Origin of the sequence: Halalkalibacter flavus (genome assembly GCF_036663575.1) — a bacterium.
Taxonomy (GTDB): Bacteria; Bacillota; Bacilli; order Bacillales; family Bacillaceae_D; genus Halalkalibacter; species Halalkalibacter flavus.
The window spans coordinates 1-57,671 of record NZ_JAWRVK010000022.1 but is presented as its reverse complement, the minus strand read 5'-3'; the positions used below and the strand labels follow the sequence as shown (position 1 = coordinate 57,671).

Here is a 57,671-nt window from a genome sequence, read left to right as displayed (position 1 = left end):
GAAAAAAGCGAAGTTAGCCCAGAAAATGCAAAAGCAATCCGAAAGGCTCAGGAATTAGGGATCGAAGTCGTGATCGCAACAGGTCGTTCTTATAAAGCTGCGGCAAAACCCTTAATAGAAGCAGGCTTATCTTGCCCAATCATTTGTTTAAATGGAGCACAGGTTTATTTAAAGAACGGAGAATTAATTCGTAATATCGCATTAGACAAGGAAGCATGTAGAAAAATTGAACTCGCGTGTACGAGTGAATCAAGCTATTTTGAAATCTTCACAAGTGCAGGAGGCTACTCTATCAATCGGGATGCATTTATTCATATATTAGTTGATGTCATGAAAGCCCATTATCCTAACGTTGAAACAAACGTCATTAAAGAAAAAGTAAAGCAACGTTTCCAAGATGAAAAGATTCAAACCGTCGATGACTTTGATCATATTTTCAATAATGACGAAATTGATGTCTTTAAGTTCCTTACCTTTTCTTTAGAAGATGATGCCCTGCAAAGAATCCGTGAACAGTTAAAAGATGAACATGATCTTACCATAACCTCATCCGGTCACCAAAATCTTGAATTTAACCATCGTGATGCCAATAAAGGAGCTGCTCTTGCTTTCTACTCTAGCAGACAAGGAATTGAGCAACAGGATGTCATGGCCATTGGCGATAATTATAATGATTTTTCGATGCTTGAAATAGCTGGGCTCAGTGTCGCAATGGAAAATGCGGCTTTAGGCATTAAAGAAACCTGTGACTTCACAACAAAAAACAACTCTGGACACAGGGTCGCCTTTGCGATTGAAAAAATACTTAAAGGCGGTATCAGAAGACTGTTCGGTAAGGCCTTTACCGCTTCAAATGTGGAATTGCCAAAAATAACGTTTACAAAAATCCTTGCTAGCTAAAAAAAACCATGTTATAGTTATCGCAAATAAACAAACAACCCATTTAGGATTGTAACTGTTCACACAGGCAAAACCTAAATCACGTATCTATGAGACTAGTATGTCTTCCCTACGTGATTTAGGTTTTTTTATTTTATCCTAGTGAATGAGTATTCATTTTAAATTTAACATGGAGGTTTTCTTTATGACGAACTATCAATTTCCCGAAGGATTTTTATGGGGCGGTGCTACGGCTGCCAATCAAGTAGAAGGTGCGTATCTTGAAGACGGCAAAGGGATGAACCTGGCAGATGTGATGCCAGGTGGAAAAGTCCGTTTAAATGTCATCTCAAAACCCGGATTCGATTTTAAAATTGATACAGAGAAATACACGACATATCCAAACCACGAAGCGATCGATTTTTATCATCGTTACGCAGACGATATCGCATTATTTGCTGAATTACGATTTAAAACATACCGTATGTCAATCGCTTGGTCTCGTATTTTTCCTAAAGGAGACGAGCTTGAGCCAAACGAGGAAGGCCTAGCATTTTACGACCGTGTATTCGATGAGTGCTTAAAGCATGGAATCGAGCCAGTCGTGACGATCTCCCACTATGAAATGCCTTTATATTTAATTACAGAGTATGGCGGTTGGAGAAACCGTAAAGTGATTTCATTCTTCGAACGTTATGCCATCACTTTATTTAACCGTTATAAAGACAAAGTAAAATATTGGTTAACTTTTAACGAAATCAATGGTGCTACACATCTTCCTATTATGAGCCTTGGGTTCTCCCCTGCTACAGAAGATGTTCGTCTACAAGAAAGCTTCCAAGGGTTACACCATCAGTTTGTTGCGAGCAGCTTAGCTGTTAAGGCTTGTCACGAAATCATTCCTGGCTCACAAATTGGTTGCATGTTAATTTATATGCCTGTATACGCGTATGATTGCAATCCACAAAACGTCCTACATGCCATGAAAGAAGAACAAATCTTTAACTATATTTGTGGTGATGTTCATGTTCGTGGGGAGTATCCTGCCTTCTCCAAGCGTTTCTTTAAAGAAAATGACATTAACATCAAAATGGAAGATGGCGATTTAGAAACACTTAAGCAGTACCCAGTTGACTTCATTTCTCTCAGCTATTATATGTCTCGTACAGAAAAGAAAGAGCTAACAGAAGAGGAAAAAGCGTCAGGAAACCTCATAGCTGGTGTGAAAAATCCACACCTTAAAGCAAGTGACTGGGGCTGGGAAATTGATCCAACCGGACTACGAATTGGCTTAAATCAACTATACGATCGTTACCGCGTCCCTCTTTTTGTAGTAGAAAACGGCCTTGGTGCATACGACACCGTCGAAGAAGATGGTAGTATCAATGATGATTATCGGATCAACTACTTACGTGAGCATATTAAAGCGATGGGTGAAGCCATTGAGGACGGCGTTGAATTAATAGGCTATACAGCTTGGGGTTGCATCGATCTTGTTAGTATGTCAACAGGTGAAATGTCTAAGCGCTACGGTCTTATTTATGTTGACAAGCAGGACGACGGCAGCGGTACCCTTGAGCGTAAGAAGAAAAAATCTTTCTATTGGTATCAAAATGTGATTGCGACGAATGGAAAGGAATTAGAATAAAGAAAAAAGCAGAGATCAAGAGTCCATGTGGCTCTTGGTCTTTTTCATGCGCAAGCAGGTACTTGTTAAGCCCTAAAAATAGATTTCAATAATTTCCATAAATACTGGCTCCTGTCACCATTCACTAAAAAAATAAGTAGACTCCCCCCTCTGAGACAGTCTACTTATTTATTTGTTTAGTAGAATCTCGGATAATTAATTCGGAATCAATGACTATAGATTCAGCTGTGTCCCTCGCTTTTTTGTTCGAGCTCGTTACTGCTTTGACTATATCTAGTATCATCTTTGCAGCACTTTCACCCATCTTACTTTTAGGATGTTGAATTGTCGTCAATTTAACTTCCGTAACATTGGCCATAAAGGAATCATCAAATCCTACAATCGAAATATCTTCAGGAACTTGAAGATTTTTTTCTCGAATAACATCAAGCAGTCTAATTGCTAGTTCATCATTATAACAAACAATAGCAGTTGGTACGTCCTCACCTACCGATAACTTCTCCTGCAAAAATTCGACTGGTTTCGTTTCTTTCTCTTCGGAACTATAGATTACGATATTACTCGGATCAACGAAGACCCCGTGCTCACGGTGTGCTTTAAGAAATCCCTTCATCCGTTTATTACCTTGTATATCATCCGTTTTAAAGAATCCAATAATATTGGTATGTCCCAATTCAATGAGATGCTCTGTTTGAATATAGCCACCCTTCTCATCATTCATCGTAATGCTAAGTGGATCTAATTCATCATAAAAAGCATTGATCATAATATATGGGATATTTTTCCTTTCTAAGTTTAGATAATAATTAATATTTGGATTAAATAATGCACTTTTAGTTGGTTCAATAATAACACCATCAAAACGCTGTGTTAAAATTTTTTTTAGTGCCTTTCGCTCGTTTTCATGATTATTATTTGTGCTAAATAAACTAACATGATACCCGTGCTGACATAGATAAGATTCCGCTCCTCTAATGATAGACGGAAAAATATAATCGGAAATGTACGTCGTGATAATCGCAATACTCTTTTGATTACTTGCATTCGTACTTGCTTCAACTTCTGAGCGGTCTACACAAAACGTCCCCGCACCCTGCTCTCGATATAACCAGCCTTGAGTGACGAGTTCACCAATAGCAACGCGGACAGTATGTCGACTGACATCAAATTGTTTCATCAATTCACTTTCTGAATAAATCTTTTGATGAGGTTGGAATGTGCCGTCAAGTATTTTAGACATAATCGCTTGTTTTACGATATTATATTTTGTTTCGATATTCATTCACCTCCATAACGCGCAGCTCTCTTCATTATAAATGAAACTTTAATACTTAGGGTAAAGAATACAAAGGAAGTAGAGATTTAATTCTCTTAAACCTCTACTCCATTGATGCTATCTTCTCCAAATTGCTTCGTTCCACTTTAATTCATTGCGAAATTGTCTTACTTTCGTATCCTTATCGATGACAACCACTTCTATTTTTGCCATATCAGCAAAATCGTATAATTGTTCTGTCGTTACATCAAAAGAAAATACCGTGTGGTGTGCACCACCAGCATAAATCCAAGCTTCTGTAGCTTCACTTAATGATGGTTCCGGTTTCCACAATACTTTAGCTACTGGTAAATTAGGTGTCTCAATCGTTGGCTGTTCAGCTTTAACTTCATTAATTACTAGACGGTATCTACCACCTAGTTCTATAAGTGAAGCATTCACTGCATCGCCACCTCTACCATCAAATACTATACGTGCCGGATCCTCTTTTCCACAGATACCTAGAGGGTTAACAACAATTTTAGGTTTAGAAGCAGATACAGTCGGACAAATTTCAAGCATATGTGAACCAAGAATCAATTCATTACCAGGCTCTAAGTGGTACGTATAATCTTCCATGAAAGAAGTTCCTTTATTACCTGAAATAATTTTCATTAGGCGTAGTAATGCAGCTGTTCTCCAGTCACCTTCACCGGCAAATCCATATCCTTCTGCCATTAGACGTTGCGCAGCTAGCCCTGGAAGTTGCTTCATCCCATGTAAATCTTCAAAGTTTGTGGTAAAAGCATTGTAATTTCCTTTAGACAAGAATGCTTTTAAACCTAACTCAATACGTCCCTGCTCAAGGATGGAGTCTCTAACCGCTCCTGGCTCACTCGCTTCTGCTGGGAGCTCATATAATTCACTATACTCTTTATAAAGTAAATCTAGCTCTTCATCAGTTACTTTGTTCATCTCTACAACAAGATCACCAATACCATAATAATCTACTGTCCATCCAAATTTAATTTGTGCTTCAATTTTATCTCCATCAGTTACAGCAACGTTTCTCATGTTATCACCAAAACGAGCAACGCGAATATTCGGACCTTCTGTAACACCTACAGCTGTTTTCATCCAGCTAGCTAATTTTGTTGTTACATCTTTGCTTTGCCAATGTCCAACAATCACTTTCCTTGAAACATCCATACGAGTTCCAATAAATCCGTACTCTCTGTCACCATGAGCTGCTTGGTTCAAGTTCATGAAGTCCATGTCGATATCATCCCATGGGATATCACGGTTAAATTGGGTATTCAGGTGAAGCAATGGTTTTTGTAGAGCAGTTAGTCCTGCTATCCACATTTTTGCAGGAGAGAAAGTGTGCATCCAAGTAATTAAACCCGCGCAATTTTCATCTGCATTTGCCTCAATTACTAGTTTTTTAATTTCATCTGCAGTTTTAACAACAGATTTGAATACTATATTAAAAGGAAGGTCTCCTTCTTTATTTAACCCTTCTACAACTTCCTGTGAGTTGTTTGCTACTTCGCGTAATGGTTCTTCTCCGTATAAGTTTTGACTTCCAGTAACAAACCAAAATTCATAAGGTCTTGTTTGTAACATTTGAATTCCCCCTAAAATTTAATAATAGAATCATTACTCACGTACAATCGTTTCATGACATGATAGGCTTCGTGCGAAATCGACGTATGCATATTTAATTACTTAATTCTCTCCGATTGCTTCTGCCCATAATATGCATTTCCACCATGCTTTCTTAAATAGTGTTTATCTAACAACGCTTGATCCATCGTTTGGATTTCCGGGTTAATTTGATATGTGTGAAAATTCATTTTCGCTACTTCTTCTAAAACAACCGCGTTATGCACTGCTTCATATGGATCTTTCCCCCAATTGAATGGAGCATGACTATGTACTAGTACACTAGGAATCTGCATAGGGTCAATTCCCTCAAATGTTTCGACTATGACATTCCCAGTTTCCAGTTCATACTCACCTTGTATCTCTTCTTCTGTCATTCTTCTCGTACAAGGTACGGTACCGTAAAAATAATCCGCTTGCGTTGTTCCTAATGAGTGAATGGGTTTACCCGCTTGGGCCCAGCCTGTTGCCCAAGGAGAATGTGTATGAACAATCCCCCCAATGTCAGGAAAATTGCGATAAAGAACTAGATGTGTGGGTGTATCAGATGATGGTTTTAAATCACCTTCCACAATATTCCCCTCTAAATCTAGTACAACCAAATCCTCTATAGTCAACTCCTCATAAGGAACTCCACTTGGCTTGATAACCACTAATCCTTTCTCTTTATCGATACCGCTTACATTTCCCCAAGTAAAAGTTACCAAACCATACTTAGGTAAAGCTAAATTCGCCTCTAACACCTGCTTTTTCAAACTTTCTAACATTAGTTATTCACCTCTCCTTACAACCAACTACTAACTTGTACGTATATCTTAACTTCTATAATTAAATGCTAACGTAATTTGTACGTACAATCAATAAATATTTTTAAAGTAGGGAAGAAAATTGCGTAATCTTTCTATAGTTTGTCATGGTAGCCTGAGGAAAACATACGTGTTTGTACAGTCCAGTAGCAACAAGTATTCAAATTCAAAAATAGCAAAAAAACGACAGGGAAAAATCTATCCCCTGTCGAGCTGTAATTCTCTTCCTATTTATTGATGATTCTCTACTGCCGCTCTTTCGATGGAAAGTCCGTTCTTATAACGTTCCATAAATTGTTCATAACCTTCTATATCTTTCGGGTCAGGAGACACTGTCTTCACTGCTTGATCTACAAATACGTTCTCGTTTAAATACTCTTCCAAAGTTTCTTTTTCCTTTTTGTTAATCATATACGATCCAAGCAGGGCAATCCCCCATGCTCCGCCTTCTCCTGCAGTTTCCATAACTGAAACAGGAACATTAAAAGCAGCGGCCAAAATGCCTTGTCCGACACCTTCTGTTTTAAATAATCCGCCATGACCTAAAACTTCATCCAGTTTTACATTTTCTTCTTTAAGCAAAATATCCATACCTATTTTCATCGCACCAAATGCTGTAAATAAATGCACTCGCATAAAATTAGCAAGATTGAAATTACTGCCTGAAGAACGTACAAACAATGGACGCCCTTCTTCAAAGTGGGTCATATGTTCACCGGATAGATAGCCATAAGATAATAGGCCGCCCCCATCTGGATCTCCTAAAAGGGCTTGCTTAAATAAAGTTTCAAATAACTTATTCGAGTCAACTTGAATACCTATTGCAGCTAAAAATTCTTCAAATAACCCTACCCATGCATTCAAGTCTGAAGAACAGTTATTAGAGTGCGCCATCGCTACCAAATTTCCTGTTGGTGTGGTCACAAGATCAATTTCAGGATAGACTTTGGACAAATCTTTCTCCAATACAACCATTGCAAATGCAGAAGTCCCGGCAGAAACATTACCAGTACGTTTTGCTACACTGTTTGTAGCAACCATACCCGTTCCTGCATCACCTTCTGGCGGACAAAGCGGAATACCAGCCTGCAGATTGCCGGTAACATCCAGAAGTTTTGCACCTTCTTCTGTAAGCACACCAGCGTTTTCCCCCGCTACCAAAACATTTGGAAGAATCTCCTCCAAGTTCCATGATAGGTTCTTAGGGACAACCAATTCATTAAACTGATGGATCATTGTTTGATTATAGTTCTTCGAGTTCAAATCAATCGGAAATACTCCAGATGCTTCTCCAACTCCCAAAACCTTCTGTCCTGTTAGTTTCCAATGAACATAACCAGCTAGCGTAGTAAGGAAATGAATGTTACCAATATGTTCTTCCTGATTCAAGATAGCTTGATACAAGTGAGCAATACTCCATCGTTGAGGAATTTGATAGTTAAACAGTTCTGTCAACTCTTTCGAAGCCTGTTCGGTAATATTGTTACGCCACGTACGAAAAGGTACTAAAAGCTCTTCATCTTCGTCGAACGCCATATAGCCATGCATCATTCCACTAAAACCAATTGCGCTAACTGTTTGCAAGGTGATACCATACTGCTGTCTCACATTATCAGCCATCTGTTGATAGCTGTCTTGTACCCCCTCCCAAACTTCCTCCACACTATATGTCCAAATATGATTCACATAGCTATTTTCCCAGACATGGCTACCAGTTGCGATCGGTGCATGATCTTCACCAATAAGAACGGCTTTTATTCGAGTTGATCCAAGTTCTATTCCAAGTACTGTTTTCCCACTTTGAATTGCATTTTTCACATCAAGACTCATATAATTTTCCTCCAATAGATTAATAATTTAATAACCTAAATCCGTAACCGCTTACATAATCCGTGTAATGAAACCACTTAGGTGATGTTATATCAAACTCTATTTCCCATTAATCAAATTGACTAGCCTTAGATTACCAGCAAACCTTTTCTAAAAATGAATCAGAAAAATCTTGTACGTATATATATACGATTTCAACCTTCATAGTACTACAACTGGTACGTACAATCAAGTGCAATCTTGTTGTGAATGGGACAGCCTCCTCTGGGTCTTGTAAATCAATTAAGAGATCACCTGACTCATTCATTGCTACTAAAAAATAAGCGTATCATGATATAAACTATACTATCTTTACTGCTTCATTCCCTTTCACATTCAAGGACAAAGTGATGAATTAAATAAAGGGTTTTGTATATACATATAGAAAAGCTTAAAAGGAGATGTATAAGTGAAAGAACTTGTGAATCTTTATTTCTATTAAATCCCCGTAATCGGGAAGCGTTCCCTTACAAAATTCTCATCCACGGTTCGCTCATTGAATAAAAGAAAACCCTTTCATAAACTTCCACTATAATCATAGTAAGCTATCATTCCATCTATGGTTTCTACTATGATGGTGTTAACAAAGGCGTTCTAAATGATATTTTTTTGAACATAAGTCATTCTTCTTTACTTTAGCTGATATTTTATTATAATGATTACATAAGAATAATTATTGTAATTTAGTATGTATTTCTTACGACTAGTTGCATAATTATCTACTACTATATGTAGTTAAAAAAGGAGGAGTAACATATGGACACTAAAAACAATACTACCACTGGAAAATGCCCGTTTTCACACGGCAGCGCTACTAGTAACAGCTCTACTGTTACAACAAATAAAGACTGGTGGCCAAATCAATTAAACTTGAATATTTTACATCAGCATGACAGAAAAACGAACCCTATGGGTGAGGACTTTGATTATACAGAAGAATTCCAAAAGTTAGATTACGATGCTCTTAAAAAAGATCTTCTTGACTTAATGACAGACAGCCAAGATTGGTGGCCTGCTGACTATGGTCATTATGGTCCATTCTTTATTCGTATGTCTTGGCACGCAGCAGGTACATACCGTACAGGTGACGGCCGTGGTGGCGGTGGAACTGGGAACCAACGTTTCGCACCTCTTAACAGCTGGGAGGACAACGGTAATCTTGATAAAGCTCGTCGTCTTTTATGGCCGATTAAGCAAAAATACGGTAACAAAATTTCTTGGGCTGACTTGCTTCTTCTAACAGGTAATGTCGCGATTGAATCCATGGGTGGTAAGACATTTGGTTTTGGAGGTGGACGTGCTGACATTTGGCATCCTGAAGAAGATATCTACTGGGGTTCCGAAACTGAAATGTTAGGTGATAACCGTTACACAGGCGACCGCGAGCTTGAGAATCCTCTTGCTGCCGTTCAAATGGGCCTTATCTATGTGAACCCAGAAGGTCCAAACGGAAAACCAGATCCAATTAAAAGTGCTCACGACATTCGCGAAACCTTTGGACGTATGGGAATGAACGATGAAGAAACTGTTGCACTTATTGCCGGCGGACACACGTTTGGTAAGGCACACGGCGCAGGAGATGCTTCGCATGTTGGACCAGAGCCAGAAGCTGCTCCTATTGAAGCACAAGGCTTAGGCTGGCTAAGCACTCACGGTAGTGGTAAGGGTGCTGACACCATCACAAGTGGGCTTGAAGGTGCTTGGACGGCTAACCCAACAAAGTGGGATAATGGTTACTTTGATTTATTATTTGGATATGAATGGTGGCTGACTAAGAGTCCTGCAGGCGCATATCAGTGGATGGCTGTAGACCCAGATGAAAAAGATCTTGCACCAGATGCTGCAGATCCATCAAAGAAAGTTCCAACGGTTATGTTCACCACTGATTTAGCATTGCGTCATGACCCAGCATACGAAAAAATTGCGCGTCGTTTCCATGAAAATCCGGAAGAGTTTGCAGATGCCTTTGCTCGCGCATGGTTCAAACTACTTCACCGTGATATGGGTCCTAAAGCAAGATATCTAGGTCCAGAAGTTCCAGAAGAAGATCTTATCTGGCAAGATCCTGTCCCAACTGTTGAGTATGAATTAACTGATGTAGATGTAGCTGAACTGAAAGAAAAAATCCTAAATTCAGGACTTACAGTGAGCGAGCTAGTCACAACGGCTTGGGCTTCAGCAAGTACGTTCCGCGGCTCAGATAATCGCGGTGGTGCAAATGGTGCCCGCATCCGTCTTGCTCCACAGAAAAATTGGGACGTGAATCAGCCACAACAACTTGAAAAAGTCCTAGCTGTATTTGAAGACATTCAAAGTCAATTAGATAAAAAAGTAAGCATGGCTGATTTGATTGTACTAGGCGGTAATGCGGCAGTTGAAAGAGCTGCACAAGATGCAGGTTTTGATGTAACGGTTCCTTTTGCTCCTGGTCGTGGTGATGCTACAGAGGAGCAAACAGACGTAGAAGGCTTTGAAGTGTTAGAACCGGTCGCTGATGGCTTCCGAAACTATCAGAAGAAGAAATATAGTGTGAGTTCAGAAGAGTTGCTAGTAGACAAAGCTCAACTACTTGGCCTTACTGCACCAGAAATGACTGCACTGATTGGTGGTATGCGTGTTTTAGGTACAAACCACGCTGGTACTGAGCACGGCGTATTCACGGATCGTGTAGGCACACTCTCTAACGATTTCTTTGTTAACTTGCTTGACATGGGTGTAGAATGGAAGCCTGTGGACGGCGACGTATTTGAAGGTCGCGACCGTAAGTCAGGCGAAGTCGTACGTACAGCAACGAGAGTGGACCTTGTATTCGGATCGAACTCCGTGCTACGTGCCATTGCAGAAGTTTATGCTCAAGACGATAACAAAGGAAAGTTTGTAAATGACTTTATCGCTGCTTGGGTCAAGGTTATGAACGCAGACCGTTTCGACCTTAAGCTTAAGAAAACGGAACTAACAAGTAATTAAGTGTATAAGGAAACCGCCGTCGGTTTGGTTTGATTGACGGCGGTTTTTTTGTGATAGAAAACAAAAATTAATGAAAACAGAGCGTATTCATGTGAAACAAACATCGAATGTTTTTATTAGGAATTATATTATTATTGTTCCTTCAGTATATTCTCCTCTCATCCCACTCTAACATTGCTAAATACATAAACTAAAAAGGACTGGACCTTTCTAGGCTGACTCAGAGGAGATATTGGTTCTTCGGCGCCTTATAGAAAAAAGATTTTAAAAAAAAAAATACCAGATACCGTCAGTATGAACTTGATTCATAAGCGATACCTGGCCATCACTTGGCATTTAATTTTAGTTATATTATTCTTTGGTGAACTAAATGTAAATTAACTAAACGTAAGAAAAGTATTTGGGGCTTCCTTTCTTTATTCCACATCTTCAATTTTTACACTTAAGACATTATCTAAATTAACTATCTCTGTACTTGATACTTCATACCACCTGAATTTTTTAATTTGTTCCTTTATTCCCGCAAGTCCTCGTCCTGAAGCTAGTTCATAACACGCTGTTTTTCCATTTACATATTCAAATGTTATGTGAAATTTTTTAACCATTACTAATCATCTCCCTTTTATGTACTATATGTTCTAAATAGGGAAATAAGTTCTGTAGCAGAAACTGTTAGGTGAATTTTTTTATTGGGTTAAGGAGGAATTTTAAATGTATCGCAAGTTTCTGGTAACCATTGTTTGCATCATCCTGAAGAAACTCTCGTAAAGAAGCAATCATATAAAGCTGCTTCCCTTCAAACCGTAAAAAGCCTATGAATAAAAAAAATATCTTTATCCACAGGCCCAATTTCCTTCTATTACCTTTACTTACCCAAACGGATACATTCTTGGAGTCTCTTGGTTTGATATCCATTTTACAGTCGTAAACTCTTCAACCGCCCATTCTCCACCGTGTCTTCCTATACCAGAATTCTTCTCTCCACCGAAAGGGACCATTGGTTCATTGTTTACTGATTGATCATTAATATGAATCATTCCCGTTTTGATTTGTTTTGCAACATTAAACGCTCGATCTGGTGATGATGAGAAAACAGCACCACTTAACCCATATTGAGAGTCATTGGCCACTTTAATTGCCTCTTTTTCATCTTTTACAGGAATAATAAGGGCGATAGGACCAAAAATCTCGCTTTGGGCGATTTCCATTGTATTCGATACATCTGATAAGACAAAGGGTTCCACAACTTTTCCAACGATCTTCCCTTCAAGAGCGACTGTCACTCCTTCTTCAATGCCTTTATTTAATAAAGCTTTAATCGTATCAACTTGCTTGTTATTAATTAACGGGCCTATCACCGTATCTGCATCAGACGGATCACTCGCCTTTAATTTAGATGCTTTTTCTACGAATCTGTCTACAAAGTCTTGATACACACTTTCCACAACGATTATTCGGTTAATTGCCATACAAATCTGGCCTTGATGTAGGAATTTTCCGAAAATAGAAGCTGTAGTTGCTTGTTCAAGATCTGCATCATCAAGCACGATGCATGCATTATTGCCTCCTAATTCAAGAGAAACTTTTTTTAGATTATATCCGGCAATTTCGCCTACTTTTCTTCCTATTTCAGTTGAGCCCGTAAATGAAATGATTTCTGGAATCGGATGGTCAATAAACGAATTTCCTATATCTTTACTAGAAGCTACGATGACACTTACTAATCCTTTAGGAACCCCAGCATCCTCAAACACCTTTGCAAGAAACAGTCCTCCTGTAATAGGAGTATCTAAAGATGGCTTGATCACTACACCATTTCCCGTTGCGATAGCTGGTGCTAACGAGCGCATCGTAAGGGACAACGGAAAGTTCCACGGAGTAATAATACTAACAACCCCTAAAGGCTCCTTTAATACTGTATTTGTCTTCCCGGGAACTATCGAAGGAAAGGTGCGAGTTTCCATTTGAAAAGGAAAGCTAGCTGCTTCATTTACTAACGTAATCGAGGCAGATACCTCATTATTTGCTTTGATTCTTGTTGCTCCTCCTTCTTTTATTAATAAATCTACGATCTGTTCTCTTCTTTCTTCCATTAATTGTGCCGCTTTTCTAAGAATCTTTTCTTTCTCATAAGGATTTGTTTTCGACCATTCTTTTTGTACACGAGCCGCTTCTATGTATGCAGCATGAACATCTTGTTTTGTCGCCATTTTTATTTTCACGAGTTCCTCATCCGAATATGGATTTAAAACAGAAAGGATGTTAGTACTTGAACCTTCACTCCATTCACCTGCAATAGGACAAAGAGACCATTCTGTATAATTCACTTTACACACTCACCCCTTTTAAATATTTGCTGCACCCTTTTCCCTAAATAAGCGTAAGTGCAGCATTGATTCTAGACTGTCATTTTACTGAAACATAATTACAGGTTTTATCGCAGTGCCGTTTTTGGCATCTTCAGTAGCCTGATTTATTTCTTCTAATTTATAGAAGGAAATTAACTTATCAAATGGCAGTTTACCTTGTTTATATAACTCAATCATTTGTGGAATGAAAACTTGTGGTTGCGAGCTTCCTTCCACAACACCTGTTATCGTACGTTCTTGTCTGATCGTTTTAATATCTAGACTGACTTCGGTTCCAATAGGAGGAACTCCGATTACTGCACATGTTCCTAAAGATGCTAAGCAATCAACAGCCTGGCGTAGAACCTCGGGTCTTCCACTCGTCTCTAAAGAATAATTCACCCCAAGATTAGTAATTTTTTGAATCTCTACTAAACTATCACTCTCAGAAGAATTGATAGTATGAGTAGCCCCCAGCTCTTCTGCTAGTTTAAGGCGACTATCGTGAATATCAACAGCAATAATGGTCGTACAGCCAACGACTTTGCCAGCCATGATTGCACTTAATCCAACTGATCCACAACCGAATACAACCATGCTCGAACCCGGCTCAGCCTTCAATTTATTGATCACGGCTCCACAACCCGTTTGGATGCCACAACCAAGGGGACCTAGTATCTCAATCGGAACATCTTTTGAAACCTTTACGATATTTCTTTCTGAGGCTATCGCATAATGAGAGAAACTGGACTGACCAAAGAAACTTGAGATGTCCGTATCTCCGACTGACAAACGTTTCGTACCATCGCTCATGTTGCCACCAAAATTCAGGTGGAAAAAGTTTACACATGCATAGGACTGTCCGTTCTGACAATTCTTACACGTTCCACATGAGCTAAAAGTAAGTACAACATGATCCCCAGGTTGAACGCTAGTGACACCTTGACCAACTTTCTCAACAATACCAGATCCTTCATGCCCTAAAACGATAGGGAATGTAACCGGAAATTGTGCATCCCTTACAACCAAATCGGTATGGCATATCCCTGTACCTGCTATTTTCACAAGCACTTCACCAGATTTCGGAGCACCTATTTGAATGTCTGTAAGGTGAAACGGTTCTCCCTTTGCTAATGTAACAGCCGCTTTTGTTAACATCCTACCACTTCCTTTTTCTAAAGAGATTGAAATTGGACTAAGGCTTTAATATCCTCTCCCGCATTTCATCTACCAATTTATTTAAATCAGATTGATCACTTTCACCGTTAATGACTCCCTTTGTTTGTTCTAAAACGTCCTTTAAGAATTGTACAAACATATCATTGTCCTGCTGGAACAGCTCGTTCCACAATTCATGCAACTGCTCTTTATAAATTGTGACATCTTCATGGTTCGCTTCGCGTTTCTCAATTTCATCAATTACCTCGAATACTTGTGTACTCCACATCTCAAAATCAAACATATGGGCCTCCTTTAGTCGCTTTCAATTGTTTTTAATCAAAAGAGTTTATAAGCTCTTGATGATGTTGCTCGGCTTCATCCGTCCAAATCCCTTCTTCTTTAAAATATTTGATAGCCCCATCATGATAAGGAGCAGAAGGAACCGGATTGAACATATCCTCTGGCGTTAGACCTTCAAACCAACCAAATATTTTCGGTAATTCTTCATGTTGTTCCCATAACGTTTTGGTGATGTCATAAACGGCTTCTTCAGATACATGTGTAGAGCTAACTAATGTCACACCAAACCGATAAATAACCGTATCTTCCTTAATAATTCCTCCGTTAACGACTACCGGTTCAAGAGATGGTACAAATTCTTGCATTTGTTTTATTAGTTCATCTTTCTTTTGATCTAATTCACCAGGAGTGACATCTGCATAATTTAAAGCTTTTATTCCAATTGCATTATCCATTTCTAGAAATGCCCCTTGTGATGGGTTTCCTGTAAAGACAGCGTCAACTCTTCCCTCTCGCAATGCATCCATTCCGGCATTGTTATCTGCAATCGTAACTAACGTAACGTCATCACTTGTTAACCCAACAGAGGCTAGTTGAGCTTCCAATAAGTATTGAATGATCCATTCCCCGTTATACCCTGCTGCGATTCGTTTCCCTTTTAAATCACTCAATTTCTCTATACCTGAATCTTCCCTTACCGTGTAACCACTCATATTAAGCATCCCTACTGAAGCAATTGACCGTATATTTTGGTACGCTTCATTAAACATCCCTTCTCCATTAACAGCCCAATAAACATTTGGTTCTTCCGATACGCCAAAATTCACTTGGTTGTCATTTAGTAAAGGTAGCCACTGAGTTGCCCCCACATAAGGACGGACTGTCATATTTACAGAGGAACCTTCGCTTACTACACTTGCAATCGCTGACCCGACACTATTAAAAAACAAACCAGAAGGATTCGTGGCTACACTTAGATTAGAGTTATCTGTTTCACCTGTAGTTGAATGACTTCCCCCACATGCTGTTAAAGCGAATGCACCTACACCGAGCAATAGAGCCATTGTTATCTTTCTTAAAAGAGATCTGGCTATTTTATTCATGATCAACCTACCTACCTTCTTAATTTATTTGTGCTTTATTATTAACAACCAGAGCCTTTTGGTTCGCTTTTCTTTTTACGTACTCTAGTATGAATACGACAGATGCGATAATACACCCAGCTAGATTTAACCCTAATCCTAATTCAGGTAGTAGAACGAAGGACGCTGACAAAATTAATAACACTCGCTTTGGCCAAGTTAAATGATCAAATAAATATCCAGCGACAGCTACTGACAAAATACAGACAGCAAGAGTGGTTAATACTATCGCAGAAAGAACACTCGCTATATTCACTTCTTGAGACGTACTCAATAAAATACTAGAGTTATAGACAAATACAAACGGAATGATATACCCCATAATCCCTAACTTCGTTGCTTCAAACCCAATCTTATGTGGACTCTCTTTTGCAATAGGAGCTGCAGCAAAACATGCTAACGCAATAGGTGGGGTAATGTTAGACATCGTTGCAAAGAAGAACACAAAGAAATGAGCCGCAATCGGTGCTACACCCAATTCTACTAATGCTGGTACAACCAACACGGCTACGATTGCATAAGCCGCAACAGCTGGCATCCCCATCCCCAAGACGATACAAACAATCGCACTAGCAACTAACAACGCAAATAAACCGTATTGCCCGAAATTGGTTATGACCTGAACGAGATTGAATCCAAGTCCAGTGATGGCAATAACCCCTACAATCAATCCCGCAGCTGCTAAAATGACACCAATTTCTAACATTGTTTTTCCTGTATCTTTAAAAATACCTATGGCCTTACGGAAGATATCCCGCCGTATTTGTTTTTGTAAACTTAGAACAATAACCGCTATTCCCGATGCATAGACTCCTGCTGTTGCTGGTGAGCGTCCTTGCACAAATAGGACGTATACTAAAAACACAAAGATAGGTATGATCAACCACGCCTTTTTTAACACTGTCGCTCGATCTGGCAAGTCTTCCCGTGGAATTTTTTTAATATTGTTCTGACCAGCTTTTAAATCTACTTGAATGAATAAAGAAACATAATACATTAGGGCAGGTACAATGGCTGCTAGTATGATGACTTGATACGATACTCCTAAGTTCTCAGCCATCATAAAAGCGACAATCCCCATAATAGGGGGAGTAAGCGTGCCACCCGTTGAGGCCACCGATTCAATCGCCGCTGATTGAGAGCTGCTATAACCACTTCGCTTCATGAGAGGGATGGTCATACTCCCAGTTAACAACACATTAGCAACTGGATTTCCTGTAATACTTCCTACCGAAGCAGACCCAACCACAGAGGCTTTGGCAGGACCTCCCCTAAAACGCCCGAATAGAGAAACAGCGATGTCATTAAAGATGTCTCCACCTTTTAAATTAAGTAACGTTTGACCAAAAAGGATAAACGCAAAAGCCATCGTGGCCGCTAAATATAAAAGGTCTAACAAACTATTAGCATCTAGATATAAATAATTTAGTAATTGATCATACGATGTCCCTTGTCCCTTAAATGCCCCTGGCATATATGGGGCCACAAATCCATAACTTAAAAATGCTGCAACAATGACGACTAAGGACAAGCCAAACATTCTTCTTAATGCTTCTAGAATTAATAAAATGACGATTCCACTTAAAAGGATACGAGACGGAGTAATGACCGAAAATTGATAGAGAATGGTAGGATAAAAAATAGCGATATACATCCCACCGTAAAGTCCCATACCAGACATACACCAGTCATACCATGGAATGACCGTTCTAGAAGATCGCTTCGTTGCAGGTATACCAAGAAAAACTGCTGCAAGAACTAACCCCATAAACCAACCTGCATATTGTTGTTTCATGATCGATATGCCAAAGAAGTCAAAAAAGGACAAAATGAATAAAACACCGGATAGGGGGATCAGGATTAATAACATACTCCAGAGGGATGCCTGCCCCCCTTTTAATTCCCTAAACTTTGACACCAACTCGTTGCTTTTTTCCACATATGACACTCCTTTATTAACAAATATATGGACTTAAATAAGAGAAGAATTTAGGGTGATAGACTAAGAAGGGGATCTAAGTAAGAATTTTACTAGCATTTAGCGGCCTAGCCCTTCTCCCCCTGTTACTCTTAGAACCTATAACGTTCACCTTATTTTTTACGCCTGACAAAACTTCCTCATTATTACTAAATCATTAAGTCAAGTTCAAAACTTCATAACATTCGTGCTTTCCCTTAATCGACCTTCCTAATATTCTTCTAGTTACCAACTATTATGATGAAAATGTACTGGGGATCGGAAGCTAATCCCCAATACCCTTCGATTTGATTAGATAATTGGTAATTGCCCCACTCTCTTAGCACCTAGAAGTTCTAAATCTTTCATCATAATTCTGATCGTATTTTCAAGGCGTGTGCATTGAAGTTCTAAAATGTTACGACGTTTCTTGGCATCGCCACAATATTTTTTCATAATCTCTTTCCCTACGGCAATATGCCTTGGTTCATCAGCAACCACACTTTTTTCAATATCTTTAAGCAGTTCAGTTGGTAATAAGCTATACGTGATACTTTCTTCCGGTTTAAGTGTTCCAAAGCCAAATAGATAGACCAAAATAGGCTCACCTGTCAGTTGCAGGTTAACGGCGATTTCTGCAGGATCATCGTAGTCATTTGTCAGTTGGAATTGTTTAATTACTTCTGGACTAACGTCATAATCTTGTAGTCTCGGACTTCCACCATAATGCTTACACCAGCGCCCCCATGTACGTTGATGCTGTACTTCATCAATAATTTGTTGAGCTAGACGAATACGAATCCCTATATCTTCAGGATTTTTTTCTAACATGACAATTTGTTTTGAAGGTGGATGCACCCCATTATAAAATTCTCGCCACGCTAACCTAGCACAAAATTCAACCAAATTATCTTTTCGTGTTTGTTCATCAAGCTCAAATGTTTCCCAATGTTCCTTATGAAAAAAGATTTCTGCAAACATTTCTGACTTTCCAATTATTTTCTCCACAAATTCTTTTGGTGTCCAAGCCATTAATTCCTGATCAGATAACTCTTGTAACTTTGGTAATTCAACAGCAACAGCCATTTCCACAACACCCTTTCTAGTAATAGTCTAACTTTCTTCCTTTTTGGATAAAAGTTGGTAAAAAATCATCATACGCAATCGAAAGAATCGAGGTTAGCAAACGCTTTCATTTTAATCGAAAGCGCTCGCTAACACTTTTAAATAGTAGGTTTTCACTATTTCCACTATTTAAATCTTTTCTATATTCTGACACTTTATTTCATTGAAGGCAATAGATTTTAGACTCCGAAAAAAGTATAGGGTATACACTTTTTCTATACTATTAATTAAATTTGAAAACTAGTTGTATCGTGGCATTGCTTTTACCATCTCAACAAACTTTTCCGTACCTAAATGAGAAAAGCGGTGTTCCTTTAATACAATGTGAATAGGTCTGGTAATCTTCACATTGTTTATTTTCACTTCTATTAGCCTCCCTGTCTCTAATTCCTTTTCCACAGCCATTCGTGAGACAAAAGAAATGCCTAGACCATATTCCACTGCCGTCTTAATCGCTTGGGTTGTTTCAAGCTCGATATAACTTGAAATTTTCTCAAGTAAATTGTGTTTTTTTAACTCTTTTTCTACTCGGACTCTAAATTCCGAATTGGCAATTCTTCGAACAATTTGTTCATTTAATACCTCAGGAAAATCAATCATGTCTCTTAGTCGCCAAGGATGCTCTGGTCCTACAATTAAAATAAGCTCATCTTCAGTTAACACCTCTGTCTGAAATCCCTTATGGTCAAATTCGCCTTCTACAATTGCAATTTGAAAGAGATCTTGTGATAGGCAATCGATTATTTTCTTTGTATCGCCGATTTTTAAAGATAACTGTGCTTCAGGATACTTCTTTTTAAATTCACCGAGTAATTTAGGCATAATGTACTCACCCACTCGCAAAGAAGAGCCAACAGGCAACGTAAATTGATTTTCCTCATTCATTCGTTTCATTGTTTCAATAGATGAATTAAATTGATTAATAATAGACTTAGCAATAGGATACAAATTTCGCCCTGCTTCAGTAACCGTCAACTTATTTTCCTTTCTCTCAAATAAGGGCAAACCATAAAAGTCTTCTATTGCACGAATTTGTCTTGTCACACTTGGTTGTGAAACATAACTAGTTTGCGCGGCTTTACTGATACTCTTTTCATCTACTACTAAACAAAACATTCTTAAACTTTCAATGTTAATCGTTCTCCAACTCCCTTTCATGTAGTACATATCGATTTATCTTATATAAACAGTGAGTAATTCGGAATGTATAGCAGAAATTCCTTCTTGAATTACAATAATTAGTTTGGGGAACAAACTTAGGAAAGACTTAATGGTGATTAGCTCACTAAGGATAACGGAAGGATGTTTTGTTTTGTGAAAAATAATAGAGGAAGGGATTTATATTATATAAAAGGAATTAGGATGATTCTCGGGCTACATCCGGAAAATGCCAATAGAACCATCCTTTTTTTATAGATTTACTTCTACGACAAAGTTCCTCCACTCCTCTAAATTTGATAATCCAATGTGGCGACAATCAAGTCTTCTGAATGATAGTCAAATCCTTTTTCCTTTACTACTTGTTCAATCGTCGGGTATTTGATTTCGTCTTTATACTTTTCGGTCCATCCTGCTTTCTTGACGGTATCCCGTATAGCTCCTTTCATATTGGCAAAGACAAAGGTTACGCCGTACTCTTTTCGATAGGAAACAATCAATTCTTCTAATGTGCCAACTGACACCGTGTCCATATCATTTACTCCTGCCATATCAACGATGATCCACTTTGCTTTCGGTTTTCTTTTAAGATAAGCTTTTATTTTCTCTTCAAAAAAAGCAATATTTGCAAAGTGTAGTGATGAATCAACACGAATTAACAATACGTTTTCTATTGTTCTAGCTTTAGGATATCTATTCGTGTCACGAAAAGCATTTTCTTTTTTGACGTAGCCTAATTCAACAATATTAGGCCGTGCACTCTGCTTCACTAATAAAATCAATGTAAAAGCAGCTCCAATAATAATTCCCCACTGAATGCCAACAAATAATGTGACGAAAAACGTCGTGACCCAGATCCACCCTTCAAACGGTTTTACTTGAAAAAGATGCCTCATTTCTTTCAAGTCAATTAACTTGTAAACGGCAACCATTATAATGGCAGCTAGGATGGCATTTGGTAAGTAGTAAAAAAAGGAAGTAAAGAAAAATAAAGTAACCATTACTAACATCGCTGTGATCATAGAAGCCATTTGTGTTACACCGCCGGCTTGATAATTGACTGCGGTTCTAGAAAAGCTTCCATTAACCGGAAATGAATGAAAGCAAGCTCCAACAATATTTGAAAGGCCTAAAGCTCTTAATTCCCGATTCGGATTAACTTTATACTTTTCTTTGTTTGCAATAGCCTTAGCAATTGCTAATGATTCCATGAAAGCAATAAGTGAGATAGTTAGGGCCATTGGGAATAATAGCTGCATGACCTCGATTGAAAGAGGTGGCAATGCGATGGCCGGAAATCCTTGTGGAACGTCCCCAACTATTTGTACTCCAGAATGATGTAGTCCAAATACATAAACCATTGCAATTGATAGTATGACAATAAGTAAGGCACCTGGAATTTTAGGATTTATTTTTTTAAAGAGCACAAGTCCTAGCATACTACCAATCCCTATTCCTACGGTTAGCAGATGAACGTCTGATAGATGTTGAAAGACCTCAGTAAACAATACATGAATTTGCAAATAGTTCCCTGCCTCAATTCCTAGTACATGTTTCAACTGACTTAGACCAATCACAATAGCTGCTGCAGAAGTATAGCCATTCATAACAGAATGGGGAATAAATTTTACGATAAAACCAGCTTTAGACATTCCTAGTAAAAGTTGAATCGCCCCAACCATTAAGGCTAGTATTAATACATAGGAGATATACTCTGAGGAGCCTGTTTCGGCAATCACCGAAACACTCGAAAACACAAGCAATGAAGTGATGGCGACAGGGCCAACAGATAAATGTCTGGATGAAGCTAACAAAGCATAAATGATTAACGGAATCGTAGAAGCATATAATCCCATAACGGGAGGCAGTCCTGTGAGCATCGCATATGCCATCCCTTGAGGGACGAGCATAACAAAAATGGTCAAACCAGCTATCAAATCACGTTTAAAGGAATGCTGATTATATGAAAGACCTAATATAGACAATTTTTTGGGACTCATAATCCTATTCCTTTCTTTGTTTTCTTCTATAACTTAGAACATGTTCGTGAACAAAAGACACCGTCTTCCCCAAAGGAGGGAGACGGCATTTTACTTTTCACTTACATTTCTTTTGCACTCAAATTTGGTACCGTAACAAACTTTCTAACCTTTAGTTCATACAGCAATGTAGCCACAATTAGAACAAAGCCGATAATATCAAACAGAATGCCCACATTAATCAAAAGAACCGCCCCTAATAACAGCATGGACCTTGAAATCAATAAGACTGGTTGCTTTATATACCCTTCTAAAGCAACAGCTAATGCATAAATTCCAATCAACGCTGTAACCGATGCCAGTAAGATCGTTACGACAGTGCCTTGGAAAATAAGTGCTGGACCGTAGACAAACATAAACGGAACAATAAAGGCAACGGCTGCTAATCTACAAGCTGTGATTGATGTTGACATTGGATTTGTTTTTGCAATTCCACTTGCCGCATAGGCTGCAATTGCAACTGGAGGCGTAATGCCTGATAGAACGCCATAATAGAAAATAAACATATGAGCTGCCATACTAGGTACGCCTAACTGTGTGATAGCTGGTGCTGCTAATACCGCCAAAATAATATAGGATGCTACCGGCGGCAAGCCCATACCCATGATAATCGATGCCACCATAGTTAATAGAAGCAATACAAATAAATGGCCTCCAGAAAGTTCAATTAATATTCCAGAAAATCTTAATCCCATTCCCGTCATGTTAATAACACCGATGACAATACCTGCGCACGCACAAGCTGCTGCTACAACTAGCGATAGCTTCATGCCCTGAACGATTGCTTCTTTCATATCATAGAAGCTCATTCTTGTTTCTTTCCGTAATAAGCAGACAAGAGGTACAGAAACGATTCCCCAAAATGCTGCTTCTGGCGGTGGCAGTTGAGGTCCGATTAATAGAAACACTAAAACTAACAGTGGAAGGATTAAGTGTCCTTTTGTAACTATCATTTCTTTTAAGTTTGGAACCTTATAGTGATCTTCACTATTTTCTCCCATGCGAGTAGCTCGTAAGTCTACCATAATAAAGATGGCAATGAAATATAACAAGGCGGGGATTAAAGCCGCTAAAGCAACTTGAATGTATTCTACTTGTAAAAAATCAGCCATTAAAAAGGCAACTGCTCCCATGACAGGCGGTAACAGCATTCCCCCTGTTGATGCGACTGATTCAACTGCCCCTGCATATTTAGCTTTATACCCACCGCGCTTCATTAAAGGAATAGTTAAGATTCCAGTTGTCGCTACATTTCCAACTTGACTCCCACTAATGGAACCAAATAGGGCACTTGAGACGATGGAAACTTTAGCGGCTCCCCCTCTGAAACGCCCTACTAAAGAAAAGGCTAAATCGATAAAAAACTTCCCTGCTCCTGACTTTTCTAAAAATGATCCGAACAAGACGAATAACACTACATATGTCGCCGAAACACCTAGTGGGATGCCAAATACCCCTTCATTTGATAGGCCAACTTGAGTGATGATTCGCTGCAAGCTATACCCAGAATGAGCAAATAGCAAAGGTAACTTCTCACCTACGAAAGCGTATACGAGAAATAGAGCAGCTAATACTGGCAAAGCCCACCCTATAATCCTTCTTGCTGCTTCTAGCGTTAAAAAAATACTTAATACCCCAACGACTAACATCGTTGTTGTAGGAGAACTAAATGCCATGGATAAATCAATAAAATACATATAAATATAAACCGCTATAAAGATGGAAGCACCTGTCAAAAGTATATCGGTAACCCAAGCTATTTTCCCTCTCGTTGATAAATTACCTTCATTATTTTGCTTTTTCATAAAAGGGTAGATTAAAAAGATGAGTGCTAGGGCAAAGCCTAGATGAACACCCCTCTGCTGCATAGAAGGGAATATTTGAATTCCACCAGCGTACAGGTGAAAAAATGCCAAGAAATACGCGAGAATTACTACGGCCCTTGTAATTATTTTTTGTAACATAATCGACTACACTCCTCACTTTCATTGTCAGAAGTTCATATAGAGGTACGGATAGAGAATTCCTGCTCTTGGCACCTATTTTCGCTGTATGTGTTCATGAAGTTTATTGTTGAACCTCTATGCCATGATCTTCAAAGTATTTTAATGCACCTGGGTGATATGGAATGGTCACACCTTCTGTGACGGTTTCCGGTACAATATCAAATGTAGGATGAATGTCTTTCAAACCGTCAGTGTTGTTCATAATCGTTTCTAAAAATTTATAAACCATTCCATCATCTGTCTGTTCGTGAGTTATATAAATGGAGTAAAACGCCCCAATCGTTATATCTTCATCTTGTCCTGGGTACGTACCTGCTGGTATATCCACCGATGAGTAATATGGATGTTCAGATTCAAAGGTTTCCATGATGGAAGGATCAACAGGAATAATTCTTACATTTTCTGTTTGAGCAATTTCTCTAACAGTCGGTGCCGGAATAGCTCCCATTAAATAACCTGCATCGACACTCCCGTTAGCTACTGCTTCTTGAATTTCTGTAAAGCTGCTAAGCGGCAGTGGTTGATAATCGTCTTTGCTCACACCATGAGCTTCCATTAAATCTTCTAGTAATTCCGTCGGAGGTGTACCAATTGCAGCAACACCGACTCGTTTTCCTGCTAAATCTTCAAATGATTGAATAGGAGAATTCTCACGTACGACTAAATGAAGCGCATTGTAACTCAAATACCCGATTCCTCTTAAATAGTCATGTTCGCCTGGAACTGGTTCTAACACTCCATTAAATGCTTGGTCAGCACCTAATGCGCCAATTCCACCAAAGGCCGGCATTCCTAGTTGATGACGTTCAGACATATACTGGACAATTTCCGATGTTCCATTTGTTGCCTCAGTAGCAAAAGAAGCTCCAGGAAGCACTTTTTCATTATTTAATATATTCGCCAAACCTGCACTAACAATATAGTTAATCCCACCCGAACCCGGTGTGTACACAGGAACAATCCCTGAGAAACTATCTTCTGTTTCCTCTCCGTTGGTAGCTGGTTGGCTTGAATCTCCACCTCCGCAGGCAACTAACATAACTGAAATAAATATGAGAGAAAATATTCCAACTGAAGCGCGTTTCATTCAATCATCTCCTTCATTGATTAATAGAATTAGTCCCTATCCTATGTTAATAACTTGTAAATCCTCTGGAACAATCACTTCCCCGGAAAACTCAGCAGAAGCCTCTTGAAGTGCAATTCGCCCATCCGCTTCAGGTAAAAAATGAGTAAGAACTACTTTTTTTACATTGGCTTTCTTTGCAATAACCCCTGCCTGAGTGGGACTACAATGTTCCTTCTGAAGCTGGTCCCAAATTTTCTCTAAAGCTTCACTTTTCTTACCAGTCGTCAGGCCTGCGTTTTGAACGAGTATATCTGCTCCTTCTGCAAGATGCACGATTGCTTCATTCGGTGACGTATCACTTGAGATCACAATTGCTTTCCCATCGATATCGAACCGAAAAGCGAATGTTGGAACATTATGAATCATACGAGCTGTAGTTATTTTGTAAGGCAATGGATTTTCTATTAATTCACCAGGTTCCTCAAACTCGATAACTTCAACATCACGGATCCCTGCTCCTGAACGGCCAAGGGAACAACGGTAATCAATATCATATGAATACATGTTCAAAATACTTTCGTGGAAATCCTTTGTTCCTCTAGGACCAATAATTGTCAGCTCTGACCTGCCCTGCCCCCAGCCACCTAGTAGAAACTGAGCGTAACCCATCGTGTGATCGGAATGTAAATGTGTAAATATTAAATACTTTATGGACTCGGGTTTAATTCCAGCTTTCATTAATTGAGATGTTGTCCCTTCACCACAGTCAATTAAAATCGTTTGATCTCCAACTACAAGTGCTTGAGCTGGCTGCGAGCGATTTAGATTCGGGCGTGGACTTCCTGTTCCAAGCATCACAACTGAAATATTTGACATGTGCTATCAACTCCATTTTCTAATATTCATTACGTGATTACTAACACTAACAAAATCTCCTATTACCTTTTGTTCATTTTAGATAGAAGCGCACAAATAAAAACGCTTACATTTCGACATTCATATTAATCACCCTTTAATTCATTTTGGATAAAAGTGTTCGTGAATTCATAATACATGATCCTTTCAAAAAAATAAATATAAATTTTAGAATTTTTTAAAAATAATACCTTATTCGTTTTCCTCCCTGCCAAACAAAGACGAAAATATAGAAACAGCTGCTCCAATAGAAGCATTGGATTGCAATGAACTTTCCTGAACGATTTTTACTTGTTTATTTAAAGTAATGTGCTTTAATGTTACTTCCTGTACTTTATCAAAGTACCCATTGTAACGTTGAATTAAAGGACCAGATAGAACAGCAACCTCTGTTTCAAGAAGATTAATAATATTGGACAGGCCGACACCGTAATAGTATGCAGAACGCATAACAGCATCTTCTGTAATTTCACGATCTCGATCTAACTGCTCAATTAGAGCAATCGTATTCTCTCTATACCAATTTAAGTCTCTTTCCTCAGAAAGATAGCTACTACCCAAATCTTTTAAAATAGCATAAAGGGATGTATATGCTTGCAAGCAGCCTCTTTTTCCACATTCACAAAGTTCACCATTTATATCTATAACCATATGGCCATATAACCCGACATTTCCATTATGTGCTCGTACCACTTCTCCGTTTGAAATGATTCCACACCCTATTCCCCAACTATTAATGGAGCAAAGAATATTTTTGTAGGCAGAATTTTCACCTTTATACTCGCCTAATGCAGCGAGTGTCGCACCATTTTCAAGCGTTACCTTTACTGGAAAGTACTTTTTCAATTCACTGACAATCTGTACATTTTTCCACCCAGGAGCAGCAAATGGCTCAGGTTCTAAAATAATCCCACGTACTCTATCAAGTGGCCCAATCGCCCCAACCCCTATACCTAGAAGCTCATCAACGGTAAAGTGATGAGTTTTCATGAAATTATCGATAATCGTAATTGTCTCATCAATAATAACTCTTGGAGTATGTTCTTTCGTCATTGAGATCGTAACCTGATCGATAAAGTCAAAATGGAGATTATGTAAAGATACTCTTGTAAACATCCTGTTTATATGTAATGAAATAATAAAGCCTAATCGAGCATTAATGTTATACAAAATCGGTGGACGTCCTCCATTTGATTCCCCGTAGCCAGATTCCACAATTAACCCATCTTTTTCTAAACGCTCAATAATACGGAACAATGTTGTTTGTTTCAAATTCGTCTTTTCTAAAAGATCTGTTTTTGTAATAGGACCATAATCATGGATTAATAAATAGACAGTTTTAAGTATTTGATGTTTCGGAAGCTCATCTTCTATAAAGGATTTCAACATGCTCAGACACCAACTTTAGCAAAGTAAATTTGTTTTATATTTTATCATTTTCAAAATTCCAATGTCTAGATAATATATTCAGAGTGTTTATGATGTCTGTATTATATCGGAATGCTATAATGTCTTTTTTCGCTCTTTCCAAGTCGGAAAACGTAAAGAAGAAATCAATCATGTAAACCCTCAAGCAATCCTATGCTTGAGGGTTTTACATAGATCCTTATTGTCATTTACTCGTTTTCGCTTCTAAGAAACAAGTTATCTTTTCTCTTCTACAACCGATATAATTTGAGCCTCTGCTCCGTATTCTTCTCGAATGGTTTTTCTTGCGTCCACAGGTGTTCTTGCGGTAACGGACTTAGTTTGTTTTTCTCCCTTTACTTCCATTTCCACAAGAAAGGATTTCGATCCGCACCTCATGTGGCTCCTCCTTTAATCGTCTCTTCGTACAGCTTTAATCATTGGCATCATCATGCTATCGACAATTTGCTCTCCATAAGCACGGTCAAAAGGTTTTCCTATAAATATACCTCGGTACATAATTAAGGCTGGCCCAATATCCGTTAGAAGATCCCATTCTGTTTCTGACAATTTATCCTGATCCTTTACAAAAGGTTTTACAATCGATTCGATTGCATGTTTCGTGCGCCAATAGAAATCCTTTTGAAGCTCTTCTTCTAATTGCTTATTAGAAGAAGCTGCCGTATGAATGGCCGTCATTGCATTTTGATACCTATTGTTGTCAAATTGAAAAATGAAAGTAAGCACATCTATTAATTGGTCACGCAACCGTTGATGAGTATCCACTCTTTCCCATAGCTTTTCAAAAGGGCAAATAAAAGCAGCTGCATCAATGACCAGTTCGATTTTGGATGACCACCGCCTGTAAATCGTCGCCTTCCCTACTTTTGCCTTCGCCGCTACTGCATCGATCGTTAACGCATCAAAGCCACACTCTGCTAATAAATCGAGTGTTGCTGTTAGAATCACTTCATTCCGAGACTTATCAAGGGGCCTCCCTCGTTTGCTTTCTTCTTGCTCTTTCTTTTGTATCGACATAGTGGTTCACACCACCTTTCACCACATCCTTTATCTTAATGGTAGTTTATCATCGAGCTCTTTTTTTTACAAATACGATACTCTTGCGTTTCGTATTTGGTGGTGATAAGATGATTTAGCGAAACGATGTCGTTTCGTATCTATGGATCGAATGGAGGAAATTTTAATGGCTGTTATAGCTCAAGAAAACACCGCAGCAGCTAAGGAGACAAATCAACCGACAGTTAACGTCATTCCTATTGTAGCTGTGCTGCTTTCTGGCGCATTTGTCGCCATTTTAAGCGAAACGATATTAAATGTAGCCCTGAATGCCATCATGGCGGATTTTGGGGTTGCGTCAAGTACCGTACAATGGCTTGTCACGGGATATATGCTCGTTATTGGTACATTAGTTCCGGTCTCTGCCTATTTTATGCAACGCTTTACGACACGCCAGTTATTCATTACAGCGATGTCCTTATTTACGCTAGGAACACTGGTCTCTGGATTTAGCCCAGTATTTGCAATCCTTTTAGTAGGCCGTTTAACTCAGGCAGTTGGTACAGCAATCATGATTCCGCTCTTAATAAACATCATTCTTACCGTTATTCCAGTTGAACGTCGCGGTGCCGCAATGGGAATGGTTGGACTTGTTATTATGTTTGCACCAGCCATTGGTCCAACTGTTTCAGGTCTTATTGTTGAAAATTTCACTTGGCGTTGGTTATTTTATTTCATTCTTCCAATAGCGCTTCTGTCTCTAATGTTTGGAATGAGAGTACTGACGAATATTTCTGAGACTTCAAAACCGAAGCTTGATGTCCTTTCATTTGTTTTATCAACGCTCGGATTCGGTGGGATTGTCTATGGATTTAGTGCAGCTGGTAAAGGGGTCGCTACGTTTGCTGATCCTATCGTGTTCTTAACTTTGCTTATTGGTTTTGTGGCACTTAGCCTATTTAGTTGGCGCCAATTAAAGCTTGAGACACCTCTTCTTGATATTCGCGTTTTTCGTTATCCAATGTTTTTATTAGGACTCGTGCTTGTCATGCTCATCATGATGACGATGTTTGCGATGATGCTCGTTATGCCGATTTATATGCAAGGTGCCCTATTATTCAGTGCTGTTTTGACCGGGCTCGTCATGCTGCCAGGTGGGTTATTGAACGGGGCCATGTCCCCTTTTATGGGACGTCTCTTCGATAAATTTGGCCCGCGTCCTTTATTAATCCCAGGAACGATGATTCTGGCTGTAATTGTCTTTACTTATCGCTATACCGTTCCAGGCATCCCGGTGTGGATCGTCATTGTCCAACAAGCGATTCTCATGATTGCTGTTGCGATGATTATGATGCCTGCGCAAACAAATGGCTTGAACCAAATTCCCGCCAAACTGTATCCGCATGGCACAGCGATTATGAACACTTTGATGCAAGTATCTGGTGCTATCGGCGCAGCTTTGTTTATTTCGGTCATGGAAAATGGTCAACAAAGCTATTTAACTAGTAATGGGATTGAAAATCCGACTGGTGAAGAGCTTATTTCCGCACTCACTTACGGTTCACAGCAAAGCTTCTCAACTGGTTTTTATTTGGCATTAGCCGCCGTTGTCCTTGCTCTTTTTGTTCAAAGGAGCAAACAAGCGAATTAAGGTTGGGGAAAAGATGCGTTGTTTAAAGGTATAGGGTTCAGTTTTGGGAGAGAAAATAACAAAAAGTAATAGTAATGGCGTACCAATTCGCAATGATTTGGTACGCTTGTTTTCTTTGGTATATCAACGTTTTGTTGAAATTGAAGCTAAAATCATAAGAGGTTTTAGCGTCAGTTTTTGTCCCCCTTTTATTTCGTATACTAATAGTAAAGATGATGAAGACCCAGGAACCACAACTTATCGTAATCACAAAAGTCCTTCCAACTACAATACTGTTCGTAAATTCCACAATTCGGGAAAGAATCGTTGGTCAAGAACTTGTTTCAAATAATTGACTCCTGAAGAGCCGCCTGTACCTACTTTAAAACCAATGATTCTTTCCACCGTTTTCATATGCCGGAAACGCCATTGCTGTAAGCTATCTTCAATGTCAACAAGTTTTTCGGCAAGCTGATATAAATCCCAATACTTATCTGTATTTTGGTATACAGTCGTCCACGCTTTTTGAACGCTCACATCTTGTTGATACGGCTTCGTCACGTCACGATTCAGAACGTCTTCTGAAATGTCAAAGCCACCTTTGTGCAGGGATTTGATAGAAATATCATACAAGCTCGGGGCTTGATACGCTTCCTTTAGTTCCTCTGATAGCTTCGTATCTTTTTCATAGATCTTTAAAATATAATCTGTTTTATTACCAAGAGCAAATTCAATTAAACGATATTGATACGATTGGAATCCTGATGAACTTCCTAATTTATCTCTAAATTCAAGGTACTCAGCAGGGGTCAAGGTAGACAATACATCCCAAGCCTTAATGATTTGAGATTGAATTTGCGAAACACGAGCGAGTTTTTTGAAACTTACTTGTAAGTGGTTTTCTATGATCGCTTGCTTAGCCGCATTGATTTCATGAAGGATGAGTTTCATCCATAGTTCACTTACTTGATGAATGATGATGAACAACATTTCATCATGATGATCTGACAACCTTTTTTGGCTTGCAAGTAAGGAATCAAGCTGCAAATATTCTCCGTACGTCATTTTTTCCATAAAGTTCGTTTCTATGTTTTTCTCGTTATCCGTCGGTTTGGTCATGGTTTCATCTCCATTCGAATGAACTACTTTACCGGTTTTATTGCCGCTCGAACCGGACTCCCGTCTGCCTCATCAATTGGAAGTGGGAGTGCCGTTAACTCATATTTTCCTGGGACAACATGGTCAAGGACTACATTTTCAAGGATATACATCCCATAATTATGAAGACGGTGATGCCTTGGTAGGTCCTTGCTGTCGATTTGATCAACAGAAGGCAAGTCAACACCAATTAATTGAATCTGTTTACTATTCAAATAATCAATCGCTTCGAGAGTGAGTAGCGGAATTTGCTTAGGAAATACTGTTCGATCTTTAATCGCTGAAGTCCTTAATAGCAATCTCTCTGCCCCCTCAAGTTGATACTGCTTGAGTACGTCAACATCGATCAATGGTAGATTAGACACATCGACAATGAGACAAGGTCCAATGAAAATATTTAGATCTAAATCCGTCACTCGAGTTCCATCTTCTAAGAAGTGAAAAGGAGCATCGATATGGGTACCCGTATGCATGCTCGTTGTTATTTTTCCAATATTCACTGAACCCGTTTCACTCTTACGGTAAACCACTTCGTAAGAAAAAGGGGTGTCCCCAGGCCAATGAGCCGTATCAACTCGCAATGGCTGAGAGATGTCGATCCACTTTTCAGTAGTCATCCTAGTCACCTCGTTACGCAATAATTTCACGCGTATTATTGAACTTTTTATAGTCTTCTGTTTCCATAATGTTCTTCAAAGTATCTACCGTTTTCCAAATGTCATAGAATGAATTATATAAAGCAACAGGACCCAGTCTAATAAAGTTCGGCGCCCTGAAATCAGGGATAATTTGGTAACTTTTCAGTGCCTTACATATACTTGCTGCATGTTCGTGTTCTAGTAAAATATGTGCCCCTCTTTTGTCTTTTTCTAGAGGACTTACCAATGAAAAATTATACTGTTTTAACTGTAGGTCTACCAATTCAATAAAATAATTAGTAAGCTCTAACGATTTCTTTCGGATGTTTTCCATACCGACTTCATTAAACATCTCCAATGAACCTAGCAATGGCGCCATACTTAACACGTGCGGTGTACCAATCTCATATGCACCAGCGTCAACATCGACTTCCAAGTCATGGCTCATATCGAATTGAACTTCCTTCCTTGAACTAAACCATCCAGCTAACCCAGGATCTTGTCCGAAGTGCTTTTGATTCACGTATAAACCTGCGACGGCACCCGGTCCCCCATTGATATGTTTATAATTGCACCAAACCGCAAAGTCTACGTCCCATGTATCTAAGTAATGAGGAATGGCTCCAATTGAGTGACATAAGTCAAAACCAACCATGATACCACGTTTATGGGCTTCCTTCGTTACTTTTTCCACATTTAAGATTTGGCCACTTCGGTACAAGATACTTGGCAAGAAAATAAGGGCAATGTCATCGGACATTTGGTCAATAATATCTTTCTCATCTAATAAACCCGCATTACTTTTCACCCGAACGAGAGCTTCTGTTGGATCATATCCCTTCATTTGAATTTGACTTTTCAGTGCATAGATATCAGAAGGGAAAGTAGCATCATCGGCTAAAATTTTGTAACGCGTTTTTGTAGGTTTATAGAAAGTTGCAACAAGTTGGTGAATATTAATCGTTGTTGAACCTGTTACAATAACCTCACTAGGAGAAGCTCCAACTAAAGGTGCCAACTTCTCTCCTAGTTGCTCAGACATATAAAACCATGGATGCTCTCCTTTCATCCACCCATCAATTCCGAATTCTTTCCACGCGTTAAAAACATTCATTAGCGAATGTTCAGCCCTTTTTGAGAGCAGACCTAGAGAATTTCCATCTAAGTAAATTTTATCCCCGATATAAAATTCGTCTCTGTACTTAGCTAGGAGATCTTCTTTATCCTTATTTTTAGCATAATCCACTGTATTCACGTTCGTTTCCATTGATAACATTCACCCCTTTTAAAAAGTCTGAATTATATAATTTAATTATATTTTTTTACTGACATTATGTCAATGACATAATGTCAACTAAAACTCCATCTTTTCTCAGAATGCTTTCTTTTTAAGATAGAGTGTGATATTTTAAATCTTAAAGCCTCGCTCTATCAGATAAGTAGGTGATGAAACTGACGACAAAACGACAAAAGCAAGCGATGGAAACGAAGAGAAAATTGGTAAAAGCGGCCGAGGAAGTTTTTTTCGAGCAAGGCTTTCAAAAATCTACCATCCAACAAATTATTAAAGTAGCTGAAACCGGGTACGGGACCGCTTACGTCTATTTTAAAAATAAGGACGATTTCCTCGTGGAGATTATGCAGGAGACAATGGAGGAATTCTATCAGGTTGCCGCTCTTCCGTTTAAACCTTCAACCCAACTAGAAGCTGAGCAACTCATTGCCAATCAAGTAAAGCTTTTTTTATCATTAGCCTTAAAAAACAAAGAGTTAATGAAGATTATGAAAGAAGCTATTGGCATCTCTGAGATAGTTCAAGACAAATGGCAAACCATTCGAGACCGTTTTATATCAAGTATTACAAATGACATCTTGTTTGCTCAATCACAATCCTTAGCAAACAAAGAACTCGTTCCTTCGATTGTTGCGAGATCATGGTTTTATACAAACGAAATGTTTATGTGGGAATTAGTTGAGAGTGACAACCCTAACCTTGATGAACTCGTTTTGCATATGACGATTTTGTATACTCGAGGATTATACACATCTGTTTAGCAGTTCTTTTTGTATACAACAAAGGGGGTGCCTCAAAAACGTCTGTTTTTGAGGCACCCCTGCTTCTTTGTCTTCCCTTTTCGTTAGCTAGTTTTCAATACTAGCTGTTTCCCCTTTTGATGATTTCTTTCTTTTATTTGATTTTTAAAGTAACTAATGATGATCGAGTAAATGGCAATGCTCATAATCGAATACATTCCGTTCAGTAATCCTAAATAATAGAAACCCGATAACACAACGACAAAGTCAAATACGAAATTCACCTTTCCTGGGTCCCAATCGAACTTTTTCTGCAAGTATAATGCAAGGATATTCGCTCCTCCCAATGAAGAACCGTTTAAAAACAACGTCGACAAACCAAACCCAATCAAAACACTTCCTAGTACCCCTCCAAAGAAAGGTGTAAGTGAAATCTCAGGTATCAAATAACTAAAGTACGTCATCGTTGATAGCATCGATACAGATAAAATGGTGGATAACGTAAAGTTCCATCCCATCCTTAATACAGAAAAAACATAAAAAGGAATGTTAATGAGAAAGAACAACAAATAAAATGGCAACCCAAATATATAGGAAGAGCTTAACGCTAATCCTGCTGTTCCACCTGTAACGATTTGCGATTGTCCTAATATTGTGACACCAATGGCTGTTAACAAGCAACCGAATAGCAAAAAGATAAAATGCTTCATACCTTCCTCCTTTTCAATCCATCTACTTCTTTAAAAATAGTGTAAAAAAAATCGGTTTTCTTTTATATAACAAAGCGAACCCTTTCATTGGTTTATCTTTACACTTTTTATGAAGTTCTTTCTTTTTTCCTACACAATGTAAAGAGGAATGATCTTGCCACCTTCTTCATTGCAAAAAAACTGGCTATGTGGTTGTATTCCACGTAGCCAGTTCTTTGTTTTCGTTACTCTTTAAAAATAGGTTGTACGATCTTATCATTAATAGGTGACCTTAAGACAATCGACGAATTGATCTTTCCATAACCAGTAAACTCCTCAATTAAGTTGCTTAAATGAGTCATATCACTGACAGCGGCTTTTAATAAATAGTTTACTTGACCCGTTAAACAATGGCACTCGATAATATCAGGATGTTCAATGACTAGGTTTTCAAACTTTTCAAACGATAGATTGATCTCACTTACTTGGATGAATAAAATGACATCTCGGCCTATCGCAGAGGGGGTAACCTTTGCACTTATTTTATCTATGACCCCACGCTCAATCAGTCGATTATAACGTTCTGTCACACTTGGCCGACTAAGAGATAGATCCTTTGATAAGTCACTAAAGCTTTTTCTGCCATCCCTTTGTAGGATCGTAAGGAGCTGAATATCTGTATGATCCATTCATCCACCTTCTTTTCTTTTTCTTTAACAGTCTGCACCTGACCAAATTCCAGCGATGATTGAACGAGCGTTATCCAAGGGAATTGAAGTTGCTTACGTATTAATGGACAAATGCTTTCCTTAAAACAACTCTATCGATCTGTGACTTTAACTGACTCAACTCTATAACGAGCCTGTCCTACCAGATACCACAAATTCATGTAACTTCAAATATAACTCAGACAAAGTACGACCATTATTTATCAATCATCTTTACTATAGCTGATTTTACTCGTTTCATCACGATTTTTCTGTCTGGTCAACTACACTAGCTAGAAGGATTAACTTATTACCCACTACTTATTTGAGTAACCGTCCATAAACGAATTGGGAATGCTTTTAGTTCCTCACCAGATAACGGCTGCCTGCTATTCCAGGAGTTGTCATCTCAAATGGATTTAAAATTTCCTCTAATTCTTCTTTTGATAGCAAGTTTCGTTCAAGACAAATCTCGACGATGGTTTTTTCACTGACAATCGCTTCTTTTACTAGTTGTGCAGCTGTTTCATAGCCAATATGCGGGTTTAAGGCTGTGATAATCCCTAAGCTTTTATCGACATAGCTTTGACACACATTTTTATTTGCTTTCAAATCACAAAGGAGATAACGGTAAAAAACATCAATAGCATTTTTGTATATTTTAATAGACTGAAGAAGGTTGAACGATAATACTGGAACCATGACATTCAGTTCAAATTGCCCGCTTTCAGAAGCCATACAAATCGTTTGGTCGTTTCCAATGATCTGAAACGCTGTTTGGTTTACGACTTCCGCCATAACTGGGTTTACCTTCCCTGGCATGATGGAGGAACCGGGTTGGCGTGGTTGTAAGGAAAGTTCATTAAGACCGGTAAATGGACCAGAAGCCATCAAACGTATGTCGTTACAAATCTTTGACAGGTTAACCGCACTCACTTTTAGAGTGGCTGACAATGTTGTGTACGCATCTGTATTTTGAGTACTATCTATTAGATTTTTAGCAGAATAAAGCGGGATCTTTACTTGATTCACTAAGTGCTCTGTTACCTTTTCAATATAATCTTCTTGAGCGTTTAAACCGGTTCCTACCGCTGTGGCTCCCATGTTAATACTAAGGAGCTCCTTAGTAGCCTCGGAAATTCGCTTGAGATCACGTTCGATGACACTCCGGTAAGCTCCAAATTCTTGTCCTAATCGGATCGGGACGGCATCTTGCAAGTGGGTTCTTCCCATCTTAATCACATCATCGAATTCGATTTCTTTTTGTCTGAAGCCTTCAACCAACTGTTCCAACGTCTCGATAAGCTGTTGGGTAAGCTGAAAAGCGGCGATTTTTACAGCTGTTGGTACAGTGTCATTAGTGGATTGAGACATGTTTACATGGGTATTGGGTGAACAATAGAAGTATTCCCCTTTTGACCTCCCCATCAGCTCCAGAGCACGGTTTGCAATGACTTCATTCATGTTCATATTAATAGAAGTTCCGGCTCCCCCTTGAATGCTATCAACAATAAACTCTTCAGACAGTTGATCATTCGTTATTTCCTCTGCTGCTTCAACAATATTGGCACCAATTGATGGCTTTAACATTCCTATTTCGATATTCGCTAATGCTGATGCCTTCTTGACTTCCGCCAACGCAAAGATGATTTCTTTGTGAATATGGATACCGCTAATTGGAAAATTCTCAACTGCACGTAATGTTTGTATTCCATAATAAGATTGAGCAGGGATTCTTTTTTCGCCAAGTGAATCTCTTTCTACTCGAAAAGACATATGATCACCTTCTTTGATTAATTTTAAACTTTCTATCTAGAAGTAGTTATATATAATAGAGACAATAAAACCTAAATAATAAGCAAACTGTATGAAAATGTCCCTTGGTTTTTTTCAAATTTTACGAGAATCGAAACTACTTTTAAACCTTTTTTTAAGTAAGCTTAAGCTATATGCGACGCTTGGTCTGTCTGAGTATTCGTTTCATCGTCATTACTTACGACAACAGCGGCTGCCGCATCTCCCATCACGTTTACAGTTGTACGCATCATATCCAGAATTCGGTCAACACCGGCCAATAAAGCAATTCCTTCAAGCGGCAGTCCAACAGAAGTCATAACCATTGTTAACATGATTAAGCCTGCACTTGGAACACCCGCTGTTCCGATCGAAGCAAGTGTTGCCGTTAATACAATGGTCAATTGCTGAGTAAACGTTAAGTCAATTCCGAAAAATTGCGCAACAAACAATGCACAAACCCCTAGGTACAATGCCGTCCCATTCATATTAATCGTCGCTCCAAGAGGAAGAACGAAACTGCTAATCTCCCGCGGTATCTTTAAATTTTCTTCGGTACATTTAATCGTTACCGGAAGTGTTCCAGCACTGCTTGAAGTACTGAAAGCAACAAAGATAGCAGGGGCAATTCCTTTAAAGAATGCGATAGGACTCATTTTACCAAATACTTTCACACTAATGGAAAAAACAATGATCGAATGAATCAAACAGCCGATCGCTAATGCAAGAATGACTTTCAGCAACGGAAGTAACACCGATAAACCATATTCTCCGACTGTAGGAGCGACTAAGCCAAACACACCAATCGGTGCAAAACGCATTACAACACCCGTAATCTTGTACATCACCTCAGCCAGTTGTTCAAAAAAGCTATAAACGGTTTTTCCGTTCTCGCCTAACATCGTTATTCCTAATCCGAGAAAAATCGCAAAGAAGATAATTTGCAGCATATTCCCTTCAACGAGACTTGCGATCGGGTTTTTCGGTACGATGTTTAGGAGTGTATCAATAATTCCTGGCGCTTCTTTCGATTCCACCTGTTGTTCAGCTGAAACAGGAATGTCTAAACCTTCGCCTGGAGAGAAAACGCTTCCAATAAATAGTCCAATAGAAATGGCGATCGCTGTCGTTATCAAATAATACGCAACCGTCTTAATGCTCAATTGCCCTAGCTTTTTTAAGTCTCCAGTACCTGCGACGCCGACAACTAAAGAGGATAGTACTAATGGAACAATGATAAACATAATTAATCGTAAAAACAAATCTCCAAGTGGCTGTACAACTTTAATCCCTGGTCCTACGATAGCGCCTAATACAATCGCAAGAATAAACGCAATAAAAATTTTGATCACTAGATTATTCTTCATCGTTGTCCTCCTTTTCGAATTAAGTTAATATGATTGTAAGCGCCCCCCTACGAAAACCTACAGAAACTTACAATAAAAAACTTTTAAATGGATCTTTTTTTCGTAATTTTGCGACAAAACTAAGATCGAGTTTATATACAGGACGTGTATAGAATGGTTAGAGAGAAACGTTTCATATTTATGATCATGCTCATCGCCGTACCGTTAGCAGGTGAATTGAAATTTTATCCTTTTGACGGAGATTTCCGAGTGAGCTTTGGGACGCCTGTTTTTTTCTTCTTTTTACTCTGGTTACGAAACTACTATCCATTGTTATCTGGTTTGATAATTGGAATGGCAGTTGTCATGTTTCGCGTTTTTTTAATTGGGGTTAAAGGAGACGAAATCAACACAGTTGAAGCGTTTACGATGCATGCACCTGCTTTTTTTTATTACGTGACATACGGCTTCTTATTTTCTGTAATGAACGTGCATCGCTTCTATGATCGACCTCTTTTAGTTGGACTTGCTGGTGTCCTTCTGGAAATCGGAGCAAGCATGGCAGAAATCTCCTTAAGGTACATGCTGTCAGGTAACGTGATGACCGTCTCAACATTTATTCTTATTATCGAGATTGCCGTCATTCGGAGCTTCTTTGTTCTTGGCTTTTTTAACATCCTCCTTTTCCGCCAAGCAAAATTAGCCAAGGAACAGCAGCAAAAAAAAATGGAGCATATGTCTATGCTGATTTCTAACTTATACGCAGAAACGGTCCAATTGAACAAGTCGATGAAGCACGCAGAAGAGATTACAAGGACTTGTTATGATTTATATCGAAAGCTCAAAACGAGTTCAGAACAAGGGCTAGCAACAACTGCTTTAAACATTGCCGGCCAAGTTCATGAAATAAAAAAGGATAATCAAAGAATTTATGCCGGTCTGTCAAACTTGATTTCAAGTGAAAGCATCACTGATTATATGAGAATCGAAGAACTTGGGAAAATTATCATAAAATCGAACAAGAAATATGCCCGCTTACTCGGAAAAGAGATCACGTTTTTTCTTGATATAAAAGGGGATCATCCCACTTACCATACATATCTTCTGCTATCATTAATCAATAATCTCGTCTCAAATGCTGCTGAAGCGATCAAAAATTCCGGCATTATTACCATTTCAGCCTACCTCTGTGATCAGAAAGTGGTGTTTCACGTTACAGACAACGGCCCAGGCATTCCTAAAAAAAAGCAAGAACACATTTTCAAACATGGCTTTACTACGAAATACGACCTGTCTGGAAAACCTTCAACAGGAATAGGACTCTCTTATGTCAAAGAAGTGGTTGAGAGCATGGGCGGAACGATTGCACTTAAGGATGATACCGACAACGAGACAACGACTTTTGTTTTTGAGATCCCTATTGAACATTTGATACAGAAAGGATAATGAGTATGCGCTTTTTTATTGTGGATGATGATGCGGCTGTTCGAGCCATGCTATCGGAACTTATAGAAGATGAAGATTTAGGGGAAATCGTAGGCGAAAGTGATGACGGCTCATTTATTGATACGTGTGTACTTGAACGGAAAAAAGTTGATATTCTACTCATTGATTTATTAATGCCGACTCGCGACGGCATTGAAACCATCCGGTCATTTGGCCGTGATTTTCATGTGAAAATTATTATGATTTCTCAAGTGGAAGCAAAAGAATTAATTGGCGAAGCTTACTCTCTCGGAATTGAGTATTACATTACAAAGCCGATTAATCGCTTGGAAGTGCTAAGTGTTTTGCAAAAAGTTACTGAGCACGTACGGCTGGAAAAATCGATTTATGATTTCCAAAAATCATTAAACATGCTAAGCAGCCCTAAGAAGCGTGAAAATCCAAATAAAGATCAAAGGATCAGTCATTCTGGGAAACTTCTCCTCTCTGAATTAGGGATCGTTGGAGAAAGTGGGAGCAAAGATTTATTGGAGATGCTGGAATATTTGTATCAGCATGAGGTAAAAAATGAATCAGAGGATTCATTTCCTTCGTTAAAGACCATTTTCGAGAACATTATTAAAAAACGATTAGGACCAAGAGCCAAAACAGAAGAAATTCAACGAGAAATCAAAGCTTCTGAACAAAGAGTCAGGCGAGCCATCCATCAGGCACTCGTCCATATCGCTTCCCTTGGAGTTACCGATTATTTAAACCCAACGTTTGAGCATTACGCTTCCAAGTTTTTCGATTTTGTACAAGTTCAAAAAAAAATGACGGATTTACAAAACGACCGGGAAGTAGGCGCTTCGCAAGTTCGAATTCATACGAAGAAATTCATTCAAATGCTGTTTTGGGAAGCAAAGCAATCAATCGGGAAAAACTAATTTCTAGCACAGAGTAACGACATATGGCAGGAGATCAAAAGTATGAGGCAGGGTGAACCCTGTTTGGGATTTGTCATGATCATACTCTCTTTGCCAATCATTTTATACTCCTATAAAAATCAAAAAGAGGCTGGGACATAACAAAAGTGTTTAACTGAGAATACGAACAATATACAACCTCAGCGGAGGAAATATACGCAGACTCCTACTGGATCAAAAGGCAAGGGTGAGACCCCACAGTGCGTTAGCACGAGGAGGCTCACCAGCCGCCCGCGGAAAGCGAAGTATATTTCCGGAGCGGATGCTACGCATCAACGATCCTTACGTTCGGATTTCTCATCAGTAAAAAAAAACTCTTTTGTCCCAGCCTCAAAAAAACTTGTCCGCAACTGGTCCTTACTCTTTCAAAACCTCATTCATGATTTCCTTCCCAATGACATGAGCATGCTTTTGATAGACAGGCTCCAGTCTCTCTCTCCATACCCTTTTTTCCTCATCGGTTAAATAATGAATATTCGTCAATCCGCTTCCTTCAATTCGGTCTAGCATATCCCATTGTGATGCTTTGCATAAATTCGAAGCCAAGCAATGACTTCGTCCATTGCTTCGACCAAGTTATTTTGGTGTTCTACCGGTAGTGAACTCCAATATTCGTGATTCATTAAAACCGCATATCCTAAATAATTATGATTGCTTACGGTCATATATTTTTGCTTTTGATAAAAGCCTTTTGAATAAATGTTTGACAGCGTATTTTCTGATCCTTCTACCCGCCCGCTGCTTAGCATCTCATAAACCTCGTTAAATGGATATATGTGCGGATTTGCCCCTAATGAATCAGTACGTATCTAGCAGCACTTCACTCGGCATAACGCGAAAAGATAATCCTTCGACATCTTCAGGTTCAATAAATGGTGCTTTTCTCATTCCCTTTTTTAGGGATTATGTCGGGAATTGGATAAACATGAAGTACACTAGGAAGGCGGTTTGATAAAAGAGGACACAAGTTAAACGAATATGTTATATGTTTCATATCTCTATATTCAAAAGGCTCTGTCGTCTGCATCGTTTTTCTAAGCAAATTGGTCCATGTCAGTTCTTTTAAAAGTTCGCCTTTTATCAAATACTATATGTACTTCATAAAAAAAGGAGAAAAAAATGAAAGTATTAGGAATATTTATGTTCATTCTTTTTTTAACGCTTGCATTCAGTGTAGCAATGGACCTGCTTTTAGGCTTGGGACTCTATCACGCATTGTCACAATTATTAAACCCATTTTGGGTTATGGAAGCTGGAGAAATTGTCATGTTAGTCATTTATTTATTGCTTATCATTGGAAACCAAATCTTCTTCATCCTAAAAAAGAAAGCTAACGAACAAGATGGTTCTAGTTAGCTCTCCTAATCAAGGCAACAAGCAGCATGAATGTACCTGCTACAATTATTTTATATATGGATTGGTTCGTAAGCCTGCCCGTCGAATAAATCCTTTTACGTTGACGTTGACTTCTGTTTCGGGAAAGACTTCATCATTCCATTTTTCCTCTATTTCCTTCCACAATGTCGGGTCTTTGCGGTTGACAAATTGGCCGAACCGGAATATATCGCTTTTTTCTTCTTTTGCTGCTTCGACTGCCATTATGATTTCCTCTTTTAGTTCCTCCTCCATCTGTTTCTCAAGCTCTTTAATGGTTTCATGTTTACTGAGGTCAATTGGACAATGGGCCTCTATGACGTGAGCTTCTGAACGAACGTTGACATTAATAACGGGTTTATTATCTTTTATGTCTACGTTAATTTTCGTTTTCGAGCGTACCACGTCAACAGCCATTCCCTTTTTTTTCTGCTCACAATTAAGGTTTACAATCGTTTTCGTCACTTCATTATTTATTAACATGGCACCGCGTGCTCGATCTTCCACTAACCATTTTTGAAGCTTTCCGTCTTTAAAAATGCCAAGTCCTAATATTTCGAGTTCTGCCTGTGGATTTATGACTTTAATGTTTGTCAACTTGTTTCCATGTTCCGTGCGGCCGATCTTTTGAACCCCCGTTAAAAGCGCCGCTCCTCCACTTAATTGTTGTATGACTTGGTCTGCACGGGTAGATGCAAACACTCCCCACGTCTCTTGGGTAGCTTCCAAAGCACCCATAATTTTAGCAGAAGGAATAGGTTCAAGAGAGGTCATAATTTGAAGAACCTCCATGGCTGTAGTATTTTTGGCAACTAAAACCGGGAAAAGAGTACGAAACCGATTATCACGTTCAACCCAGTCAAACAAATCTTCAATCCCTGTTTTTTTCGCCAGTTCTTCTCCAATCACCAATAATTGGACATGAGGATAAAAAAGTTCCTGAGGTAGCTTGGGCGCAATTTTTCGGAGTGCCTCCTCAATATTGCTCCCTGTAGCTGAATAGATGGTAACAGGAGCTATGTTTCCTTTTGCCCCTGCTTGCGCACTAGCTATTTGTTCTTCATTGATCACTTGTACGGTAACGTGATATCTGTTATCTAAATCGTCACTTCCTTCATCAATCCCGATCGCGCTGACGATGTCTATGTCTTGTAATTCAGCACGATCCCAACAGCCCGGCAGAAATACAGCAGATAGAAGCATGAAAAGAATGGTGAATGATCTATGTTTCATTTGAACCCCTCTTTGATTCGTCATCAAGTGTTTAATTTTCTCTCGATTTTGGCCCTCGATTTTCGCTATTTCCCGACCTCTTTCGATTCATTTGGTTCATTAACCGAGGTCGTATCGTTAATTGAGGGAATGGTAAGCGCAAGAAGGCATCTTTCCAATCAGCAAAAATGAGTGGCGCAAAGGGTGTTAAATACGGTATCCCGAATGAACGTACACTGCAAGTATGCGCGACTAACACAATGAGCGCTAGTCCAACTCCATAGAGCCCAAATGAAGCTGCCACCACCATCATCAAAAATCGAAGCAAACGCACCGCATCCATCATCTGATGATGAGGGATGGTAAAACTGGCGATGGCCGTCCCTGCTACGACAATGACCATCGCACTTGAAACAATTCCTGCTGCAACAGCCGCTTCTCCCAGCACAAGTGCGCCAACGATTGAAACTGCCTGGCCAATCGGCCGTGGCATCCGAACACCGGCTTCTCGTAAAACCTCAAATGTAATTTCCATTAATAGAGCCTCTATAAATATCGGAAATGGAATTCCCGCTCGCTGTGCTGTCAGGCTAATTAATAAAGGTGTTGGAATCAATTCCGCATGAAAGGCTGTAAACGCAATAAATAGAGCCGGTCCCAAAAGAGTCATAATGAATGCTCCAACTCTTAAAAACCTCAAAAAACTAGCAATCGTAAAACGTAAGTAATAATCTTCAGCCGTTTGAAAAAATGAAATCCATGTCGCTGGTAAAATGATCGGATTCGGTGTACCATCAACGAAAATAGTGATCCGTCCTTCTAGTAAATGTCCTGCCACCACATCCGGACGTTCGGTTACAAATATGGTCGGCCAAGGTGTATAAGTATCATCCATAATCCATTCCTCTATTGTATTGGAACCTCCAAGCTCTTCTACTTCCATTTTACCGAGCCGCTCTTTAACTTCGGTAAGAAGTTTGTCATTAACAATCCCTTTTACGTACATAATGGCGACATCTGTTTGTGTGATGGTCCCAATTTTCACCGTTTCAATCCAGAGATTAGGACTTTTAATCCGATTGCGAACCATCGCTGTATTGGTAATAAGAGCTTCTACAAAACTCTCTTTAGGTCCCCGGACAGCTGGTTCTACTGTAGGCTCTCCAATCGACCGCAATTCTCCACCTTCTGCTGAACAGCTAACGGCATGGTTCCAGTCATCTATTAGAAGAATCGTTTTTCCCGACAAGAGGTTCAACAACAGTTTGTCCCATTTCGTTATGTCCTCAACAGTCCCAACTGCTAAAATATTCTCTTTAATGTAGGTAAATAATTCGCTAGGTGATTGAGGATTTACATTTTTATCATCGTGAACATTCCCCAGCAGACGTTCTATTATAAAGTTACTAATGATGTTCTTATCTGCTAATCCATTTATATAAACGATTGCTACTTTATGAAGCGATGGCTTTCCCGTTTTAAATTCACGAATTTCTAAGTCACTGCTGTTTCCTAGTGACTCCTTAATATTTTTTACGTTTTCGTCTAAATGTTCACTGATTTTCTGTAAGTTTGAGTGGATTGCTGTTTCTATATAATGCGGTGCCGGCTTCCTTTTTTTATGTATTTTTGTTAACCGTTTCCATGAGCTATTCATTTTCCTATTACACTCCAAGTTTACAGGATCATCGAATGAAGTGTTCGATGTTTAGTCTTATTAGTAACATCTCTATTTTCCAATTTTTTATCCGTATAAGAACAATCTCTGATGCCTAAACGGTTCTCATAAGACAAAGGCAATCGATCTTGGCATTTTTATTTATATTCTAAGAATTTTTTATAAGGAAGGTTTGTTTCAGAAAGGTAACTAATTACTTTTGGGCTAGACTTTACTAGTCCTATAAGTATTGAAAATAGGAAAGTAGGGGAAAATGAACAATTAGAAAAGATATACAACTTGCGGATTAAATTTTGGGAAAAGGGGGATTTCCAATGGAGAAGGCCAAAATTAGTGCTATTCAACTATTTGCCTTGATGTTTATATTTGAATTGGGGACTGCACTGGTCGTAAGTTATGGAATCGACGCCAAAAAAGACGCTTGGCTTGCGATTCTTTTAGGGATGTGTTTTGGAATTGTTTTATTTTTCATTTATTACTTTTTATTTCGCCAATATCCACATGTACCGCTTACCGGATATGCAAAAAAAATATTTGGTAAATACCTAGGATGGACCATTGGTTTGTTATACATCTTATACTTTTTGTATATGGCTGCCCGGCTTTTGCGTGACTTTGGAGAATTGCTGCTTTCCTCCACTATGCCTGAAACGCCATTACTTGCAATCAATATCTTATTCATTCTTACCATTTGTTATGTACTTTATCTAGGGATTGAAGTATTGGCAAGAACAGCAGAAGTATTTATCGTCATCTTGTGCTTTTTAGGGTTTGTAGGAAATTTTCTTATCCTTGTATCAGGTAATGTACGTCTCCATAATTTGCTCCCGTTTCTTGAACATGGGTGGAAACCAATTTTAACGACAGCCTTTCCGTTAGTTACTACGTTCCCTTTCGGAGAACTGCTTGTCTTTACCTTTCTTCTTCCTTATCTAAATCGGTCTACATCCGTTAAAAAAGTTTGGCTGTCCTCCTTAATTATAAGCGGCCTCATTTTAAGTTATACAGCATGTATAAATATCTCAGTTCTCGGTGTTGAAGAGGTGGAGAGATCTACTTTTCCCTTGTTATCAACGATTGGAAAGATCAATCTTTTCGAGTTTATCCAACGGCTTGATGCTATTGTTGTCTTTACCTTGCTAATCACTGTATTTTTTAAAACTTCGATTTTTTTCTATGCTGCCTTAATCGGAATCGCCGATTTGTTTAAGTTAAAAAACCATCAACAAATGGTCTTACCAACTGGTTTTATTATTATCTTTTTATCAATGGTGATGGCTGCGAACTTTTCAGAACATATTGAAGAAGGACTAAATATTACAGTCCATTTCCTTCATATTCCTTTCCTGATTATCATTCCATTGTTCATGCTGCTTGTTTCGACGATTCGTAATCATTTCAAGAAAAAAGATAGATCGGCATCAAAAGAAACATAATGATTATTTTGCTATATTCAAAAGCCCTCGGGTTTATAACAAACACGAGGGCTTTTTTGATAACGCATGCTATGTTAACTGAATTTTTCAAGTTTATATCTATATTTGTGAAAACACAAAGTCCTACATTTGTAAAACATTTACTTAGCATAAATGGTGGCTCAGGACGGAATCGAACCGACGAGCAGGGGCAACGACGCTTGAATATTACGCCCCATGTTCCATGAAGTATGTAAAAGTAGGTAGGGTTTCCTCTTTTTGTGCCATCTGTATACGAAGAGCAACAATTATTCATCTCTACTTAGACCACATCAAAATAGCAAATCCAAGCGCTTAGTGATCTGTATTCACCATTAACAGGAAAGTTTAATCCAAGGAAAGAAAAATGAGAAGCTTTTATGTCAACTCTACGATATAAGAAAAAAACAGGACAAGGAATGAACTTATAATTATGAATAAACCTTCTCCCCTCGAATGTACGTTTCGACTACGTTTATTTTATCAATATCCTCGAATCCCTCATGTAAAATATCCTTATCCAATATAATAAAGTCTGCATCATAACCTTCCTTTAATTGCCCTATTTTCGGAATACGGGTAATAGCTTGTGCTTTTCTTGTATATAAATCAATGCATTCTTCAATTGAAAGGCACTCCTTTACATTAAATGTGTCACCAGTATAGGCTGTTCTTGTAACGGCTGCTTTTATTGCCAAAAACGGATTTGAAGTATCCTGCCATGACGTTGCAGGTGCATCTGAAGAAAAACTCATCACAGCTCCTAGTTCCAACATTGTTTTAAACGGATAAGAACGATCTGTTCTATCCTTTCCTAGATTAGCAATATAACTATCATATTCTGCAAATACAAATAGCGGTTGTGTCACAAACCCGATTCCAGCTTTAATAGCTCGAAGTAACGTCTCTCTTGTTGGAAAAGCTACGTGCTCAATGCGAATGGAAGGGGCATCTTTTATCCAAGAGTCCACATTCCAAAAGGTATCTACTATTTGTTCGATTGCCCTTTCCCCCATTGCGTGAATGACTAATTGGACACAATATTTCTTTGCCGTTCTGGCCGCATCAAGCAATTCTCTAAAAGAAGTTGTAGACAATCCGTAATTGTGGTCTTCATCTACATAAGGAGAAGCCATCCATGCTGTTTTTCCTGAAACACTTCCATCTCCAAAAAGTTTTATTCCCCCTACCTGTAAGCAAGGGTAAGGTTCTTCAGCACTTTCGCTAAGTTTTTCCGGGCATTTTTTAAGCCGATCCCACAAATAGTAAAGCACAGTCTTTTGCTTATACCCTAGATCGAACGCCTTTTTAAAAAGGTCGTAATCTCTCGTTGGATCTGCCATTAACTCGGTTGTTGCAGTAATTCCTTGTGATAGTAATTTATGACTTAACTTTGCTAGCAAGGCTGCTTTTTCGTGCTCGGATCTCCTTGGCATCACTTGAAAAATGAGGTCTCTAGCTGTCTCCTTAAAAACTCCCGTTAACTCTCCGTCCTCCCGTTTCTCAATTTCACCTCCATATGGAGAAACGGTATCTGATGTCACTCCCGCTAACTTCATCGCCATACTATTAGCCACGATAATATGAGTGCAAGTTCTTGTCAGAATAATCGGGATATCTGAAGAAATATCATCCAGGTCCCATCTAGTCGGCGTCCTTTTCTCCTCAAGTTTAGCTTCGTCATACCCCCAGCCCCTTATCCAATTAGTACGATCTTCTTTAGCTAGATTCGAAATTTGTTCTTGGACTTTTCTTTTAATATCTTGAATGGAATAAACATTAGGCGGGCCACAATAGATTTGCTCATCCACTTCAGCTAACATTAGAGGGTGCATATGTGCATCAATCATACCTGGTAACACCCTCCGCCCTTTCAAATCAATCTGTTCTTCATATGGCTCCAGCCCAATATCATTACAAAAGTCGCCAATGTATGTAATCATCCCATCTTCAACAACCATAGCTTTAGCGTATAATTGCTCGGGATTAGAAGTATAAATGAGGCCGTTATAAAATAGAGTTTTCATGCATTGCTCCTTCCTATTAATCTAGAAGTTTTGACTTTAGTTTACTATAAGTTCCCAAATTTTTTTATTACTATTTCATACTCCATATCCTTATTAATCACCCCTTCAAGAAAAGCTACCTAACACCCACTCAGGCATTAGATAGCTCCCCATTCAGCTGACCATTTTCTCTTTAGTTACATAGTCATCCATATTATCATCATTTTTAGCAGAACTAAAAAACAAACCGATCACACCACCAACAATAGCTGGAACAACCCATCCTAATCCAACTGTATACAAAGGAAGGAACGCGGTAAACAGATGATCAACGAACTCAATTTGCAGACCCGCTGCCTTCAACCCTTCAAATAAACTAACAATAAATGTGAACAAAATACTTATCTGATAAACTTTCGTCTTCCCTTTGAAAAGAGGATGCAAGAATGTAAGAACTAATAAACACATTGCTAATGGATATAGCATGTATAACACAGGCACAGAAACACTGATTAGTGTCGATAAGCCAATATTTGAAATCACAGCACTAAATACAGTAAACACAACCGCCCATTTTTCATATGACATCCCAGGTACAATCTTAGTAAAATACGAAGCACAAGCTGTGATTAATCCGATGCTCGTCGTTAAACAAGCAGCAATCACAATAAAGCCTAATACGACCTTACCAAACGATCCAAAATAATAATGTGAAACACTAGCTAAAATCGCGCCTCCATTCTCAAGATGACCTAGTTCGCTCACACTACTTGCCCCTATAAATGTAAGAGAAGAATAAATTACAGCAAGTAGCGCCCCAGCAATAACAGCGACTTTCAAAGTAGCGACCATAAGGTCCTTTTTCGTCGTAATCCCTCTGTCCTTCATGATGTTAACAATCACAATTCCAAAGACAAAAGCACCTAACACATCCATCGTTAAGTAGCCTTCTTGAAACCCTTTGAAAAAGCTATTGTCCATAAATGAATCAACCGGTGCTTGAACTGGGCCGATCGGATTGACAAAGGCAGCTACGATAAGGATCCCAATGAAAATCAATAATATTGGTGTTAGAAATTTCCCAATAATATCAACTAGCTTACTAGATTGCAAAGAGAAAAATAACGAAATCCCAAAGAATACAATCGTAAAAAGAAACAATGGCAAAAAGCTATCAGGATTACTTAAAAATGGTCTGATCCCCATTTCAAATGAAACCGTATTGGTTCTCGGTATCGCAAAAAGTGGCCCGATCGCTAAATACAAAGCAACCGTAAAAACGACGGCATACACAGGGTGTACACGACCGGCTAATGATTGCAAATCACTTTTTCCTGAGAATGCCATAGCCATAATTGCCAAAATCGGCAACCCAACCCCCGTTACAATGAAACCGATGTTGGCTGCAAGGATATTCTCTCCAGCCATTTGACCAAGCATCGCTGGAAAAATTAAATTCCCAGCTCCAAAAAATAAAGCAAACAACATAAATCCTACCGCAATAAAAGTTGTGAATGAAACTCTTGACACGTTCTCTTCCTCCTACTATTTCGCCGCTTTGAATACGGCCGTTACCCAAAAAATCTTTTTATGAAATTTTGGCTTTTATCAAAAAACTTAACCTGCATGTGTCTCTTTATTTGAAAGACATGTAGAATAATATATCACAATAAAATATCGAAAAGCAATATATTTTCTGAAACTTCTTTCATCCCACAACTTAGTAAAGGGTTTCAAACTAAAAAAAACCGTTAACTACCCTCAAAAAGTTATTGTAAGGTATCATAATGGCAAGAATATTCAATGAATTAGGAGAAATAGTAGTCTGTGAAATACTCATCAAAAAAACGTTAAAGAGAGCCCCCTTCACTAGATTAAAGGGCTCGCTTCTCTGATATATAATACATTTTAAGTGATATTAGACAATAACCTTTTATTATATCGCTCTTGAAAACGATCCCTCATAGCCAAGCAAATGTCCCACAAATCTACAACCGGCTGCTTTGTGTAAGGTTGTGTATGCATATAGCCTGGCGGACCGAACTCTGGTGTGAATGTTAAATAAGGGTTTCCTTTTGATTCGAAATGCTTACAAATTTCAAGCCACCACTCTTCATGTTGCTTTAACGTATATTCATATTCTGGTGCGCGGAAATCAGGAACTTGAGGTCCTTGTTCAAATCCTACGCGCCCGTGAATATGAATTACATGTGGAATGACAATTTCTATGTTTTCTTTTTGATCTTCTAGCATTGATTCACAAACGTTACACCAGTGGCTGAAATCTGCTGTCAAATGTAAGTCTGGTAGATCCTTTACTAATCTAGCAGTTGACCAAGGGGTAAAAGTAGATCGCCCTCGATGCGTCTCATGCCCAATGGGAACCTTAACTTGTTTTTCAAGTTGAATCGCGCGCTCAAAAAATAAAAGCTGGTCTTCATAAGGCATAGAGTCCTTGGCACTTTGCGAATTTATCGCAATCGGCTTAAATGTTTCGGCTCTTTCTAGTTGTTGTTCGAAGGTCGTTATGTGGTCTTCTACCTTATTTGGATAAGGCTTTTCATTATCTTGTCGCCCTGTATTAACATGTAAGATAAGGTCTAGGTTATAATGATCAATCAGTTCCCGAAAATAAGTTTCCTCTTCAGGCAGCGGCATCGGTGTTTCAATTCCAGCGTAACCTGCTTCAGCTATTTGCATTAGTCGACTTTCCCAGTTTCCAGTCATACCCCAGACTGATTTCATGATTTTTAATTCCATACAATCTTCCTTTACATAATTAGATTCAAATATTAAACATTCAGCACTTTTAAAATTCCCTTTAGCTTCACCTTTGGATCAGCTAAATCTTTTGGCTGCAATTTCACCTGTTTTTCTATCAACATTTCTGCGATTCGGATATCTTTTGCAATACTCGGTGTACCTATACCACTTGCAGCCATTAAACGATTATCAGATGACAGATGGAAAAAGAGCTTCCCTTTGCTACCAAGGTCCCGAATGATTGTTTTGTCGCCACCATCGACTAGACCCGTAACTTGTAAACAAAGGTCATATTGATCAGACCAAAACCACGGGACAACTTGAAAAGGCACGACGGTACCCAACATGGCTCTAGCTACATAAATTCCTTGATCTTGAGCATTCCGCCAAGCTTCAAGCCGAATTCTTTTCCCATTATAAATAGGGTGTGGGAAGGAACAACAATCACCCGCTGCAAAAATGGCCGGATCACTCGTTCTTAGGAACTCATTTACACAAATCCCGTTCTCGACTTCAAGACCACATGTCTCAGCTAACTTGGTTTCGGGAATAGCTCCGATCCCAGCAATAATGACATCTGAGTGAATAGAAGTTCCATCAGCAAGACTTAGAACAACCCCATCCTTTACTTTTTTAATCTTTTCAATTCCAATTCCAAACGTAAAAGTAACACCGGCCTCTCTATGACGCGCCTCTACTATTTTGGCAATTTCTTCTGGCACTCCTCTTGATAAAATACGCGAGCCTACTTCGACAAGGGTTACTGTACATCCCCTTTTGATAGCACTTGCAGCTACTTCAAGACCGATGAACCCACCACCGATAATGGTAATCCGTTTTCCTGTTTGTAACTCTGTTCGTATTTTCATAGCATCAGCAAAGGTTCGTAGATAAAAGAGCTCATGAAGGTCTGATCCTTCCATCATTAATTTTCTTGGACGAGCCCCTGTTGCAAGTAACAGTTTCTCATATGGAATTTGCCGACCATCAGCGAGCCTAACAAATTGATTTACTCGCTCAATGTCTATTACTTCACAACCTGCCACAAAATCAATTTCATTTTCAGTGATCTTTTCCTGGTCAATCAGGTATACTGGAGAACGTTGCTCTTCTTTTGTAAGACACTCTTTTGATAAAGGAGGACGCTCATACGGGACCTGTCTTTCTTCTCCCAATAAAGTAATCCTCCCTTTCCATCCTTGCTCACGCATTTCCAGCGCTGCACGTGTGCCGGCTTCACCAGCACCGACAATCACCATTCCCCGCTCTATCATTCGCAAATCCTCCTAGTTGATATTAATAAAGATCTTTCCATTTTCAACCTTCACGGGATACGTTTTTAAATTTTCACAGGCAGGAGCTCTTTTTGCTTTCCCAGTTGTAAAGTCAAATCTTCCATTATGCTTTGGACACTCTATCGTATATCCCATTACTAGCCCATCTGCTAAACGAACACGCTCATGTGTACAAAACCCATCTGTTGCATAATTTTCATCATCCTCCGTTCGATAAATCGCAAAACTTTGACCGTCAAAATCAAAAGGAATAACATCCTCTTCATCAATTTCATCTATCATGCATGCTTCAATCCAATCTTTTAATTCCATCAAAACCCTCTCCTTTTTTTGATAGCAACCTTTGCTATCAATCTAATATTGAGTACTATTGAACGACCTACCGAATTTTAAACAGAAAGCGCGTCACAAAAGGGAGCGCTTTCTATTATTGACTAGGTTTCAGCTTACATTGTGCAAGAATGTCTGTTTACTCTTACACTCCCCTAGAAGCATGCTTATTTTGTTTCAAATATGCATCATCTACTGTCCCAAAGGGATGCGGACCATTGCAAATGACTTAAACATATGTGTCAGTTACTTAGTTAGAAGATTCAAAAATTACACTGGTAGCTCTCCTTATCAATATTTAATTGAACAACGTATTCAACATTCCAAATCATTATTAAAAACGACGAATGACTCTATTGAAAATATTGCCTTTTCTTCAGGTTTTAATAGTGCAGCCCATTTTATTACTACATTGAAGAAGCGTACGAACCTAACTCCTAAAGAATTTAGAAGCCTGAAGCTTTGAGTTTTTAACGTTGGTGAAAAGATGCGCTGCAGGCGCAACTTTCCACCCTTTCAGAAGTCCACAAATTATATGAAAGAAGACCTTTCAACCTAATGGTCGAAAGATCAAACTTATGACAGATATTACTTTGTAAGGTTTAAAATCCATTCTTTCAAATCGACCATGCGAAAATAATCAGGTTTCGTTTCTGTGCCAGCAACTAGCATCGGAACTGATGATTCGTTTTTATGAAACCCTCCATGACTAGCTCCCCCAGCATGAGAAGGCGTAACTTCTCCTCTTAACTCATACCCAGGTTTGGCAGATATAACTACAAAGTCTCCTTCATGAGAATGTAACGTACTATGAATTCTTTTCAGAGCATCAGGATAATCACCGAAAGTAATACGATTTTCTATTAGAGTTAAGTCTAGAACCGAGTATTCCCCTCTAACCTCCCAGAATTGATCGAATTCATCTTTTACGTTCCCCCCCTCTTTAAATTGGAAGCTTTCTCTTTTGTCACCTGAAGCGACATGAATCCATTCATCTACTTTCCAAGATATTAGATCGAGGCGTTCGTCTCTTTTCAATTTCTCAACAATCTCCGTTACTGGTACCTTGTCTGTATCTAATGAATAGATAAAACATGACCTCAAATTGTTTGCTATAACTACTTGATCTTCTTTTCGCACGCCTCTACTCAATTTTGTAACCTTTAATGGCTGTAATAATTCTTTTAGGTCAACAAAAGCTTGTTTTCGGTCATCTTTTATGCCAGATTGACCATTATCCCCAATCAAAATCCATATGTGTTGATCAAGAGCCTCTTCCCATGTCGGAAACGAGTCTAAGATTGTCTGCAAGTTTTTATCCATTTCCTTAATCCCCTTCGTATCCATCGGCCCATGTTTATGAACGTTCTTATCATGATCAGGGAGATAGATAAGGGAAAAATCAGGAATATCTTGATTACTGACTAAATGGGTAAATTCTTGAGCCGCGAATTTATTATTAAAGCCATACTTGTGCCAAATACCGCTGTATTTCCCATTAGGATTTAGCCTAGACAAACATCCATAGGTATATTTTGTGGCAGATCTTGTATCAATTCGCTTCTTAATCGGAACAAAATAACGAATCAATCCAGGAATTGTTAGCTGGTGAGGAACGTTCCCTCTATTTACAAGCGGGTTAATAGAAGCAGATTTTTTCCCTTGTTCGTATAATTCCTCGTGAATGGTTTTTACTTTTGTATTTAAATGTTCATTATTTAATCGGTAAAGAGTATCTCTCAAGCATTTACTAAGTCCAAGTTTTATTTGATCGAAAACGTGCGTTCCATAATTGATAATTCTATTTTCCTTTTGGCTGTACCATGTTAGAGCTGGGATTCGATGTTGATCCGAATACTGTCCTGTAAGCAATGTACTTTCCACATTTACTGACATTGTCGGGAAAGGGGCAACGACGCTTGAATAATAAGACCCATGTTCCATGAAGTATGTAAAAGCAGGTAAGGTTTCCTCTTTTAGTGCCATCTGTAATGGTTTATCCATCAATGTATCAAGCATGACCATAATAACTGGTTTACCAGAAGTAGTAATTGAAATCACCTCTTATCTTTTTATTAAATAAAAACCAATATTTATCTTTAGTATGCAAAACAATTGCAGCAACTATCACTAAATAACATATGATATCTTAATTTCTTAATAAGTGGGTGAATGTATGTATTATTATCCTTATCGTCAAGACTGGGCTTCTCTTATAGAAGTGTTAGACCAAAGTTTATATGCAGAAAAAATGGTTTGTTCCATGACTACACAATTATTTCACATTCCAACTACTCAAAACCTAAAAGGAAATCCCGAAATGCATGAGCATCTTGTCCCTGCTTCTTACCATCGAGTAACAGCAATAGGTTCTGCCGAGCGATTACAAAATGGTGAATATCATGATTCAATTATCGCTACGTTGATTTCATGTGTAAACAGTGCACTAAGAGAAGATCAAGAAGTAATGAAATGGTTACAAGTAATGAGAGACAACGCTCCTAATGAATTTAAACCTTTTATTCAAAACAGTATTAGTTGGCAACAACAAACTGAGCAAAGTATGTCCGCTGCTCAACAGCTTTTAAGACAAATCGGATTTGAAACTCAAAACCAAAATAGTCAATATGCTTATTAGGAGAGGACAATATCGCTGATTGGGTGAAGGTAATGAATGCAGATCGTTTTGATCTAAAGCTTAAGAAAGCTGCACTAACGAACAATTAAATGTAAGAAATAACCGTCGTCAGTTTTGAAGTGACGACGGTTTTCTTTTTGCAGATTAATAGTTACAACGAGTGTGATATTGAATCTCAGATTCCTTAAAAAACTATCTTATTTTACGTGTTAAGATGATTCTCTTAAAAATTAAATAATAGGTAGAGGTATTTCCACTTTTTAAGTACATTTTATTGTATATACTCTAGAGGATTTGATTAGTATTCTTCTGAAACAAGTTAGAACATACTGTCTTTCTGTCCAACTTGATTATTATACTGTCGGAAGTGGATGGTTTGCTGTCGGAACTAGTCAATTTGCTGTCCAAACTCCTCACCTTTCTGTCGAAACGACTTTTATGAGCGTTACCACAACGCTCTTAGCCAATTCGAACATTCTAATTTGTACACACTAAAAAAGACAATCCATTGGATTGTCTTTTATCTGCCTGGCAACGTCCTGGCTCGCCATTTCTCTTCTACGGGGATGATTGGCATGGTGTCATTTCTTCGACGTTTCTCACATCGTATTACGAAGAGAAACAGCTCGTCTCACAGGGGGACATGGAGTTTTTTCAGAGAAGTATAATCATGTTGTAACCATCGGCTTATTCATAGAAGATGCTGCTCCTCCGGAACAGAGCTCTTCAGCGCCCTCTACTATTTATGTACAGAAAAAAAGCATTCCTCAACGGAATGCTTTTAGGTGCCTGGCAACGTCCTACTCTCACAGGGGGAAGCCCCCAACTACCATCGGCGCTGAAGAGCTTAACGACCGTGTTCGGCATGGGAACGGATGTGACCTCTTCGCTATCGCCACCAGACTAGTTTATTGAACATCGGATTCCTTAAAAGGTATCTTAGTTCACTTTTTGAGATAGTTCTCTCAAAACTAGATAATGCGTTCTAGAAACCATTGTCACACTTCACGAAGTATGACTTCAAGAATCAATTATTGGATAAGTCCTCGACCGATTAGTATCTGTCAGCTCCACGTGTCGCCACGCTTCCACACCAGACCTATCAACCTCATCATCTCTAAGGGGTCTTACTGGATTAACTCCATGGGAAATCTCATCTTGAGGGGGGCTTCATGCTTAGATGCTTTCAGCACTTATCCCGTCCACACGTAGCTACCCAGCTATGCTCCTGGCGGAACAACTGGTACACCAGCGGTGTGTCCATCCCGGTCCTCTCGTACTAAGGACAGCTCCTCTCAAATTTCCTACGCCCGCGACGGATAGGGACCGAACTGTCTCACGACGTTCTGAACCCAGCTCGCGTACCGCTTTAATGGGCGAACAGCCCAACCCTTGGGACCTACTTCAGCCCCAGGATGCGATGAGCCGACATCGAGGTGCCAAACCTCCCCGTCGATGTGGACTCTTGGGGGAGATAAGCCTGTTATCCCCAGGGTAGCTTTTATCCGTTGAGCGATGGCCCTTCCATGCGGAACCACCGGATCACTAAGCCCGACTTTCGTCCCTGCTCGACTTGTAGGTCTCGCAGTCAAGCTCCCTTTTGCCTTTGCACTCTACGAATGATTTCCAACCATTCTGAGGGAACCTTTGGGCGCCTCCGTTACTGTTTAGGAGGCGACCGCCCCAGTCAAACTGCCCACCTGACACTGTCCCTGAACCGGATCACGGCTCGAGGTTAGAATGTCAGCACAGTCAGGGTAGTATCCCACCGACGCCTCCAC

At 39.0% G+C, this 57,671-nt stretch carries 47 protein-coding genes and 2 rRNA genes (1 of these 49 running past the window's edge); 11 read left to right on the top strand and 38 right to left on the bottom strand.

All coding sequences use genetic code 11. The features are described 5' to 3' along the window. Both SAY88_RS15105 and SAY88_RS15100 read left to right on the top strand, forming a co-directional pair. On the top strand, positions 1-900 hold the 3' portion of the coding sequence (locus SAY88_RS15105) for a Cof-type HAD-IIB family hydrolase (protein WP_332632695.1). Its footprint begins 42 nt before the window's first position; only the last 900 of its 942 coding nucleotides appear in the window; its start codon lies beyond the left edge, outside the window; it ends in the stop codon at positions 898-900. Positions 901-1,084: 184 nt separating this feature from the next. Further along, positions 1,085-2,527 (top strand): glycoside hydrolase family 1 protein, encoded by a 1,443-nt coding sequence (locus SAY88_RS15100; RefSeq protein ID WP_332632692.1) that lies wholly within the window; start codon positions 1,085-1,087, stop codon positions 2,525-2,527. A 160-nt stretch (positions 2,528-2,687) separates the two neighbouring features. Here the strand turns inward: SAY88_RS15100 and SAY88_RS15095 are convergent, their stop codons facing one another. The 4 genes from SAY88_RS15095 to SAY88_RS15080 form a co-directional block, all read right to left on the bottom strand. Beyond that, positions 2,688-3,803, bottom strand: coding sequence for a GntR family transcriptional regulator (locus SAY88_RS15095; protein WP_332632726.1), 1,116 nt, complete (start codon positions 3,801-3,803; stop codon positions 2,688-2,690). Positions 3,804-3,920: 117 nt separating this feature from the next. Then, positions 3,921-5,408, bottom strand: a complete 1,488-nt coding sequence (gene araA, locus SAY88_RS15090) for an L-arabinose isomerase (protein WP_332632689.1) — start codon at positions 5,406-5,408, stop codon at positions 3,921-3,923. 98 nt (positions 5,409-5,506) lie between these two features. Next, positions 5,507-6,214, bottom strand: coding sequence for an L-ribulose-5-phosphate 4-epimerase (gene araD, locus SAY88_RS15085; protein WP_332632686.1), 708 nt, complete (start codon positions 6,212-6,214; stop codon positions 5,507-5,509). Positions 6,215-6,484: 270 nt separating this feature from the next. After that, positions 6,485-8,083 carry a xylulokinase gene (locus SAY88_RS15080; protein ID WP_332632683.1) on the bottom strand — a complete coding sequence of 533 codons (1,599 nt, stop codon included), beginning with the start codon at positions 8,081-8,083 and terminating at the stop codon, positions 6,485-6,487. Between the two features lie 795 nt (positions 8,084-8,878). On the opposite strand from SAY88_RS15080, the gene katG reads away from it, so the two are divergent. Further along, a complete protein-coding gene (gene katG / locus SAY88_RS15075) occupies positions 8,879-11,089 on the top strand; it encodes a catalase/peroxidase HPI (RefSeq protein WP_332632680.1) in 2,211 nt (736 codons plus the stop codon). 416 nt (positions 11,090-11,505) lie between these two features. Here the strand turns inward: katG and SAY88_RS15070 are convergent, their stop codons facing one another. The 15 genes from SAY88_RS15070 to SAY88_RS15000 all read right to left on the bottom strand — a co-directional run bounded on the left by SAY88_RS15070 (position 11,506) and on the right by SAY88_RS15000 (position 28,754). Then, positions 11,506-11,694, bottom strand: a complete 189-nt coding sequence (locus SAY88_RS15070; protein WP_332632677.1) for a hypothetical protein — start codon at positions 11,692-11,694, stop codon at positions 11,506-11,508. Positions 11,695-11,958: 264 nt separating this feature from the next. Continuing rightward, positions 11,959-13,416 (bottom strand): aldehyde dehydrogenase family protein, encoded by a 1,458-nt coding sequence (locus SAY88_RS15065; protein ID WP_332632674.1) that lies wholly within the window; start codon positions 13,414-13,416, stop codon positions 11,959-11,961. Between the two features lie 84 nt (positions 13,417-13,500). After that, entirely contained in the window at positions 13,501-14,595 is a 1,095-nt protein-coding gene (locus SAY88_RS15060; protein ID WP_332632671.1) for an NAD(P)-dependent alcohol dehydrogenase, read from the bottom strand. Between the two features lie 37 nt (positions 14,596-14,632). After that, on the bottom strand, positions 14,633-14,899 hold the full coding sequence (locus SAY88_RS15055) for a hypothetical protein (RefSeq protein WP_332632668.1): 267 nt from the start codon (positions 14,897-14,899) through the stop codon (positions 14,633-14,635). Between the two features lie 31 nt (positions 14,900-14,930). Continuing rightward, positions 14,931-16,001, bottom strand: a complete 1,071-nt coding sequence (locus tag SAY88_RS15050) for a TAXI family TRAP transporter solute-binding subunit (RefSeq protein WP_332632666.1) — start codon at positions 15,999-16,001, stop codon at positions 14,931-14,933. A gap of 19 nt (positions 16,002-16,020) precedes the next feature. Continuing rightward, positions 16,021-17,979: a TRAP transporter permease gene (locus tag SAY88_RS15045; protein WP_332632663.1), complete on the bottom strand. Its 1,959-nt coding sequence runs from the start codon at positions 17,977-17,979 to the stop codon at positions 16,021-16,023. Positions 17,980-18,309: 330 nt separating this feature from the next. Then, positions 18,310-19,083, bottom strand: a complete 774-nt coding sequence (locus SAY88_RS15040) for a hypothetical protein (RefSeq protein WP_332632660.1) — start codon at positions 19,081-19,083, stop codon at positions 18,310-18,312. A 279-nt stretch (positions 19,084-19,362) separates the two neighbouring features. Beyond that, positions 19,363-20,289 carry a LysR family transcriptional regulator gene (locus SAY88_RS15035; protein WP_332632657.1) on the bottom strand — a complete coding sequence of 309 codons (927 nt, stop codon included), beginning with the start codon at positions 20,287-20,289 and terminating at the stop codon, positions 19,363-19,365. A 281-nt stretch (positions 20,290-20,570) separates the two neighbouring features. After that, positions 20,571-22,280 carry a SulP family inorganic anion transporter gene (locus SAY88_RS15030; RefSeq protein WP_332632656.1) on the bottom strand — a complete coding sequence of 570 codons (1,710 nt, stop codon included), beginning with the start codon at positions 22,278-22,280 and terminating at the stop codon, positions 20,571-20,573. Positions 22,281-22,381: 101 nt separating this feature from the next. Continuing rightward, a complete protein-coding gene (locus tag SAY88_RS15025) occupies positions 22,382-24,283 on the bottom strand; it encodes a TRAP transporter permease (protein ID WP_332632654.1) in 1,902 nt (633 codons plus the stop codon). A gap of 103 nt (positions 24,284-24,386) precedes the next feature. Next, positions 24,387-25,412 carry a TAXI family TRAP transporter solute-binding subunit gene (locus SAY88_RS15020; protein WP_332632653.1) on the bottom strand — a complete coding sequence of 342 codons (1,026 nt, stop codon included), beginning with the start codon at positions 25,410-25,412 and terminating at the stop codon, positions 24,387-24,389. A gap of 36 nt (positions 25,413-25,448) precedes the next feature. Further along, positions 25,449-26,270 carry an MBL fold metallo-hydrolase gene (locus SAY88_RS15015; protein WP_332632651.1) on the bottom strand — a complete coding sequence of 274 codons (822 nt, stop codon included), beginning with the start codon at positions 26,268-26,270 and terminating at the stop codon, positions 25,449-25,451. Between the two features lie 231 nt (positions 26,271-26,501). Then, on the bottom strand, positions 26,502-27,698 hold the full coding sequence (locus SAY88_RS15010) for an ROK family transcriptional regulator (RefSeq protein WP_332632649.1): 1,197 nt from the start codon (positions 27,696-27,698) through the stop codon (positions 26,502-26,504). A gap of 255 nt (positions 27,699-27,953) precedes the next feature. Further along, a complete protein-coding gene (locus SAY88_RS15005) occupies positions 27,954-28,115 on the bottom strand; it encodes a hypothetical protein (RefSeq protein ID WP_332632647.1) in 162 nt (53 codons plus the stop codon). A gap of 12 nt (positions 28,116-28,127) precedes the next feature. Next, positions 28,128-28,754, bottom strand: a complete 627-nt coding sequence (locus SAY88_RS15000; RefSeq protein WP_332632645.1) for a TetR/AcrR family transcriptional regulator — start codon at positions 28,752-28,754, stop codon at positions 28,128-28,130. A 166-nt stretch (positions 28,755-28,920) separates the two neighbouring features. Between SAY88_RS15000 and SAY88_RS14995 the strand changes: the two genes are divergently transcribed. After that, positions 28,921-30,384 (top strand): MDR family MFS transporter, encoded by a 1,464-nt coding sequence (locus tag SAY88_RS14995; RefSeq protein ID WP_332632643.1) that lies wholly within the window; start codon positions 28,921-28,923, stop codon positions 30,382-30,384. Between the two features lie 264 nt (positions 30,385-30,648). Here the strand turns inward: SAY88_RS14995 and kynA are convergent, their stop codons facing one another. From kynA to kynU, 3 genes are read right to left on the bottom strand one after another with little or no spacing between them, the layout of a single operon-like run. Next, the gene (gene kynA / locus SAY88_RS14990; protein WP_332632641.1) at positions 30,649-31,482 is read right to left on the bottom strand and encodes a tryptophan 2,3-dioxygenase; all 834 of its coding nucleotides are present in this window, start codon (positions 31,480-31,482) and stop codon (positions 30,649-30,651) included. A gap of 23 nt (positions 31,483-31,505) precedes the next feature. Beyond that, positions 31,506-32,138, bottom strand: a complete 633-nt coding sequence (gene kynB / locus SAY88_RS14985) for an arylformamidase (protein WP_332632638.1) — start codon at positions 32,136-32,138, stop codon at positions 31,506-31,508. A gap of 13 nt (positions 32,139-32,151) precedes the next feature. Continuing rightward, positions 32,152-33,426, bottom strand: coding sequence for a kynureninase (gene kynU / locus SAY88_RS14980; protein ID WP_332632637.1), 1,275 nt, complete (start codon positions 33,424-33,426; stop codon positions 32,152-32,154). Between the two features lie 179 nt (positions 33,427-33,605). Here kynU and SAY88_RS14975 point away from each other — a divergent pair, with 179 nt between their 5' ends. Then, positions 33,606-34,214 (top strand): TetR/AcrR family transcriptional regulator, encoded by a 609-nt coding sequence (locus tag SAY88_RS14975; protein ID WP_332632635.1) that lies wholly within the window; start codon positions 33,606-33,608, stop codon positions 34,212-34,214. A gap of 83 nt (positions 34,215-34,297) precedes the next feature. Here the strand turns inward: SAY88_RS14975 and SAY88_RS14970 are convergent, their stop codons facing one another. The 4 genes from SAY88_RS14970 to SAY88_RS14955 form a co-directional block, all read right to left on the bottom strand. Beyond that, positions 34,298-34,903, bottom strand: coding sequence for a YitT family protein (locus SAY88_RS14970; RefSeq protein WP_332632633.1), 606 nt, complete (start codon positions 34,901-34,903; stop codon positions 34,298-34,300). A gap of 224 nt (positions 34,904-35,127) precedes the next feature. Beyond that, positions 35,128-35,571 (bottom strand): Lrp/AsnC family transcriptional regulator, encoded by a 444-nt coding sequence (locus tag SAY88_RS14965; protein WP_332632631.1) that lies wholly within the window; start codon positions 35,569-35,571, stop codon positions 35,128-35,130. A gap of 378 nt (positions 35,572-35,949) precedes the next feature. Beyond that, positions 35,950-37,365: an aspartate ammonia-lyase gene (locus tag SAY88_RS14960; protein WP_332632629.1), complete on the bottom strand. Its 1,416-nt coding sequence runs from the start codon at positions 37,363-37,365 to the stop codon at positions 35,950-35,952. A 164-nt stretch (positions 37,366-37,529) separates the two neighbouring features. Then, entirely contained in the window at positions 37,530-38,750 is a 1,221-nt protein-coding gene (locus SAY88_RS14955; protein ID WP_332632627.1) for a dicarboxylate/amino acid:cation symporter, read from the bottom strand. Between the two features lie 153 nt (positions 38,751-38,903). Here SAY88_RS14955 and SAY88_RS14950 point away from each other — a divergent pair, with 153 nt between their 5' ends. Next, positions 38,904-40,175 carry a sensor histidine kinase gene (locus tag SAY88_RS14950; protein ID WP_332632626.1) on the top strand — a complete coding sequence of 424 codons (1,272 nt, stop codon included), beginning with the start codon at positions 38,904-38,906 and terminating at the stop codon, positions 40,173-40,175. Positions 40,176-40,180: 5 nt separating this feature from the next. Then, the gene (locus SAY88_RS14945; RefSeq protein ID WP_332632625.1) at positions 40,181-41,101 is read left to right on the top strand and encodes a response regulator; all 921 of its coding nucleotides are present in this window, start codon (positions 40,181-40,183) and stop codon (positions 41,099-41,101) included. A gap of 396 nt (positions 41,102-41,497) precedes the next feature. Here the strand turns inward: SAY88_RS14945 and SAY88_RS14940 are convergent, their stop codons facing one another. After that, complete coding sequence (locus SAY88_RS14940; RefSeq protein WP_332632624.1) at positions 41,498-41,623, bottom strand: hypothetical protein; 126 nt, start codon at positions 41,621-41,623, stop codon at positions 41,498-41,500. A 20-nt stretch (positions 41,624-41,643) separates the two neighbouring features. Beyond that, complete coding sequence (gene dctP / locus SAY88_RS14935) at positions 41,644-41,949, bottom strand: TRAP transporter substrate-binding protein DctP (RefSeq protein ID WP_332632724.1); 306 nt, start codon at positions 41,947-41,949, stop codon at positions 41,644-41,646. A 310-nt stretch (positions 41,950-42,259) separates the two neighbouring features. Between dctP and SAY88_RS14930 the strand changes: the two genes are divergently transcribed. Next, the gene (locus SAY88_RS14930; protein WP_332632623.1) at positions 42,260-42,496 is read left to right on the top strand and encodes a YczF family membrane protein; all 237 of its coding nucleotides are present in this window, start codon (positions 42,260-42,262) and stop codon (positions 42,494-42,496) included. A 45-nt stretch (positions 42,497-42,541) separates the two neighbouring features. Here SAY88_RS14930 and SAY88_RS14925 read toward each other — a convergent pair whose 3' ends face one another. Both SAY88_RS14925 and SAY88_RS14920 read right to left on the bottom strand, forming a co-directional pair. Continuing rightward, positions 42,542-43,747 carry a Ger(x)C family spore germination protein gene (locus SAY88_RS14925; RefSeq protein ID WP_332632622.1) on the bottom strand — a complete coding sequence of 402 codons (1,206 nt, stop codon included), beginning with the start codon at positions 43,745-43,747 and terminating at the stop codon, positions 42,542-42,544. 31 nt (positions 43,748-43,778) lie between these two features. Next, entirely contained in the window at positions 43,779-45,383 is a 1,605-nt protein-coding gene (locus tag SAY88_RS14920) for a spore germination protein (protein WP_332632621.1), read from the bottom strand. 335 nt (positions 45,384-45,718) lie between these two features. On the opposite strand from SAY88_RS14920, the gene SAY88_RS14915 reads away from it, so the two are divergent. Further along, entirely contained in the window at positions 45,719-46,840 is a 1,122-nt protein-coding gene (locus tag SAY88_RS14915) for a GerAB/ArcD/ProY family transporter (RefSeq protein ID WP_332632620.1), read from the top strand. A 449-nt stretch (positions 46,841-47,289) separates the two neighbouring features. Here SAY88_RS14915 and SAY88_RS14910 read toward each other — a convergent pair whose 3' ends face one another. The 5 genes from SAY88_RS14910 to SAY88_RS14890 all read right to left on the bottom strand — a co-directional run bounded on the left by SAY88_RS14910 (position 47,290) and on the right by SAY88_RS14890 (position 53,234). Beyond that, complete coding sequence (locus SAY88_RS14910; RefSeq protein ID WP_332632618.1) at positions 47,290-48,885, bottom strand: amidohydrolase; 1,596 nt, start codon at positions 48,883-48,885, stop codon at positions 47,290-47,292. 153 nt (positions 48,886-49,038) lie between these two features. After that, on the bottom strand, positions 49,039-50,394 hold the full coding sequence (brnQ, locus tag SAY88_RS14905) for a branched-chain amino acid transport system II carrier protein (protein ID WP_332632616.1): 1,356 nt from the start codon (positions 50,392-50,394) through the stop codon (positions 49,039-49,041). 378 nt (positions 50,395-50,772) lie between these two features. After that, positions 50,773-51,624 carry a sugar phosphate isomerase/epimerase family protein gene (locus SAY88_RS14900; protein WP_332632614.1) on the bottom strand — a complete coding sequence of 284 codons (852 nt, stop codon included), beginning with the start codon at positions 51,622-51,624 and terminating at the stop codon, positions 50,773-50,775. 32 nt (positions 51,625-51,656) lie between these two features. Next, positions 51,657-52,901 carry an NAD(P)/FAD-dependent oxidoreductase gene (locus SAY88_RS14895; RefSeq protein ID WP_332632612.1) on the bottom strand — a complete coding sequence of 415 codons (1,245 nt, stop codon included), beginning with the start codon at positions 52,899-52,901 and terminating at the stop codon, positions 51,657-51,659. Between the two features lie 12 nt (positions 52,902-52,913). After that, on the bottom strand, positions 52,914-53,234 hold the full coding sequence (locus SAY88_RS14890) for a MocE family 2Fe-2S type ferredoxin (RefSeq protein WP_332632610.1): 321 nt from the start codon (positions 53,232-53,234) through the stop codon (positions 52,914-52,916). A 190-nt stretch (positions 53,235-53,424) separates the two neighbouring features. Between SAY88_RS14890 and SAY88_RS14885 the strand changes: the two genes are divergently transcribed. Continuing rightward, positions 53,425-53,718: a helix-turn-helix domain-containing protein gene (locus tag SAY88_RS14885; RefSeq protein WP_332632608.1), complete on the top strand. Its 294-nt coding sequence runs from the start codon at positions 53,425-53,427 to the stop codon at positions 53,716-53,718. Between the two features lie 122 nt (positions 53,719-53,840). On the opposite strand, the gene SAY88_RS14880 is transcribed toward SAY88_RS14885, so the two are convergent. Then, complete coding sequence (locus tag SAY88_RS14880) at positions 53,841-55,313, bottom strand: alkaline phosphatase family protein (RefSeq protein ID WP_332632606.1); 1,473 nt, start codon at positions 55,311-55,313, stop codon at positions 53,841-53,843. A gap of 115 nt (positions 55,314-55,428) precedes the next feature. Between SAY88_RS14880 and SAY88_RS14875 the strand changes: the two genes are divergently transcribed. Continuing rightward, positions 55,429-55,890, top strand: a complete 462-nt coding sequence (locus SAY88_RS14875; protein ID WP_332632603.1) for a hypothetical protein — start codon at positions 55,429-55,431, stop codon at positions 55,888-55,890. A 787-nt stretch (positions 55,891-56,677) separates the two neighbouring features. Here the strand turns inward: SAY88_RS14875 and rrf are convergent. Beyond that, positions 56,678-56,793: ribosomal RNA gene (gene rrf, locus SAY88_RS14870) — 5S ribosomal RNA — on the bottom strand. A gap of 131 nt (positions 56,794-56,924) precedes the next feature. Next, positions 56,925-57,671, bottom strand: a 23S ribosomal RNA gene (locus SAY88_RS14865); the annotation flags it as partial.

Bases quoted from the DNA above. Each gene is read 5' to 3' on its own strand.
- kynB (WP_332632638.1), bottom strand. From the start codon at position 32,138: ATGACTACTGAAAAGTGGATCGACATCTCTCAGCCATTGCGAGTTGAT.
- SAY88_RS14960 (WP_332632629.1), bottom strand. From the start codon at position 37,365: ATGTCTTTTCGAGTAGAAAGAGATTCACTTGGCGAAAAAAGAATCCCT.
- SAY88_RS15040 (WP_332632660.1), bottom strand. From the start codon at position 19,083: ATGGCTGTTGCTGTTGAATTACCAAAGTTACAAGAGTTATCTGATCAG.
- araD (WP_332632686.1), bottom strand. From the start codon at position 6,214: ATGTTAGAAAGTTTGAAAAAGCAGGTGTTAGAGGCGAATTTAGCTTTA.
- araA (WP_332632689.1), bottom strand. From the start codon at position 5,408: ATGTTACAAACAAGACCTTATGAATTTTGGTTTGTTACTGGAAGTCAA.
- SAY88_RS15025 (WP_332632654.1), bottom strand. From the start codon at position 24,283: ATGTTACAAAAAATAATTACAAGGGCCGTAGTAATTCTCGCGTATTTC.
- SAY88_RS14875 (WP_332632603.1), top strand. From the start codon at position 55,429: ATGTATTATTATCCTTATCGTCAAGACTGGGCTTCTCTTATAGAAGTG.
- SAY88_RS14955 (WP_332632627.1), bottom strand. From the start codon at position 38,750: ATGAAGAATAATCTAGTGATCAAAATTTTTATTGCGTTTATTCTTGCG.
- SAY88_RS14995 (WP_332632643.1), top strand. From the start codon at position 28,921: ATGGCTGTTATAGCTCAAGAAAACACCGCAGCAGCTAAGGAGACAAAT.
- SAY88_RS15070 (WP_332632677.1), bottom strand. From the start codon at position 11,694: ATGGTTAAAAAATTTCACATAACATTTGAATATGTAAATGGAAAAACA.
- SAY88_RS15030 (WP_332632656.1), bottom strand. From the start codon at position 22,280: ATGAGTCCCAAAAAATTGTCTATATTAGGTCTTTCATATAATCAGCAT.
- kynA (WP_332632641.1), bottom strand. From the start codon at position 31,482: ATGACCAAACCGACGGATAACGAGAAAAACATAGAAACGAACTTTATG.
- SAY88_RS15015 (WP_332632651.1), bottom strand. From the start codon at position 26,270: ATGTCAAATATTTCAGTTGTGATGCTTGGAACAGGAAGTCCACGCCCG.
- SAY88_RS14910 (WP_332632618.1), bottom strand. From the start codon at position 48,885: ATGAAAACTCTATTTTATAACGGCCTCATTTATACTTCTAATCCCGAG.
- SAY88_RS14970 (WP_332632633.1), bottom strand. From the start codon at position 34,903: ATGAAGCATTTTATCTTTTTGCTATTCGGTTGCTTGTTAACAGCCATT.
- SAY88_RS15010 (WP_332632649.1), bottom strand. From the start codon at position 27,698: ATGTTGAAATCCTTTATAGAAGATGAGCTTCCGAAACATCAAATACTT.
- kynU (WP_332632637.1), bottom strand. From the start codon at position 33,426: ATGGAAACGAACGTGAATACAGTGGATTATGCTAAAAATAAGGATAAA.
- SAY88_RS15005 (WP_332632647.1), bottom strand. From the start codon at position 28,115: ATGAGGTGCGGATCGAAATCCTTTCTTGTGGAAATGGAAGTAAAGGGA.
- SAY88_RS15055 (WP_332632668.1), bottom strand. From the start codon at position 14,899: ATGTTTGATTTTGAGATGTGGAGTACACAAGTATTCGAGGTAATTGAT.
- SAY88_RS14890 (WP_332632610.1), bottom strand. From the start codon at position 53,234: ATGGAATTAAAAGATTGGATTGAAGCATGCATGATAGATGAAATTGAT.
- SAY88_RS15020 (WP_332632653.1), bottom strand. From the start codon at position 25,412: ATGAAACGCGCTTCAGTTGGAATATTTTCTCTCATATTTATTTCAGTT.
- SAY88_RS15000 (WP_332632645.1), bottom strand. From the start codon at position 28,754: ATGTCGATACAAAAGAAAGAGCAAGAAGAAAGCAAACGAGGGAGGCCC.
- SAY88_RS14915 (WP_332632620.1), top strand. From the start codon at position 45,719: ATGGAGAAGGCCAAAATTAGTGCTATTCAACTATTTGCCTTGATGTTT.
- SAY88_RS15035 (WP_332632657.1), bottom strand. From the start codon at position 20,289: ATGTACTACATGAAAGGGAGTTGGAGAACGATTAACATTGAAAGTTTA.
- katG (WP_332632680.1), top strand. From the start codon at position 8,879: ATGGACACTAAAAACAATACTACCACTGGAAAATGCCCGTTTTCACAC.
- SAY88_RS14930 (WP_332632623.1), top strand. From the start codon at position 42,260: ATGAAAGTATTAGGAATATTTATGTTCATTCTTTTTTTAACGCTTGCA.
- SAY88_RS14945 (WP_332632625.1), top strand. From the start codon at position 40,181: ATGCGCTTTTTTATTGTGGATGATGATGCGGCTGTTCGAGCCATGCTA.
- SAY88_RS14975 (WP_332632635.1), top strand. From the start codon at position 33,606: ATGAAACTGACGACAAAACGACAAAAGCAAGCGATGGAAACGAAGAGA.
- SAY88_RS15080 (WP_332632683.1), bottom strand. From the start codon at position 8,083: ATGAGTCTTGATGTGAAAAATGCAATTCAAAGTGGGAAAACAGTACTT.
- SAY88_RS14925 (WP_332632622.1), bottom strand. From the start codon at position 43,747: ATGAAACATAGATCATTCACCATTCTTTTCATGCTTCTATCTGCTGTA.
- SAY88_RS14965 (WP_332632631.1), bottom strand. From the start codon at position 35,571: ATGGATCATACAGATATTCAGCTCCTTACGATCCTACAAAGGGATGGC.
- SAY88_RS14920 (WP_332632621.1), bottom strand. From the start codon at position 45,383: ATGAATAGCTCATGGAAACGGTTAACAAAAATACATAAAAAAAGGAAG.
- SAY88_RS14950 (WP_332632626.1), top strand. From the start codon at position 38,904: ATGGTTAGAGAGAAACGTTTCATATTTATGATCATGCTCATCGCCGTA.
- SAY88_RS15060 (WP_332632671.1), bottom strand. From the start codon at position 14,595: ATGTTAACAAAAGCGGCTGTTACATTAGCAAAGGGAGAACCGTTTCAC.
- SAY88_RS14895 (WP_332632612.1), bottom strand. From the start codon at position 52,901: ATGATAGAGCGGGGAATGGTGATTGTCGGTGCTGGTGAAGCCGGCACA.
- SAY88_RS15100 (WP_332632692.1), top strand. From the start codon at position 1,085: ATGACGAACTATCAATTTCCCGAAGGATTTTTATGGGGCGGTGCTACG.
- SAY88_RS15050 (WP_332632666.1), bottom strand. From the start codon at position 16,001: ATGAATAAAATAGCCAGATCTCTTTTAAGAAAGATAACAATGGCTCTA.
- SAY88_RS14900 (WP_332632614.1), bottom strand. From the start codon at position 51,624: ATGGAATTAAAAATCATGAAATCAGTCTGGGGTATGACTGGAAACTGG.